The sequence below is a fragment of the Klebsiella pneumoniae subsp. pneumoniae HS11286 genome, assembly GCF_000240185.1.
Lineage (GTDB): Bacteria > Pseudomonadota > Gammaproteobacteria > Enterobacterales > Enterobacteriaceae > Klebsiella > Klebsiella pneumoniae.
The window spans coordinates 1-54,658 of the sequence record NC_016846.1; the positions used below are offsets into that span (position 1 = coordinate 1).

The following is a 54,658-nucleotide window of genomic DNA, read 5'->3' on the forward strand; positions in this document are numbered from 1 at the left end:
TTCAATGCCTATGGGTAAATTTTTACCCACCCATAATGACAGTGAAAACAGAAATTGCAAGCTATCGCGATACTTATCCACCGGAAAAATCTGCACTTTATCCACAAGTGGATAATTGAGAACTGAACTTGACCTCTTTCCCATAGCTTGTTGATGCGTATCCCATAGCTTGTTGACACAAAACCCACTGATACGTGATTAATTTCCCATATTATGTTTACCAGTTGCCCATACAGGCCCCCTCTCAGGCCGCACTGTACGCGGCTTTCAGGCTCCCTAAAAGATGTAAAATATAGAAAAACAATAAAAAAGTACTTTATAAAAATATGCCCGTGGATAAGTGGATAACCACGAGGGGGAGGTGATTTTTCAGGCATTTAGCGTAAGCAGAATTTATAAGTTCTGTTCCCTGGTGCTTCCTCGCTCACTCGGGGCTTCGCCCTGTCGCTCGACTGCGGCGAGCACTGCTGGCTCGATCATATCCGTGGCCGGAAGATACTACTCCTCCCCCGAGTCGCTCTCCAGAGCCCGCTACAGCGAGACAACCCCCACGAAGATTTCTATCGTCCCTGCAGACATATTCGAATCGTTTTTATTAACCCTGGCTCCCGTCGTGACAGAACACTACGTCCTGTAAAAGGGGGACTAAGGCCCCTGAATCACACACCTGAAATTAATAATGCGGAGTTTTACGATAATGTCATTGCTGGAAACTTTCCTGACCGCTTCTCCCGCTTCTCAGGGGGCAACAATCCTGTTCCTTGCCATGCTGATCTACTGGCAAAAGCGATAAATCCATGCGGGCTGGCCTTTGGCCAGCTTCGCTGTATAAGGGGAAAAATGCGGCATATCCAGACATTTCACTAGGCAATTTGAATTCAGATATCTATGCTTGGGATCCGGTCAACAGGAGGTAACAAGATGAAACTTGAAACTATACATATAGATAATACCGTAAGAAGTGGTCTTAATTCTTTCACTGACGGGGTGATTTTTCGTGATACAAAGGTATTGATCACGCTCAATCTCCCGGATGGACAGAAAACCACTATTGAGGGGGAATGGCGGCATATGTCGGACGCCAACAGGTTGTCAGAACGTATTACGATGCTTCAGCATGCAATCTATGAGCAGTATGAGGAATACAGAGCAGATATTCCCGTCAGCTGGTCCAGATAACTCACCGGCGAGCAGGACGTTCGCCAGCATCATTCTCCTAAGTACTTAAATATTCCCTTTCAGCATGGCTACCGCATCCGCTTCGGGCATCTGAAACTGAACTCGATGCCGAGCAGCAACATCAAGTGCGAACACCTTCGTATAGACTTCCGTCGAGCTAATCGATTTGTGGCCCATCAGGCTCTGCAAAACCTTCAGTGGTATGCCGGCATACAGCATATGCATCGCGTAGGAATGACGGAACGTATGGGGGGTTACCGGTACTGAGAACGTCACCCCGTCGGCCGCTGCGGCCTCCACCGCTTCGCTAAGCCAGGTGCGCACGGTACGGTCTGTGATCTCCCAGATACGCGCCTTCTCCATTCTGCCGGTGCGCTTGTTTCGTCTTTCCAGCGGAATTTTCAGGGTGGCCACCATCATCTGCAGCTGGCTGACGTAGTGGTGATCGGAAAGCGGAACCAGGCGATGAGCCTGGCTACCGGCGGGAACTCGGCCGGCCGTTCTGGCGGCTTTCTCGGTGCGCTGCTTGAGCGTGGCCAGCTGCACGAACGGATACGGCGGCGCCAGCGAAAAATCCCCCCGGGTCAGCGCGAGCGCTTCATTAATGCGCGCGCCGGTGTTCCACAGCGTCGCCAGCAGCATCTTGCGGTGAAGATCCGGCACGTAATGGAGCAGGGCGCTCACTTCCGGCGCCAGCAGGTATTTCGGCAGTTCATCCTGCACGAGCGCCATCTGGCGCAGGGCGAGGGCGGCAGGGTAATCGATGGCCACCGGGAGCAATGTTCCGGGAGATTGCGGAGATCCAACTGGAACCAGGTTATTCATAATTTCTGTTAACTTTTTTCTTTGCCGAGAATTTTCTTCGTAATATTACCGGAGTCAGGATGACTAGCCAGCCAGAAAACAGACGAAGTCGCAAACAAAACTACCCCGTCAGTGATTACAGACACGATATTTTCGGGCACTGGTTTCAGTCCTCTTCAGTGGGTGGCTATGGAACGGGAACATTCATGCCACCAACATCCACTTGATAAAGTACAGAAAAATCACCACGCCCCCCCAGAATAAGGTCAGGTTAGCGACTTTCCCCCACAGGATAGAAAGGAGCTTTGTCTGCAGGTCAAGGAGGTATTCACTTTGCGAGGCAAGATCCCTTTCGAGCTCAACGATTTTTTCCTGCGACTGACTACACAGGGTTGCCAGCCGGATAACCCCGGTTGCCCGTTGCGCCACCTCCAGGTCAGAATCCCCGCTCTGCGGCAGAGACAGTTTTTCTGCCCGCAGTGGCAGGGCGTCACATTTCTCGTCCGGGAGCTGGCCCCCTTTCCTGTGCAACAGATGATAAAATGGACGATTCCTAAGTGAAGTAATTAACTGTTTTTGCGACCGTTTTTTGCCTTCGAGCTGCACGATTTTTTCCTGCAGCCCGCGATAACAGTCTTCCAGCCGGCGTACCGCGGATACCAGGGGCTCCACCCGGAGCGTTGAACACCTGCCCCGTGGCAACTGCAGTTCGTCTGCCCGCAGCGGCATTGAGCTGGTTTCCCCCGGCGGGAACCGGAAACCCAGCCCACGCCACAGTCTGCTCCGGCGGATCAGATTGTGAATGTTTTTCGCATCCACGGACGAAATGTGGATTTGTCTGACCAGCGTTTCCGGCGGCAGGGAGCGGGTCCAGAGCACCATCTGCTGCATGATCCAGCTGCCCACTCCCCGACCACGGGGTAAAAATTCATTCAGCATAAATTCAACACTGAACAGTTCCACACGGCCGTGCTCGAACTTCGCGACAATGGTCTGCGGTGTACTTTGTCCGTCACCGTACAGCGTCAGGCTACAGGTGATCCACAGATATGCCCCTGGCGAGTCCTCAGACCCGTAACGACATTCCTCCACCCGTCTGACGACCACAACCACCGTTTCGTTGCCCGCGCTCCCCGCCGGGACGGTCAGCAGCCACATGCCGTTATCATCAACAGACGTTTTTATGAAGGTTTTAGTTTTCGCTTCCATACCGGTCTCTTTGTCCCGTTGCGTAACTGTTACGTGGATGAATGGGTAATTCCCGTCAGTTCTGGTCTGCCATAAAACGGCCAGCGCTTGTCGCCCTGCGAGTAAACCTCGATCCACACCAGTGTGCCCTGCTCAAAATACAGGTGACAGCCGTCACTGGCGCTCAGGGTCGTCATCATCGGCAGCTGCGCAGCGGAAAACGAAACGCCCGGACCTGGTAATGCCGGCATCATTGACTGTTATCCTCCGTCTCCAGGAATGGCTCATTTGTGTTCAAATTAATCACAGTTCTGACCCACGATAAATATCGTCAGTCCCCCGGGAACCTTCATTGCGGCCAGTTCAGTACAATTCCCGGCCAGGATCTTCATGTTTTCCGCTGTGGCATCCACCGGATAAAGCGCCTGTGTCAGGAGTGACAGATTATGCTCACTGCAGGAAAGCCCCGCGCGGTGAAGACATGACAGGAACCCTTTTTTAACTGCTGCGGCATCGGCGGCATCCATCATATTGAAGTAATCCAGAGGCGCCGGCGAAAATTCCTCCTCCGCGACGGTTTCAAGAAACCGTAGCATCTCCGGGCGAACTGGCAGGGGCAGAACCGCGGCCTGAAATTCGTTACAGCTGAATCCACCACAACTCTGCGTCGCCAGTCGCCAGCCATCGGTGTTACCGTTCGGCACAGTTACCGTAGAGGCCAGAACCAGCCCCGGCCAGCGATCTTCCCGATCAAACCCGTAATCAAAACACTGCTCAGGAATGTCCCGCAGATTCTTGCCATGTTGTCCGGGCGCTATCATCCCGAACCTGATTTGGGGAGTATGCTTATACACAGACTGGGCCTGTTCGTTAGTACTTTAGTTGAGAAACAGCGCTGGCATTTCATCTGACATCATCACATGGCGGGTCCGCTTCCCGCGAAAAATACGGCGCATCATCGGCGTAAAATCACAGGGCTCCCAGCCATAAGGCCAGGTATAGTAAATCCCGTCCTTCAGCTTACTGTCGCGTCGCTCAGGCCCTGCAACGATACGTCTGACCTCCCTGTTCAGCGCCTCACCGCGCAGGCCATACTGCCCCAGGTAGCGGCGCAGCCGCGTTCTGGGCATCCGCGGGTCAGTTTTCACGTAACCATTAACATCCATATGCTGCGTGGCGGTGATGATAGTCATGCCGTACCTGCGTATGGTGCGGAAGGCGGCGGCCATCACGTCCGTTTCGGTCTCTGGTTCGTCATATGTTCTGTTCATCTGGTTTCCTGTTATACGTTGCCGTGATGCACCGAATCATTCATCATTTTTTTCTGTATGTTCAGTAGCGTTATCCGGAGGGGTAGCTTCGGCCACTTCTTTCAGTATTGATGACCATCCCCCGGCAAACCATTCGCCCGGATCTTCACCACTGAGTACCTGCTGCAGCCAGCGGGAAGGGGAGCGACGTCTGGCGTCACGGAACCAGACCGGATGGTGCTGACCCATGACTGACCAGAAATCAAAATCCGGCTCCGGGGGGGAGAACACATACGCATTCATGACCAGATTCCCGCCGTGTTGTCTGAGGAACAACAAAAATTCTTTCAGGTTTACATACCCCCCCGGCCCCATACCGGCACCAAGGAAAAACGCCTCTGTTACCACGCCGGCAGTGATACGGCCGTTCTGCTCATGCTGGCGCAGGATCATCAGGGTGCCATCATGGCGCCCACCGGCGATGCGGATGAACTCAAAGACATACCTTTCATCATCATCCGGGAAGAAAAACTCCTCCCAGCTGACACCAAAATACGTCCCCAGGATCACCAGCGGGAACATCTTCCCGTCACCGGTGGTCAGCCAGTCTGCACTGGCGCCGAACCGGCTTTCAATCCGTTCAGCCAGCTCACGGGTTAACTCACCGGCGCCATCGATACAGTCCAGGAGCAGTCCCGGGGAAACATGTAACCGGTGAGCTATCCGTACCTGGTCGGCGATCCGCGTCGGCCCGGGTTGCCCGGCCCCCGGGAAAAAGCCGTCAGCGGACAGACGGTCAAACAGGGCGCGCAGACGCCCGCCACATTCCTTCTGCCACTGTTGCCGGCTGGAGAGGATTTCCGGAGAGGTGGTCCCGGCAGGATACTGTCTGGCCAGCGCCAGGCGGATCTCCCCTTCGAGTGAACGTTCATTTTTCATCGCTGACTGCTCAATGCGTGCAAACAGCGCATCGTCAACATTTCTGGCCTGGATCTTCGCCATGACTCCTTCCTTATGCAAAACGTATTCAGGACTGGTAAATGGTCTTTGAAGTAAACATGAAGCCTGATTTACCGCTATAACAATAAATGTATACGTTATGATTCATTTTGTACACAAAGGAAGAAATCAGCACGTGATAAGGCATGAAACAGTCACGCAGCTAAATTACCGGATGGCCGTTTCCGGCAGATCCGATTTTTTTGCGTATAACAACTTTCCGGAAGTGTACCACGGTCAGGGAATAAGCAAAGCGGCGTTTTCCGGTGGTGAGCGGCCGGTCACGGGGGAGGGGAGGGACACAACATATAGCGTCATCCTCAGCTGGGAACACCGCTACATCTTGTGTTGCCGGGCCGCTGCGCGCCGGAGCCGTTCCGGCAGATCCGGAACTAGCTTTTTTCGGATCTGACCGGGAAAAGAGAGAATACAACATAGGTTCAACATATCCATATGCCGGGCATCTGCATAGGTGTGGCATACGCATATACTTACCATCTGCATATGCTATGACTATACATATGCTTTGCATCTGCATATACTGAACATAGTCATACAGGCCGGTCGGCCAGGAGGAAATGATGAGAACTGTATCCATTTTTAAAAACGGCAATAACCGCGCCATTCGTCTGCCCCGCGATCTGGATTTTGAGGGAGTGAGCGAGCTGGAGATCGTCCGGGAAGGGGACAGCATTATTTTGCGTCCCGTCCGGCCGACCTGGGGCTCGTTCGCGCAGTTCGAGAAGGCAGACCCGGACTTTATGGCGGAGCGCGAGGACGTTGTCAGCGACGAAGGACGATTTAACCTGTGAACAAGACCTATATGCTCGACACCTGTATCTGCTCGTTCATCATGCGCGAGCAGCCGGAAGCCGTCCTGAAGCGCCTGGAGCAGGCGGTGCTGCGCGGCCAGCGCATCGTTGTCTCGGCCATCACTTATTCTGAAATGCGCTTCGGGGCCACCGGCCCGAAGGCCTCCCCGCGCCACGTCGAGCTGGTCGACGCGTTCTGCGCCCGCCTCGATGCCATCCTGCCCTGGGATCGCGCTGCGGTGGACGCCACCACGGAGATTAAGGTGGCGCTGCGAATGGCCGGGACGCCGATCGGCCCGAACGACACGGCCATTGCCGGGCACGCCATCGCCGCCGGTGCCGTGCTGGTGACGAATAATACGCGGGAATTTGAGCGGGTACCGGGTCTTGTGCTGGAAGACTGGGTAAGATAACGCTGTAAAACAAAACAGGCGGTCTGGCGCAGCCGGACACTCTTTCAGTCAGCGGTATATAAAGGAATAAAAGATGCCTCTGATCACGCGGCTTATGCTGCAAAACTTTAAAAAGTTTCCGGAACTGGACCTGCGCTTCACTCATGACCGTAACATTCTGGTCGGGGACAATGAGTCCGGGAAAAGCACGATTCTGCTGGCCCTTGACCTTGTGCTGAGTGACAGCCGGCACCGGGTCGAGGCATTGGGTGTGGAATCGCTCCTGTCCCAGTCAGCAGTAAGGCAGTTTCAGGAAGGTGAGCGCCGCGCCGATCAGTTACCCGTGCTGACAGCTGACGTTTTCCTGAGTAATGGGGGAGATCCTGACCTGAACGGCAGGCAAAATCTGGCGGGTATCAATGCGGATGGTCTCAGAATGCGTATTGCACCAATGACGGAGGAATACGGCCAGGATATTCACAATGTACTACAGCAGGATCCCGATAATTTTCCCTATGAATACTATTCCGTGCGGTTCAGCACCTTCTCCGGTGGTCATTTCGCCAGCTTCAGACGCTATCTGCGCCATCTGCTCTTAGACAGTGCACGCATCGATAACGAGCACGCCGCACAGGAATATACGCGCACAGTTTACAGCGTCAATGTGCCGGTGGCCGATCGGTACCGGCTTGAAAACAGTTACCGGCAACAGAAAATGCACTTCTGCACCCGGCATCTGTCAGCCATAAACGACACGCTGGAAACGTATCAGTTTGGCGTGCGTTCCGGTGCTAAATCAGGGCTTGAGGCGAATCTGGACATTACCGAGGACGGTATTTCCATTCGTCACCGTGGAAAAGGAAGGCAGTGCTTCATCAAAACGGAGTTTGCGCTGCAGCGGCATCAGCAGCAGGGAGAGCTCCACGTACTGTTGCTTGAGGAGCCGGAAAATCATCTCAGCCATGTCAGTATGAAGAGGCTGGTTAATCAGCTTGCCACTGAACGGCAGACGCAGGTGTTTATTGCCACACACAGCAGCCATATCTCCTCCCGCCTCGATCTGCGTAAGGCAATCCTCCTCGGGTCTGCCCGGCCGGTACTGATGAATGAACTTTCCGCTGAGACTGCCGCCTTCTTCATGAAAGCACCGGATAATAACGTACTGGAATTTGCGCTGGCCAGACGTGTGCTGCTCGTGGAGGGGGATGCTGAGTTTATTCTGATCGAGGCCTTTTATCGCCGCCTGTATGGCAGGGCACCGGAGGAAGACGGAGTTCACATCATCGCTATCGGCGGAACGAGTTTCCGTCGTTATCTTGAACTGGCCCGTCTTCTGGAAAATCGCGTCGCGGCCCTTCGTGATAATGACGGCAACTATCAGCAAAACTGCGATGAACGCTATGCTGACGTGATTTGTTCCCGCTCCCGGGTATTTGCTGATCGCGATAACACCCGATCCACATTTGAAATCAGCCTGTATCAGGATAACGCTGATCTGTGTGATACGCTTTTCCGCGGACCCCGCCGGACACTCACGGTGCAGGAATACATGCTGGCCAATAAGGCAGAAGCAGCATTCCGGCTGTTACAGCTGCACGCCGGAGAGCTGACCGTACCTGATTATATTCAGGAGGCACTGGCATGGATAAGAGAGTGATATTTGCGGTTGCCGGCTCGGGCAAGACCACGCTGCTGATACGACGGTTGAGTGAGGACAGGAGGACGCTGCTCCTGACCTTCACCGTGAATAATGAAGCGCATCTGCGGGCACAGATTATCAGACGTTTTGGCTTTATCCCGGAAGGGATCAGGGTGATGACCTGGTTTGAGTTTCTGCACGGTTTTTGCTTCCGGCCTTTCCTGCAGGAGCAGCTGGCATCGCGTGGCCTGAGCTTCGACCAGCCCCCACCCAGAATACCGCGCACGAATGCCCGGCATTATCAGGATCCCGCCGGACGGCTGTATCACCGGAGGCTCGCACATTTACTGACAGCCCGGGGGTTGCTGCCGGATATCCGTATCCGGCTTGCCCGTTACTATGATGAACTGCTTGTCGATGAAGTCCAGGACTTTGCCGGACATGACTTTAATTTTCTGCTGGAGCTCTGCCGCGCGGAAATCACTGTGCTCTGTTGCGGCGATTTTTATCAGCATACCTTTGATACAAGCCATGACGGCAACGTTAATTCAACGCTGCACGACGACATCACGCGATATGAGGCCCGCTTCGACGCAGCAGGTTTCGCGGTTGACCGGGACACGCTCAACCGGACATGGCGTTGCTCAGCTTCAGTGTGCGAGTTTATCACCGGGCAACTGAACATCCGTATCGCTGCCCATGGGATACATGCCTCCCTGATTGAAACGATCGCAGATACAGAGCGCTCAGCCACCCTGCACGCCGATAATACGGTGATTAAGCTCTTCTATCGTGAACATCACCGTTACGGCTGCTATTCCATGAACTGGGGCGCCAGTAAAGGGCTCGATCACTTTCAGGATGTCTGCATTGTGATGGGATCCTCCCACTGGAAGCTTCTGACCCGTCAGGAACTGGCAACCCTTCCACCGTCGTCCCGTAACAGGCTGTACGTGGCATGCTCACGGGCGCGCGGCAACATTTATTTTGTTCCCGAAACTCATCTGCGCCGATTCCGAAACTGAGTTACCGACTTCTCAGTCGGGCACAAATCAGTAAAAAGCGAGGGTCATCGACGGGAATACCGGCTGGACAGGTGCGGTTCCGGTTCTCGCTTTCCGGAACCTGGCTAACAATATGTAACATTATCATTAAATACAATTATGCCAGTTATTTTTATTCGCAAAATGCTAATAATGTGGCATACACGCCAGTATGAAAACATGGTGATGCTACCAACTTGCTGATTTAGTGTATAATGGTGTTTTTGAGGTGCTCCCGTGGCTTCAGTCTCCGTCTGCTGTCCCTCCTGTTCCGCTACTGAAGGCGTGATGCGTAATGGCAAAAGTACTGCCGGGCATCAACGTTATCTCTGCTCTCACTGCCGTAAAACATGGCAGCTCACCTTCACTTATGCCGCTTCTCAGCCCGGTACACACCAGAAAATCATTGATATGGCTATGAACGGCGTCGGTTGCCGTGCCACCGCACGACTAATGGGCGTGGGCCTCAACACCATTTTGCGCCATTTAAAAAACTCAGGCCGCAGTCAGTAACCTCCCGGATACAGCCGGGCAGTGATGTCATTGTCTGTGCGGAGATGGACGAGCAATGGGGCTACGTCGGTGCAAAATCACGTCAGCGCTGGCTGTTTTACGCGTATGACAGGATACGCAGGGCGGTGGTAGCCCACGTTTTCGGTGAACGCACTATGGCCACACTGGAGCGTCTTCTGAGCCTGCTGTCAGTTTTTGACGTGGTGGTATGGATGACGGACGGCTGGCCGATGTATGAGTCACGTCTGAAGGGAAAACTGCACGTCATCAGTAAGCGTTACACGCAGCGAATTGAGCGACACAACCTGAATCTGAGACAGCATCTGGCAAGGCTGGGCAGGAAGTCCCTGTCGTTCTCAAAATCGGTGGAGCTGCATGACAAAGTCATCGGGCACTATCTGAACATAAAACACTATCAGTAAATTGGAGTCATTACCAACTTTTGCTGAGTTGAAGGATCAGATCACGTATCTTCCCGACAACGCAGACCGTTCCGTGGCAAAGCAAAAGTTCAAAATCACCAACTGGCCCACCTACAATAAAGCCCTCATCAACCGTGGCTCCATAACTTTCTGGCTGGATGATGAAGCTATTCAGGCCTGGTATGAGTCAGCAACACCTTCTTCACGAGGCAGACCTCAGCGCTATTCTGACCTTGCCATCACGACTGTGCTGGTCATTAAACGCGTATTCAGGCTGACCCTGCGCGCTGCGCAGGGCTTTATGGGGGCACCTCAGAAAACGGAATCTATGGTCACTCCCGTTTTTGCAACACCGATTTTGACGACAAGTTGGCTTGCTTGAATCTATCCGGCGTCTGAATGGGATTTTATTCCCGCGCCTCGATGAGTTCCGCGCCTGATGAACCTCCAGAAAATATACGGCTTCAATGAGCCTTTCCGTTTTACAGGTTCCTCAACAGGCCGGTGGGCCGTTAGTATCATCAATATCAGTATTCGCAAAACCAGATGAATGATTGTTTAAACTGGTGTATTTCTGCCTTTATGCTTCGTAAGTTTGCTGTCGCGCCGTCAGTGCCCAGGCTATTCTGGCCAGCTTGTTTGCCAGAGCACAGGTGACGACAAAGTTGCTTTTCCGACACAACAACTCCCTGACCCAGTCGGCCAACTTGCCAGACTGGTGTTCCAGTTTTTGTATGAATACCCTGGCACACTGAACCAACAAAGTTCGGATCTTTTTGTTGCCCCGCTTGCTAATCCCTAACAATGTCGTCCGACCTCCCGTGCTGTACTGTCGGGGTACCAGCCCTGTTGCCGCCGCAAAGTCACGGCTGCTGGCGTACTGCTTCCCGTCGCCAATCTCAGTTGAAATAGTACTGGCAGTCAGCGTTCCAACGCAGGGAATACTCAGCAAGCGCTGTCCAACCTCATCTTCGTCCAACTTTCGTTTCAACTGAGATTCCAGATCTTTAATCTGCTCAACAAGATAGTGATAATGCTGTTGTAATTTCAGCAGTAACTGGCTGAGATAAAGAGGCAAACTACTGTCCTCAAGAAGGGTACTCAGTCGACTAATAACGGCAGCACCTCGCGGAACGCTGATACCAAATTCCAGCAGAAAAGCATGCATCTGATTAGTTGTTTTCACCTTATCCTGAACCAGGGATTCACGGACACGATGCAGAGCTCGCATTGCCTGCTGAGATTCGGTTCTGGGCTGCACGAAACGCATAGATGGACGTGATGCTGCTTCACAGATAGCTTCAGCATCAACGAAGTCATTTTTGTTGCTTTTAACGAATGGGCGGACAAATTGCGGTGATATCAGCTTTGGAAAATGCCCTAACTCTTCCAGCTTGCGTGCCATAAAGTGAGAACCGCCACAGGCTTCCATCGCGATGGTTGTTGCCGGGCATGTCGCCAGAAATTCGATTAGCTTTGGTCGGGTGAATTTTTTACGGTAAACGGCCTTCCCACGATGATCCTGACAATGAATATGGAAAGAGTTCTTACCCAGATCGATACCAATAAGCGCAATGTTTTCCATGATGGTTCTCCGAATGAAAGCCTGTCCTCAGCATAGTACTGGGAAGGAGGGAGTGACCATCTCATTAAATAAAGCACGCTAAGGCATAGCTGACCTTGCCAGGCCTGCTTCGCCCTGTAGTGACGCGATCAACGGGCAGGAAACATTCCCCTTTCGTGCATGGCAGGCGCACACGAGTTCAGACAGCACGGTTTCCATGCGCGCCAAGTCGGCCATCTTCTCGCGCACGTCCTTGAGCTTGTGTTCGGCCAGGCTGCTGGCCTCCTCGCAGTGGGTGCCATCGTCGAGCCGCAACAGCTCGGCAATCTCGTCCAGACTGAACCCCAGCCGCTGTGCCGATTTCACGAATTTCACCCGAACCACGTCCGCCTCCCCATAGCGGCGGATGCTGCCGTAAGGCTTGTCCGGTTCCCGCAACAGGCCCTTGCGCTGATAGAAGCGGATTGTCTCCACGTTGACCCCGGCCGCCTTGGCAAAAACGCCAATGGTCAGGTTTTCCAAATTATTTTCCATATCGCTTGACTCCGTACATGAGTACGGAAGTAAGGTTACGCTATCCAATCCAAATTCAAAAGGGCCAACGTATGTCTGAACCACAAAACGGGCGCGGTGCGCTCTTCGCCGGCGGGCTGGCCGCCATTCTTGCATCGACCTGCTGCCTGGGGCCGCTAGTACTGGTCGCCCTGGGCTTCTCCGGTGCTTGGATCGGCAACCTGACGGTGCTGGAACCCTATCGACCGTTGTTCATCGGCGCGGCGCTAGTGGCGCTGTTCTTCGCCTGGAAGCGGATTTACCGGCCCGTGCAGGCATGCAAGCCAGGTGAGGTCTGCGCGATTCCGCAGGTGCGCGCCACCTACAAGCTGATTTTCTGGATCGTGGCCGTGCTGGTCCTGGTCGCGCTTGGATTTCCCTATGTCGTTCCATTTTTCTATTAACCAGGAGTTCATCATGAAGAAACTGTTTGCCTCCCTTGCCCTCGCCGCCGCTGTTGCCCCGGTGTGGGCCGCTACCCAGACCGTCACGCTAGCGGTTCCCGGCATGACTTGCGCCGCCTGCCCGATCACAGTCAAGAAAGCGCTCTCCAAGGTCGAAGGCGTGAGCAAGGTCGATGTGGGCTTCGAGAAGCGCGAGGCCGTCGTCACTTTTGACGACACCAAGGCCAGCGTACAGAAGCTGACCAAGGCCACCGCAGACGCCGGCTATCCGTCCAGCGTCAAGCAGTGAGCCAGCAAGCCAACGACAACAGCGAGAGCCGCTTCATGGGACTGATGACACGCATTGCCGATAAAACCGGCGCGCTCGGCAGCGTCGTTTCCGCGATGGGCTGCGCCGCCTGCTTTCCAGCCCTCGCCAGCTTCGGCGCGGCCATCGGGCTGGGCTTCTTGAGCCAGTACGAGGGACTGTTCATCAGCCGCCTGCTGCCGCTGTTTGCCGCGCTGGCCTTCCTGGCGAACGCGCTGGGTTGGTTCAGTCATCGGCAATGGCTGCGCAGTCTGCTCGGCATGATCGGCCCGGCCATCGTGTTTGCGGCCACGGTCTGGCTGCTCGGCAACTGGTGGACGGCGAACCTGATGTACGTCGGCCTGGCCTTGATGATTGGGGTGTCGATCTGGGACTTCGTGTCGCCGGCGCATCGCCGTTGCGGACCGGACGGCTGCGAACTCCCCGCCAAGCGCTTGTGAAAGACGGCTGACCGTGCGACACGGCGGCCCACACGAATAAGGAACGATGGTATGAGCACTCTCAAAATCACCGGCATGACTTGCGACTCGTGCGCAGTGCATGTCAAGGACGCCCTGGAGAAAGTGCCCGGCGTGCAATCAGCGGATGTCTCCTACGCCAAGGGCAGCGCCAAGCTCGCCATTGAGGTCGGCACGTCACCCGACGCGCTGACGGCCGCTGTAGCTGGACTCGGTTATCGGGCCACGCTGGCCGATGCCCCCTCAGTTTCGACGCCGGGCGGATTGCTCGACAAGATGCGCGATCTGCTGGGCAGAAACGACAAGACGGGTAGCAGCGGCGCATTGCATATCGCCGTCATCGGCAGCGGCGGGGCCGCGATGGCAGCGGCGCTGAAGGCCGTCGAGCAAGGCGCACGTGTCACGCTGATCGAGCGCGGCACCATCGGCGGCACCTGCGTCAATGTCGGTTGTGTGCCGTCCAAGATCATGATCCGCGCCGCCCATATCGCCCATCTGCGCCGGGAAAGCCCGTTCGATGGCGGCATCGCCGCTACCACGCCGACCATCCAGCGCACGGCGCTGCTGGCCCAGCAGCAGGCCCGCGTCGATGAACTGCGCCACGCCAAGTACGAAGGCATCTTGGAGGGCAATCCGGCGATCACTGTGCTGCACGGCTCCGCCCGCTTTAAGGACAATCGCAACCTGATCGTGCAACTCAACGACGGCGGCGAGCGCGTGGTGGCATTCGACCGCTGCCTGATCGCCACCGGCGCGAGCCCGGCCGTGCCGCCGATTCCCGGCCTGAAAGACACTCCGTACTGGACTTCCACTGAAGCGCTGGTCAGCGAGACGATTCCTAAGCGCCTGGCCGTGATTGGCTCATCAGTGGTGGCGCTGGAGCTGGCGCAGGCGTTCGCCCGACTCGGAGCGAAGGTGACGATCCTGGCTCGCAGCACGCTGTTCTTCCGCGAAGACCCAGCTATAGGCGAAGCCGTCACGGCCGCATTCCGCATGGAGGGCATCGAGGTGAGGGAACACACCCAGGCCAGCCAGGTCGCGTATATCAATGGTGAAGGGGACGGCGAATTCGTGCTCACCACGGCGCACGGCGAACTGCGCGCCGACAAGCTGCTGGTCGCCACCGGCCGCGCGCCCAACACACGCAAGCTGGCACTGGATGCGACGGGCGTCACGCTCACCCCGCAAGGCGCTATCGTCATCGACCCCGGCATGCGTACAAGCGTGGAACACATCTACGCCGCAGGCGACTGCACCGACCAGCCGCAGTTCGTCTATGTGGCGGCAGCGGCCGGCACTCGCGCCGCGATCAACATGACCGGCGGTGACGCGGCCCTGAACCTGACCGCGATGCCGGCCGTGGTGTTCACCGACCCGCAAGTGGCGACCGTAGGCTACAGCGAGGCGGAAGCGCACCATGACGGCATCAAAACTGATAGTCGCACGCTAACGCTGGACAACGTGCCGCGCGCGCTCGCCAACTTCGACACGCGCGGCTTCATCAAACTGGTGGTTGAAGAAGGCAGCGGACGACTGATCGGCGTGCAGGCAGTGGCCCCGGAAGCGGGCGAACTGATCCAGACGGCCGCACTGGCGATTCGCAACCGGATGACGGTGCAGGAACTGGCCGACCAGTTGTTCCCCTACCTGACGATGGTCGAAGGGTTGAAGCTCGCGGCGCAGACCTTCAACAAGGATGTGAAGCAGCTTTCCTGCTGCGCCGGGTGAGGACAAGGAGGTGTGCGATGAGCGCCTACACGGTATCGCAACTGGCCCATAACGCTGGGGTGAGCGTACATATCGTGCGCGACTACCTGGTGCGCGGCTTGTTACGGCCGGTGGCCTGCACCACGGGCGGCTACGGCGTGTTCGACGATGCGGCCTTGCAACGGCTGTGCTTCGTGCGCGCGGCCTTCGAGGCGGGTATCGGCCTGGATGCCCTGGCGCGGCTGTGCCGTGCGCTCGACGCAGCGGACGGCGCACAAGCCGCAGCGCAGCTTGCCGTGCTGCGCCAGTTGGTCGAGCGGCGGCGCGCGGCGTTGGCCCATCTGGACGCGCAACTGGCCTCCATGCCAGCCGAGCGGGCGCACGAGGAGGCATTGCCGTGAACGCCCCTGACAAACTGCCGCCCGAGACGCGCCAACCCGTTTCCGGCTACCTGTGGGGTGCGCTGGCCGTGTTGACCTGCCCCTGCCATCTGCCGATTCTCGCCGCCGTGCTGGCCGGGACGACCGCCGGTGCCTTCCTTGGCGAGCATTGGGGTGTTGCCGCGCTCGCGCTGACCGGCTTGTTCGTTCTGGCCGTAACGCGGCTGCTGCGCGCCTTCCGGGGCGGATCATGACGAGTTCGCAGCCCGCCGGATGGACGGCGGCCGAGTTGGCGCAGGCGGCGGCGCGCGGACAGCTTGACCTGCATTACCAGCCGCTGGTCGATCTGCGCGATCACCGGATCGCTGGCGCGGAAGCGTTGATGCGCTGGCGGCATCCGAGGCTTGGCCTGTTGCCGCCCGGCCAGTTCCTGCCGCTGGCCGAGTCGTTCGGCCTGATGCCGGAAATAGGCGCGTGGGTGCTGGGCGAGGCCTGTCGCCAGATGCACAAGTGGCAAGGACCGGCATGGCAACCGTTCCGTCTTGCCATCAATGTGTCCGCCAGCCAGGTTGGGCCAACGTTCGACGACGAGGTAAAGCGGGTGCTGGCCGATATGGCCCTGCCCGCCGAGCTTCTGGAGATCGAACTGACCGAATCGGTCGCATTCGGCAATCCAGCCCTGTTCGCCAGTTTCGACGCCTTGCGCGCCATCGGCGTGCGCTTCGCCGCCGACGACTTCGGCACCGGCTATTCCTGCCTGCAACATCTGAAATGCTGCCCCATCACCACATTGAAAATCGACCAATCCTTTGTCGCCAGGCTCCCGGATGATGCCCGTGACCAAACTATCGTGCGGGCGGTGATCCAGCTCGCGCACGGGCTGGGCATGGATGTCATTTTCAGAAGACGACTGCACCAGTTGATTGGGCGTAATGGCTGTTGTGCAGCCAGCTCCTGACAGTTCAATATCAGAAGTGATCTGCACCAATCTCGACTATGCTCAATACTCGTGTGCACCAAAGCGAGGTGAGCATGGCGACGGACACCCCACGGATTCCAGAACAAGGCGTGGCCACTCTGCCTGATGAGGCTTGGGAGCGTGCGCGCCGTCGTGCGGAGATCATCAGTCCGTTGGCGCAGTCGGAGACGGTCGGGCACGAAGCGGCCGATATGGCGGCTCAGGCGCTGGGCTTGTCTCGGCGCCAGGTATACGTTCTGATCCGGCGTGCCCGGCAAGGCAGCGGCCTCGTGACGGATCTGGTGCCCGGCCAGTCCGGTGGAGGTAAAGGTAAGGGGCGCTTGCCGGAACCGGTCGAGCGCGTCATCCACGAGCTACTGCAAAAGCGGTTCCTGACCAAGCAGAAGCGCAGCCTAGCGGCCTTTCACCGCGAAGTCACTCAGGTGTGCAAGGCTCAAAAACTGCGAGTGCCGGCGCGCAATACCGTGGCCTTACGGATCGCTAGCCTTGACCCGCGCAAGGTCATCCGCCGGCGGGAAGGCCAGGATGCCGCTCGTGACCTACAAGGTGTGGGCGGCGAGCCTCCTGCCGTGACCGCGCCGCTGGAGCAGGTGCAGATAGACCATACGGTCATCGACCTGATCGTGGTCGATGACCGCGACCGGCAACCTATTGGCCGCCCGTACCTGACCCTCGCCATCGACGTGTTCACCCGCTGCGTGCTCGGCATGGTCGTCACGCTGGAAGCGCCGTCTGCCGTTTCGGTTGGCCTGTGCCTCGTGCATGTCGCCTGCGACAAGCGCCCTTGGCTGGAAGGACTGAACGTGGAAATGGATTGGCAGATGAGCGGCAAGCCCTTGCTGCTCTACCTAGACAACGCGGCCGAGTTCAAGAGCGAGGCCCTGCGCCGGGGTTGCGAGCAGCATGGCATCCGGCTGGACTATCGCCCGCTGGGACAGCCGCACTATGGCGGCATCGTGGAACGGATCATCGGCACGGCGATGCAGATGATTCACGACGAACTGCCGGGAACGACCTTCTCCAACCCTGACCAGCGCGGCGACTACGATTCCGAAAACAAGGCCGCCCTGACGCTGCGCGAGCTAGAGCGCTGGCTCACATTGGCGGTCGGCACCTACCACGGTTCGGTGCACAACGGCCTGCTCCAACCGCCGGCCGCGCGCTGGGCCGAGGCCGTGGCGCGTGTCGGCGTACCGGCCGTCGTCACACGCGCTACTTCGTTCCTGGTCGATTTTCTGCCGATCCTCCGGCGCACGCTGACCCGCACCGGCTTTGTCATCGACCACATCCACTACTACGCCGATGGGCACTGTTGCAAATAGTCGGTGGTGATAAACTTATCATCCCCTTTTGCTGATGGAGCTGCACATGAACCCATTCAAAGGCCGGCATTTTCAGCGTGACATCATTCTGTGGGCCGTACGCTGGTACTGCAAATACGGCATCAGTTACCGTGAGCTGCAGGAGATGCTGGCTGAACGCGGAGTGAATGTCGATCACTCCACGATTTACCGCTGGGTTCAGCGTTATGCGCCTGAAATGGAAAAACGGCTGCGCTGGTACTGGCGTAACCCTTCCGATCTTTGCCCGTGGCACATGGATGAAACCTACGTGAAGGTCAATGGCCGCTGGGCGTATCTGTACCGGGCCGTCGACAGCCGGGGCCGCACTGTCGATTTTTATCTCTCCTCCCGTCGTAACAGCAAAGCTGCATACCGGTTTCTGGGTAAAATCCTCAACAACGTGAAGAAGTGGCAGATCCCGCGATTCATCAACACGGATAAAGCGCCCGCCTATGGTCGCGCGCTTGCTCTGCTCAAACGCGAAGGCCGGTGCCCGTCTGACGTTGAACACCGACAGATTAAGTACCGGAACAACGTGATTGAATGCGATCATGGCAAACTGAAACGGATAATCGGCGCCACGCTGGGATTTAAATCCATGAAGACGGCTTACGCCACCATCAAAGGTATTGAGGTGATGCGTGCACTACGCAAAGGCCAGGCCTCAGCATTTTATTATGGTGATCCCCTGGGCGAAATGCGCCTGGTAAGCAGAGTTTTTGAAATGTAAGGCCTTTGAATAAGACAAAAGGCTGCCTCATCGCTAACTTTGCAACAGTGCCTCTTTACCGATAAGGCATCCGGCAGTTCAACAGATCGGGAAGGGCTGGATTTGCTGAGGATGAAGGTGGAGGAAGGTGATGTCATTCTGGTGAAGAAGCTCGACCGTCTTGGCCGCGACACCGCCGACATGATCCAACTGATAAAAGAGTTTGATGCTCAGGGTGTCGCGGTTCGGTTTATTGACGACGGGATCAGTACCGACGGTGATATGGGGCAAATGGTGGTCACCATCCTGTCGGCTGTGGCACAAGCTGAACGCCGGAGGATCCTAGAGCGCACGAATGAGGGCCGACAGGAAGCAAAGCTGAAAGGAATCAAATTTGGCCGCAGGCGTACCGTGGACAGGAACGTCGTGCTGACGCTTCATCAGAAGGGCACTGGTGCAACGGAAATTGCTCATCAGCTCAGTATTGCCCGCTCCACGGTTTATAAAATTCTTGAAGACGAAAGGGCCTCGTGATACGCCTATTTTTATAGGTGTCTGGACTCGTGGGATCATGTACCCATGCGTAGCTGGCCGCTCTTCAAGGCCAGACACGTTTTGCGTACACTGTTCCAATCCGACTCTTCACTGGCAACTCGATGACCCAGGCACTGCACAGCCAAGCCCGTACTACCCACCTGATCCGTGAGGAAATCAGGAACTCGACGCTCCCGCAGGCCGAACTGGCCAGGATGTACAACGTCACCCGCCAAACCATCCGAAAGTGGCAAAACCGCGAGTCTCCTGAAGACAAGTCGCATGCGCCGAACAAGATGTACACGACGCTCACGCCCGAGCAGGAGCTCATCGTGGTGGAGCTGCGCAAGACGTTGCTGCTGCCCACGGACGACCTGCTGGCGGTCACGCGCGAGTTCATCAATCCAGCCGTCTCGCGTGCCGGCCTGGGACGTTGCCTGCGCCGCCACGGTGTCTCGGATCTACGTAACCTGGTCGAGCAGGAAGGCACTGCGCCCGCCACGAAAAAGACCTTCAAGGACTACGAGCCGGGCTTTGTGCACATCGACATCAAGTACCTGCCGCAGATGCCCGACGAGACGGCAAGGCGCTATCTCTTCGTTGCCATCGACCGTGCTACGCGCTGGGTCTTCATCGAGCTCTATGCCGACCAGACCGATGGCAGCAGTGGCGACTTCCTCAACAAAGTCCAGCAAGCCTGTCCCGTCAAGATCGTCAAGCTTCTGACCGACAACGGCAGCCAGTTCACCGACCGCTTCACGGCTGGCGGCAAGAAGAAGGAACCCAGCGGCACACACGTGTTCGACCGCCTGTGCAAGCAGCTCGGCATCGAGCACCGGCTCATCCCGCCTCGTCATCCGCAGACCAACGGCATGGTGGAGCGCTTCAACGGTCGTATCAGCGACATCGTCAACCAGACCCGTTTTGGTTCAGCTGCCGAACTGGAATCGACGCTGCGCAATTACGTCAAGATCTACAACCACAGCATTCCGCAACGCGCGCTCCAACACAAAACACCCGTTCAGGCGCTCAAGGAATGGCATGAAAAACGCCCTGAATTGTTCAGGAAACGCGTGTATAACCAGCCGGGTCTTGACATATAGGTTAATGTCATGATAATAATGGTTTCTTAGACGTCAGGTGGCACTTTTCGGGGAAATGTGCGCGGAACCCCTATTTGTTTATTTTTCTAAATACATTCAAATATGTATCCGCTCATGAGACAATAACCCTGATAAATGCTTCAATAATATTGAAAAATGACTTCTTAACGTGAGTTTTCGTTCCACTGAGCGTCAGACCCCTAATCCCAGCTGTAGCGGCCTGATTACATCCGGCCGCTACACCTAGCTCCACCTTCAAACAAGGAATATCGTTGATGTCACTGTATCGCCGTCTAGTTCTGCTGTCTTGTCTCTCATGGCCGCTGGCTGGCTTTTCTGCCACCGCGCTGACCAACCTCGTCGCGGAACCATTCGCTAAACTCGAACAGGACTTTGGCGGCTCCATCGGTGTGTACGCGATGGATACCGGCTCAGGCGCAACTGTAAGTTACCGCGCTGAGGAGCGCTTCCCACTGTGCAGCTCATTCAAGGGCTTTCTTGCTGCCGCTGTGCTGGCTCGCAGCCAGCAGCAGGCCGGCTTGCTGGACACACCCATCCGTTACGGCAAAAATGCGCTGGTTCCGTGGTCACCCATCTCGGAAAAATATCTGACAACAGGCATGACGGTGGCGGAGCTGTCCGCGGCCGCCGTGCAATACAGTGATAACGCCGCCGCCAATTTGTTGCTGAAGGAGTTGGGCGGCCCGGCCGGGCTGACGGCCTTCATGCGCTCTATCGGCGATACCACGTTCCGTCTGGACCGCTGGGAGCTGGAGCTGAACTCCGCCATCCCAGGCGATGCGCGCGATACCTCATCGCCGCGCGCCGTGACGGAAAGCTTACAAAAACTGACACTGGGCTCTGCACTGGCTGCGCCGCAGCGGCAGCAGTTTGTTGATTGGCTAAAGGGAAACACGACCGGCAACCACCGCATCCGCGCGGCGGTGCCGGCAGACTGGGCAGTCGGAGACAAAACCGGAACCTGCGGAGTGTATGGCACGGCAAATGACTATGCCGTCGTCTGGCCCACTGGGCGCGCACCTATTGTGTTGGCCGTCTACACCCGGGCGCCTAACAAGGATGACAAGCACAGCGAGGCCGTCATCGCCGCTGCGGCTAGACTCGCGCTCGAGGGATTGGGCGTCAACGGGCAGTAAGGCTCTGAAAATCATCTATTGGCCCACCACCGCCGCCCTTGCGGGCGGCATGGATTACCAACCACTGTCACATTTAGGCTAGGAGTCTGCGCGGCAGAGCCGTGTGACCGGTTTTCTGTAGAGCACTGACGATGGCGGCGGCGCTCTCTGCAATTGGCAAGGCGTCGGCGCCAAGGATACCAATCTTGCGGCGCGCGGCGTGTTATGACGACTGGGGTGCATTTGAGCCGCCCCATTTAACCTTCGCCCTCACAGATACGCCATTCGCCTCAGATTTAGCGCCATGCAGACGAGCTTCCACTCGGCTTGCACCTTGTCCAGGCCCCTCATGCTGAACTGACGCAATCCCATCACCGCCTTGATCCAACCATTCGGAGCCTCCACGATCGACTTGCGCCGGCGGTAAGCTGCATCGCCTTGCTCCGTTTTCAATTTCGCCGCAATCGCCGCCGTATGCGGATGGGTCTTGGCATTGACCTTGGCATCTTCACGTCCCTCGCGGCCGAGGGCAACGATGACATCGCCGTGGTGATCGGCGACCTTTGCCAGAACAGCCTCACTACGGAATCCCGCATCCGCCAGCGTCTGGGCCGGCATTTCTCCGGTGTTGGCCTGAACTGCTGCCAGCATGCCCAGCAGCGCCTGACTGTCCGCGGCGCAGTTGGTCAACTCCGCCGCCACGATGATCTGGTGCTCGGCATCGACCGCTGTGTACCCGTTGTAGCTCTGCTCGGAGCCACCACCGGCGTGTTTCATGATCCGGCTGTCCGGATCGGTGAAGCTTTCCTGATCACGGTCATCCGGCACACCAAACTCGCGTTTGTACGAGCCACCGCCCTTGTCCGAGCCATCCGGATGGCGAGGCCGGCGGCCATCGTCTTCGCTGCGCCCCCGGGCCTGGTCCGCTTCACGCTGGCGCGCTTCCAGGCGCGCCTTTGCCGCCTGGATCGCCTCCAGGCGCTTCTCGCGGCGAGAAATCTCGGCAGGAATGTCCAGCTCCGGCTCGTTACGCTCCTGGTCGTCGGTAGCCTTGGCGCGATCAAGCAGCGCCTTGATCTCGCAATGCAATTCGTCCTCGGCCGGCTTCATGCGCTTATAGCTCATCGCCTTGTGGTCGCCATGTTTGGCGGCTTCGTATTCAGGTTCTTTAGAGAGATCCTTTAGATCGCCGTTCCTCACTACTGCCGGGAAGTCTCCCCAGGGAGCACGTTCGGCCTTATGTTCGGTCATGGTTTCAATCCCGGTCAGCGTCCCATATAGCCCCGAAACCTGCCAGGTGGGCCAAGATAGACCAGGCACCATAAGCAATAGGGCTAGGGTTGGTTTTGCTCACCCAACGCCTGAAGGTTCGGGTTCCCTTTCCGCTGCCTCTCTCACCAGGCAAACCAACGAGATCAGCGACATCAACGCCACTGAGAGGCTTACTAAGCCCTTTTCGTTGCCTAATCAGCTCCAACACCTCTTTGATTTCATCGGCGGTTGGAGCCTGCCAATCTTCAGCGAACGGCCTAAGCGTTTCAGGTCTAATCATGCGATAAATCCTCAAATAGCCCCGGTCAATGCCGGGGCTTTTTTATCAATGGGTAACGGTCGCGGCGGCCTCCCGATACGCCTTCAGTTCAATCAAGAGCAAGCCAAGCTCCCGCATCTTCATGCGCGGCATATGAACGGGGCGGCGGGCCGTCAGAGCGTCGCCAATGTGTTTTGCAAGTGATACAATATCCGTATTCATCGCGTTTATCCTCAAATTGACCGGTGAAAGCCCCTGTGATTGGTTGCAGCCATACCAGGGGCACCATTTCTTTTTCTACCTATGCACCTCCTTTAAGAGCCCCGGCCATCACCGGGGCTTTCTGTTGCTAGTCTATTGCGGCCAAGATGGCCTCTTTTTCGTCATGCTCACAAGCCCAATCCCGCAAGCTGTGATACAGCCTTGAAAACCGCTCCTGGTCAGCGCCTTCTGTGTGAAATGACAGATGGCTATAGAGGTAGAGGCAAGCGGTAATCCCGGCAGCATCGGCGCTCATTTGGCCACTAAAGTAGTTCATGGCCTCGATGTTCAGCATTTCATCACGACGCCCAGGAGCCATATAAAAGCCGCCGTTCGACAGCTCCCACATAAGCCAATAAGCCCCGCGATACTCGCGGCAGAGCCCTTTCATTTGCTGGTAAAGCATCGACTCGAAAACCACATAGAAACGGCCTACATAGCGGGGCATTGCAGCCATACGGCGAGGGGTGGCGACCAGGGAGCAGATCAGGGGATTAAGTTCTGTTTGCATCATCGGAGTTCTCCGGTATTGACCGTGGCGGGTGCCCGGCCTTCTGAGATATATAATAGGCCATTTTGGCCTATTGTGTCAAGCGGGTACAATAAAAAATAGGCCAAATCGGCCTACTTTTTTTCTCTCCAACTGAGCCACATTTTATTCAGCTCCAGGCTGCGGGCTGGCCAATCTGGCAGATTCACCGCATGGGCGCGGTAGTTGATCCGAGTATTCAGAGTGCAACGGGGAAAGGGGTTGGCCACCTTGCAGTAACGATAAAACAGACCGACGAGGCGAGCACCGTAACGATCACGCTCCCAGGTCAAAACGTTGTGCATATGCTCGCGGCGTTCGCGTATCCATTCTCGATAGAGTTGGTGAAAGGTGCGGTTAGCTGTGTGGATCATCGGAGTTCTCCGGTATTGACCGTGGCGGGTGCCCGGTCTTCTTAATTAAGATTATAGGCCAAAATGGCCTACTATGGCAAGAAAAAGCGCGCTCTACGTTAAAAAAATCACGTAGTCGCGGGGGATTGCCGCCAAGATTTCGCATAGCGTCGCCTGATTTCGTACGTACGAAATGGGCCACCTGGTCGAGCTGCTGCCGATGCCTGGTGAGTTGGCCACCTGGTTGATTTCCTTCTGGCGTCCAGATCTGAACTTGGCCACCTGGTCGAGCTGCTGCCGGTGCCTGGTAAGTTGGCCACCTGGTTGATTTCCTTCTGGCGTCCAGATCTGAACTTGGCCACCCGGTCGAGCTGCTGCCGGTGCCTGGTAAGTTGGCCACCTGGTCGAACTGCTGCCGGATCTAAAGGTGGAATATTAAGCAGGTAGTGATAGACTGAGATCCAGCATGGCTATACGCCTGCTAACCCCTCAAAAGAAAGCAGCCTCTAGGGCTGCCATCCGTTACGAAATCTCACTCACTTTGAAATAGCCATCTAAACGGCTTTACACCTGGCCGCCTGAAGGGCAACCGCTGAGGCTTCGCCATTAGTAATAGGGGAGGGACTTGTCTCACTGTTTTGTTGAGGTGAAGGCTTGCCCAGGCGATACCATTTAGCCCGGCTCATGCCCATAGCTTCCCAGGGCTTTTGCCTGCTCAATGAGTTGGCTTCATAGGCTTCACGCTCAAGCTGGCCAGCGGCGCGGCGACGTTCTTCATCACGCAGTCTATCGCGCTCTCTGCGGCGCTTCTGAGCCTCGTCAGTGCTGATAATCGTCTTCAGTTGCTCTTGTTCTTGCTGTGAGATCTGGAATAGGTTGATCAGCGTGTCGTTTTTGGGCGTGTATAGCGGTGCAAACGACTTTCCGCCGAACTCGACACGTTCCCCAGCCTCATAGGATTTCGCCTTGCTGTAGAGCGTCATAAGCTCTTTGGAGCGGTAAGACCAACGAGTATCCAGCTCGGAGGAAAGAGCGGCGGCCTCATGGTACATCTGGGCGCTGTTTGTTGCCCCGGAGAGAAGGAGAAAGTTAAGACGCCAGAAAAGATGCCTCATTCGCTCGCCTTCGTTGATTCCACCTCTGAGCTGGCCCAACTTGCGTAGGTCTTCCAGGGGGAACCGCAGAATTCGGAAAAAATCGTACGCTAAGCTAAGGAAGGTCTGAAAAAGCCCCCGCTCGAGAAATGCATCCCAGCAACCATGCGGGTTACAGAGCGGTGATTTCGCGAAACATGGGCTTTTTCAGAGCTTCCTTAGCGTTACGATAAAGCTAGCATGGAAACGATAGGTGCAAGCAAGTTAAGGGTTGCATCGCGCATGTCAATCTAGGCTATACCCTAACTTGATGTCAGGCAGGGCCGCGCCGCTTCGTCAGAATAGAGTCTGCTTTCCCATTTTTTGACACATGCCCGCGAAGGTTATAGATTTCAGCCTGACAGAAATGGGCTTTGAGGCACAACGGAACAGAAAGTGCACTTAAGCCGCCTTCAACCAAGGAGACATCGTGCAGGGGCACCGCATCGGCTACGTCCGGGTCAGCAGCTTTGACCAGAACCCGGAACGCCAGCTGGAACAAACCCAGGTGAGCAAGGTGTTCACCGACAAGGCATCGGGCAAGGACACCCAGCGCCCCCAGCTCGAAGCGCTGCTGAGCTTCGTCCGCGAAGGCGATACAGTGGTGGTGCACAGCATGGATCGGCTGGCCCGCAACCTCGATGACCTGCGTCGCTTGGTACAGAAGCTGACTCAGCGCGGCGTGCGCATCGAGTTCCTGAAGGAGGGCCTGGTGTTCACTGGCGAGGACTCGCCGATGGCCAACCTGATGCTGTCGGTGATGGGGGCCTTCGCTGAGTTCGAGCGCGCCCTGATCCGCGAGCGGCAGCGTGAGGGCATCGCCTTGGCCAAGCAGCGTGGCGCGTACCGGGGCCGCAAGAAAGCCCTGTCCGATGAGCAGGCTGCTACCCTGCGGCAGCGAGCGACGGCCGGCGAGCCCAAGGCGCAGCTTGCCCGCGAGTTCAACATCAGCCGGGAAACCCTCTACCAGTACCTCCGCACGGACGACTGACACATGCCGCGTCGCTTGATCCTCTCGGCCACGGAGCGGGACACCCTGCTTGCGCTGCCGGAAAGCCAGGATGACCTGATCCGCTACTACACCTTCAACGACTCCGACCTGTCGCTGATCCGCCAGCGACGCGGCGACGCCAACCGCCTCGGCTTCGCCGTGCAGCTCTGCCTGCTGCGCTACCCCGGTTACGCGCTGGGAACCGACAGCGAGCTGCCCGAGCCGGTCATCCTGTGGGTGGCGAAGCAAGTCCAGGCCGAGCCGGCGAGCTGGGCAAAGTACGGCGAGCGCGACGTGACCCGTCGCGAGCATGCCCAGGAACTGCGCACCTACCTGCAACTGGCCCCGTTCGGCCTGTCCGACTTCCGCGCCCTGGTGCGCGAGCTAACCGAGCTGGCCCAGCAGACCGACAAAGGCTTGCTGCTGGCCGGTCAGGCCCTGGAGAGCCTACGGCAGAAACGACGCATCCTGCCGGCGCTGAGCGTGATTGACCGGGCCTGCTCGGAAGCCATTGCGCGAGCCAATCGGCGGGTCTACCGCGCCCTGGTCGAACCACTCACGGACTCGCATCGGGCCAAGCTGGACGAGCTGTTGAAGCTCAAGGCCGGCAGCAGCATCACCTGGTTGACCTGGCTGCGCCAGGCACCGCTGAAACCCAACTCTCGGCACATGCTGGAACACATCGAGCGGCTGAAGACATTTCAGTTGGTGGACTTGCCCGAAGGCCTGGGCCGGCACATCCACCAGAACCGCCTGCTCAAGCTGGCCCGCGAGGGTGGGCAGATGACGCCCAAAGACCTCGGTAAGTTCGAGCCGCAGCGCCGCTACGCGACCCTGGCCGCCGTGGTGCTGGAGAGCACCGCGACCGTGATCGATGAGCTGGTCGATCTGCATGACCGCATCCTGGTCAAGCTGTTCAGCGGCGCGAAGCACAAGCATCAGCAGCAGTTCCAGAAGCAGGGCAAGGCGATCAACGACAAGGTGCGCCTGTACTCCAGGATCGGCCAGGCGCTGCTGGAAGCGAAGGAAAGCGGCAGCGACCCCTATGCCGCCATCGAGGCGGTGATTCCCTGGGACGAGTTCACCGAGAGCGTCAGCGAGGCCGAGCTGCTGGCCCGGCCGGAAGGCTTCGACCACCTGCACCTGGTCGGCGAGAACTTCGCCACCCTGCGCCGTTACACGCCGGCCTTGCTGGAGGTGCTGGAACTGCGCGCCGCGCCGGCCGCGCAAGGCGTGCTGGCAGCCGTGCAGACCCTGCGTGAGATGAACGCCGACAACCTGCGCAAGGTGCCGGCCGATGCACCCACGGCCTTCATCAAGCCGCGCTGGAAGCCGCTGGTGATCACCCCGGAAGGCCTCGACCGGAAATTCTACGAAATCTGCGCCCTGTCCGAGCTGAAGAACGCCCTGCGCTCCGGCGACATCTGGGTCAAGGGCTCGCGGCAGTTCCGCGACTTCGACGACTACCTGCTGCCGGCCGAGAAGTTCGCCGCACTCAAGCGCGAGCAGGCCCTGCCCCTGGCGATCAACCCGAACAGCGACCAGTACCTGGAAGAGCGTTTGCAGCTGCTGGACGAGCAGTTGGCCACCGTCACCCGCCTGGCCAAGGACAACGAGCTGCCCGATGCCATCCTCACCGAGTCAGGGCTGAAAATCACCCCGCTGGATGCGGCGGTGCCGGATCGGGCGCAGGCGCTGATCGACCAAACCAGCCAGTTACTGCCGCGCATCAAGATCACCGAACTGCTGATGGACGTGGACGACTGGACGGGCTTCAGCCGCCACTTCACCCACTTGAAGGACGGGGCCGAGGCCAAAGACAGGACGTTGCTGCTGTCCGCAATCCTCGGTGATGCGATCAACCTCGGGCTGACCAAGATGGCCGAGTCGAGCCCCGGCCTGACCTACGCCAAGCTGTCCTGGCTGCAAGCCTGGCACATCCGCGACGAAACCTATTCGGCGGCCTTGGCCGAGCTGGTCAACCACCAGTATCGCCACGCCTTTGCCGCCCACTGGGGCGACGGCACGACCTCATCCTCCGATGGCCAGCGCTTCCGCGCGGGTGGCCGGGGCGAGAGCACCGGGCACGTCAACCCGAAGTACGGTAGCGAGCCGGGACGGCTGTTCTATACCCATATCTCCGACCAGTACGCGCCGTTCAGCACCCGCGTGGTGAATGTCGGCGTCCGCGATTCCACCTATGTGCTCGACGGCCTGCTGTACCACGAGTCCGACCTGCGGATCGAGGAGCACTACACCGACACGGCCGGCTTCACCGATCACGTCTTTGCCCTGATGCACCTGCTAGGCTTCCGCTTCGCGCCGCGCATCCGCGACCTCGGCGAAACCAAGCTGTACGTGCCGCAGGGCGTGCAAGCCTACCCGACGTTGCGCCCGCTGATCGGCGGCACCCTGAACATCAAGCACGTGCGTGCCCACTGGGACGACATCCTGCGCCTGGCCAGCTCGATCAAGCAGGGCACCGTCACCGCCTCGCTGATGCTGCGCAAGCTCGGCAGCTACCCGCGCCAGAACGGACTGGCCGTGGCCCTGCGCGAGCTGGGCCGGATCGAGCGCACGCTGTTCATCCTGGACTGGCTGCAAAGTGTTGAACTGCGCCGCCGCGTGCATGCCGGCCTGAACAAAGGTGAGGCGCGCAACTCGCTGGCCAGGGCGGTGTTCTTCAACCGCCTTGGGGAAATCAGGGATCGGAGCTTCGAGCAGCAGCGCTACCGGGCCAGCGGCCTCAACCTGGTGACGGCGGCTATCGTGCTGTGGAACACGGTGTACCTGGAACGCGCCACCCAGGGGTTGGTCGAGGCCGGCAAGCCGGTGGACGGCGAGCTGCTGCAATTCCTGTCGCCGCTGGGCTGGGAGCACATCAACCTAACCGGCGATTACGTCTGGCGGCAGAGCCGCAGACTGGAAGACGGGAAGTTTCGGCCCTTACGGATGCCCGGAAAACCTTAGCGTACGATTTTTTCCGAATTCTGCGGGCTCCCCATCAACACGGATAAAGCGCCCGCCTATGGTCGCGCGCTTGCTCTGCTCAAACGCGAAGGCCGGTGCCCGTCTGACGTTGAACACCGACAGATTAAGTACCGGAACAACGTGATTGAATGCGATCATGGCAAACTGAAACGGATAATCGGCGCCACGCTGGGATTTAAATCCATGAAGACGGCTTACGCCACCATCAAAGGTATTGAGGTGATGCGTGCACTACGCAAAGGCCAGGCCTCAGCATTTTATTATGGTGATCCCCTGGGCGAAATGCGCCTGGTAAGCAGAGTTTTTGAAATGTAAGGCCTTTGAATAAGACAAAAGGCTGCCTCATCGCTAACTTTGCAACAGTGCCCATGTAGCCTATCAGCATGTCGTACCTGTCACATATACGTTCGTTTGTGCGTGAAGGTGGAGGGATGAAAAGTTGGCAGTTATCGCAGCTACCCGGTCACTACCCCATGACATAGGTACTCACTCTTTCCATTGACCCTCTCCCATTAACTAAAGCGTGAAACGATTGAGGTATGAGTAGATGGTAGTCCCGTCTTCTTTTTCTATTATTTCTTCTCCGCCTATAAACCTCTGCCCCAATGAAATTGAAGGAGTATTACCATTATCAACAGTGGCGCCAATAAAAATAGCCTCAACTCCAGCCCCCTTGAGACCATTCTTAAACTCGTTGAATGCCTTTTCTACTGTATCTCTACCAACCCCTTTACCTCTAAAGTCCGCTCTAACAAACCATCCTACATCAGTTGTTCCCTCATCAAGAGAGACAATAAACACACATATTGCGATTATTTCGTCGCGATCATTCAAAGTAGCATAAGTGAATCGGCTCCTGTTTTTTTCAGGAATATCCATATGGACTAGTAAATCTTCATATAGGGAGGAGCGCTTAAGACTGATAACGGAATTATTATAAGCATCACATAACGCATTGTATCCTGATTCAATTATCTCGATATTATTCATCTAATTATCATCCAGTTATTAATATTTAAACTAATAAACAACTCTTGTGCTAAACCCGGAATTAATGACAGCAACGGCGATGAATTGACCTAGCCAGTCGCAATGGAATTGTCCATGCCGATAGTGAGTACCGTCTGGCTATCTTTCACAATTCGGATGAACTCATTTTTCCCGAGCACCCTGATTAACCTGCTGATACCTTTTCCACCACGTGAAACCTTTATCTGCGCCTTAATTTTTTCCGGGGCTATATAGCTATTCAACCCTTCCACAGAGCACAATGCATAAAATCGCAGATTCGCAGAATGACTCAGAAAATTGGTTTTCCGGTCAGGGCTCATCCATCCGATCATGTCCAAGATATCATCATTGTTACCAACGGTGCAAAACTGGGTCTTCCGCAACTTAGGTGGAGTTGTTTAAGCCAGAGGGCTCATGACTCGTCGTCGAAGTAACTCGAAGCCAGCTCGACCGTACATCTGTCGTTTCAGCATCTTCAGGCGGTTTACATGGCCTTCCACAACGCCATTACTCCATCTGCTGCTTATCGCTTCGTGTATTGCTGTTGCATCCGCTTCCATACTGGCCGCAACACGCTGAAGGTCAATGAGCCCACTTTGACTTACGTCAGTGAACGATTGATTTAACTGCGATTTATTCTTCGTTTTCAGCATTCGATAGAAGTCGAGCGACAGCTGTTGCGCCATTTTCAGTTGCGGTTCTTTCTGGCACATCGATTCGATGAAGCGGGATGCATAGTTTTCTTCTCCTCTGATCATTCGCCAGGGCATTAACCAGCGGCTTACCCTGGATGCTGAGGGGAGTCGAACTGGGGCGATAACGGGACTGTTAACCTGCTTACGCCACTTAGCCACAACATCCCTGACCGTCGTTTCGCTCCCGGTGAAGCCAACATTTACCATCTCCCTCCAAGCCTATATTTGCAACAGTGCCAGTATTCTCCTCCCAGATGATACTAGCTGAATGATTTCCATCGAATTACTGTAATGTAGTACCACCCGCAGAAACGCCCAAGGTATTGGCCGGATGTTATGCGGTCGAGAAACGCATGACTCCACAAGATACGCACAGGGTTGTTGTTTATCCATCTCTCGGGCTAGTGTATCCATCAGGGCGGATTTGTTTTTATCACCATTTTGTCTATAAGTCAGAAAAGGAATAATGTTGGGAAAAACAGTTATCAAGGGAATCGGTAACAGCAGCATTATCTTAATGAATAAATCCCACACAAAAAATACCTTACTCATTCGACTTCGTGTTATACATACCAGTATTTATAACAGTTTTAATCATCTAAATAGTCTTTTCAAGTATAGAACGTTATATTGAACATCAAACAGTTATTAAGGCTGGGATTGACTAAAGCGTTTTCTTTTCAAATACAATATGACGGTGTGGCTTTACAACAATACAACTGATGCATGAGCCATCTCTTTGAGTGGATCAATAGCCCGGCTCTGCATCAGTTGGAACAAGCCGAATGGAGGTTGCCAATTTTCACGACTTATTCAATCACCGTAATTACTCTCCACAATAAAACTAGGCCTGTAGCCGAAGATTTTGATGATGAGCTTGAACTGTCACAGAGCCGGTGGTACCGAACACTTCAAACGTATGAACGTAGGCGGGACGTTAGCTTATTGATAGTTCGTAGGAGTAAATCTCACCAATTCCAATTGTACGGTTGATGGATTTTATAGGATAGTCATATATTGCTCCCAATTGTTTTTCAACGCTATTATTTGGATGATTGTTAATTAAGAAAACGCAGATACCGATAGCCGTAGGCTTTGTACCTAAGGATGTCAGCACCAGTCTTGGGTTTTCTGCATATATATCTAATAAGGTCTGATATACGGCGTAAGGGTTTGCACCAGGACAGGTTCTTAGATCTGTCTCCATGCTGTCGAAATGTAATAAATGCTTTCTGAGTGATTTGTTCTCCCAGCCTGGGATATAAGCTGGGACTGATATACAAGCCAGTAATTTATTGAAGCTTGCCCCATCATCATTACTTAAAATCTGGCCTAGACGAGAGTTTTCAAATCCTAAGAATGAAACCAGGCTGGTTTTTTGTAAGCCAGATGTGATTGTATTCAGTGAAAATACGGGAAGAGAAGAAAATGGCTGTCGGCCATCGCTTAATTGATACTCCTCATCCCCGCCCTCAGTCGAAGGCGACTTACTGTATTCTTTCGGTTCAATGTAGAGAACAGTAAATGATTCTATACCTTCAATCATATTAATGGAGTAAAAAAGATACAATATTTCAGGGAAATCAAGAGAAGTAGAGTCTATTATTACTTTTTTAGGCGACATAGAGATTAATGCATCCTTCAATGCTAACAATTTGTATTTATTACCATTGAGTTTTAATGCATATTCATCTTTTACATATTTAACCTGAAATGCATTGCTTGCGTTTACTTTTTTTATCGCCAGGCCAGTTCTCTCATCTAACTCTTCACCATAGAAAAAAATGTCATGATGGCGATTAGTAAAATCTAAGTTGTTGTGAGTTCTGATACGTTTGAATTTTATCATAACAGGCCCAACTGGTATGATGTGACTGAAACTAGAAAACATCAAAAAGATGAGTCATCGATATCCCACCGGGCTCCATATTTTCTTTAACAAGGATGAAAAATCTTCATCACTACCTACAAAAATGGTTTCAACCTCACCTTTGCTAAATTTTATTTTTTTCTTTTTTCTGTGGCTTATTCCAAAATATGGTGCAAGAACTGGATGTAAGACGTAATCATTGAGTTCCAGGTTGTCAGTTGATTTACTCTTCGTTCCTTTCTGTTCAATCAGCACGGACCACACCAATGATTCATTTAGGATTTCCTTAACATTATAAGCAAGAAGATTTATATCAGTTAAATCTAAAGTGAAATGGTTTACTTCTGATTCGCTCTGAGAACGTCGAGATTGGCAATAGTTGAAAATCGCACCAAGTCTTTTAGCCACTCTTTTTAGATGCATTCCATGAGCACCAAAATCTCCTATTTTTTCAATTTCGAGTTCACTCGTCTTCAGGGTGGCCTCTAATTGAGCTTCGATTGTCATGGATGGTATCGTTTTTGGCGGCAGTGGAGACGTGATATTTGTTTTTGTTACCGACTGGTGACATAACTCCAGAAAATGTCTGATGTTCCCTCTTGATAAATATACAAACTGTTTATAGCCAGCGTACAGTGGGCAGATTCTGGTTGGTAATTTATTATAAAGATAGAGAATTACACCGACGAGATTGTTAGGTATCCATGATTTATATTTTGTTGTATGTCCTGCTTTATATTGCAAATATTGTTCTAACACCTCGTCTGGGCTAATACTTTTCCTATTCAGCAATGCACCATTTATCAGGCTTGCCTCAGGAAATTTATCATCTATAAAATATTGAACTTGCAATTTTGACTTTGATTTAGACAAACCGGTTTCAATCATTGAATGTAATTTTTTAGTTAATGCGTCATCACTGAATATTTCATGTGATATCTCTTTTGTCGATTTTTCAGGAAGAAACTTACTGGCCAGATTTTTAATTGAATCCTGATACTCCTTCGTTTGTCTGTGCGGGATTTGATGTTCTGACGTAAATATGGAACGGAGTTTTTCATGATCAGTGTTTTCTATATAATCTGAAAAGCGCAGGGCTAATATCTCACCAGCAAATGTATCAAAGTCATTGAGATACAGTTCTTCTAAGTCTATATATCTGAAATCATGCTGCTCAACAATGCTTTCGTTGCCTAACGTTTTATGTGAAATATTAGCATTTTTCTTATAGGCAACACTGAACAGTAACGGCATGGATCCGTGCTTCATTAAAGTATTGATTATTGCCTGCTGGTCTGATGTCAAGTTCTCGAACTCGTCAATGTAAACTTGAAAATTAGGCTTTATAATGCATCCAGTTATTGCATGTAGTTTGCTAATGATATTCTGTAATGAAAATTTTGTATCAAGAGAAAACGGTGGTGTTTCAGTAACTGGGGCATTTATCCAATTGCAAAGAGTAAACAGTCTTTCATGTAAAAGATCGCTAACATCAACAAGTTTCGCATTTTTATCAATGCCCAAACCTTCAGAAATTGTATCTGGCAATTTCAGATTATTAATCTTCTCTTTCAACGAAAAAACAGGAGATTTTTCGGACAATAAATTATTGGTTAGTTTAACAAACTCAATAATCAGCGATAGACTCATGTACGTTTTGAAAGCTGTTGACCAAAATTTTCCGAGCCAAGCTTCGGTTAATAACTGGCTAAAGGATGTATCCGGGCGCCAATATATACCCAGATTGGAAAGATCCTCAATACCAATCGTATCTTTATTCACACTTAGAGCTGTCTGGTGGCAATGATACTTTAAGAACATCGTTTTTCCATATCCTCTCCCCCCAATAACTATACTTGCTTTTGTCGTTTTTTTTAGATTTACATCTTCGTACCCTAAGGGAAGAACATATTTACCATAGAGATCATCAGGTAATTCTTCGGCACGGTTTTTCGAAAAAATCTCGTTAAATTTCATATTTTACCTTTTGAATAACCTATTCCATCCTTCATTTTCAAACCAGAGGAATGAAAGATTATTATTTGGAGTTGAGTTTGCCAAGACATAACTAAGCCCCAAATTACCGAACCCTAATGGATTGCTTATTGAGTTCTTATTACATATATCAATGTACAATCTTAAGAAGTCATTATGTGTATAGAAATATTCTCTATTTATTCTCCTGTTGGATGCTCTAAAGAAACTATGATTTTCATCCAAGTACTCAACAGGCCTAATAATTAGGTTTTTATATTTAGATTGTATCCTTATTGTTGAATCGCGTAGAGCCGCAAATGGAATGAATATTATTTTCTTTCCAAGTTCATCAAGATTTGTTTCTTTCATGAAAGTGTCAATTTGAGTGCCAGAACCAAGCATATCATCAAAAAAAACTATCGCTTTGATTCTTGGTGGCAATTTTTCTATATTTTCAACTTTTACCCCTAAGTTTTTATCGAAAAAATCTCTTTGTAGGAATGTGTGTATTACATCACCACTTTTAGTGACTTTACTATCCACATTATTTATTACGGACGTTCGAAACGGAAGATTCCTTGCATGTTTTGGCGAGTTGATGTCATTCATCCATTTTTCAATATCCTCAATATGGTAAATATCTAACTCCTCTAAGATCTGTGGGAGAATAATTGAGGATATATTATAGCCCATAGATGTAACAGTTTCTCTGTTACGATATATCAACTCGCTTAACACAGAGGCTGCAAGATATTTTTCCTTTTCATCCTTGAAATTATCTAACCAGCGTTGCAGTACTGATACTTTTACATTATCCCAGTAACCAATCTTGATTAATTTTTTAGATTGTTCAATAATCGCTTCAGTATCTCTTGCTGTAATATGATCTATTTTCATGATGTTATTATCGCAGGGGTAGTTTTTTTATGTCATTTAATGTTATGTACTGCGCTCCAATGCCTTTCGAAATACTTTTAATCCAGTCGACTCCAAATTTCGATTTTAATGCCGCGGCAACCATTTCACCACATTCGTACTCAGAAGCTTTGATAACAAAAACACAATCTGTAATGGAAAAAGAACCGTTTCGTATGATCCCAACTTTCCCCAAACATCTTGTTCCTACACGGGGTACAACAACATCTCCTTTCACCGCCTGTACGGCTGAACCATTTTCTGCACTGTCATTGTTATTTTCAAATAAAGAAAAATCATTATAAAAAGAAGATGAATGGATTATCGCATCATGCAGTTGAGTTTTTTTCGTTTTGCTGATATTCCCTCTCATAACTTTTATACCTGAAGTTTCAATCGTTTTTTCGTTATTGTTATATTTAAAAGAGTTATATTGATGGTCGGCCCTTTCAATAAACTCTTCTTTTTTAAGCCTTATCGCTTTATTTTTTTTTGAACTTCTTGTTGTTATTGATGGGCTTATTGATTTTTTGTTACTGACAGTGAGAATATGAGTCCTTGCTTCAGTTCCCAAAAATGCCTTATTATCTAATTCTATAACATCTATATATTTAAATAATGAGGTTATTTTTTCTCTGAGTGGTTTATATTTCTCGCTTGAAAATATCGTATCAGGTACAACAATTCCACAACAACTGTCTCGATCAAGCAACTTAAGCGATAACATTAAGAACAAAACCTCAGCTCTGTAATATTTTGTTTTATGATTTAGTGCCCACTCCTTAAATAAGAACCTTGTATAGGCAGTATGTTCAGCTGTATAAAAAGGAGGATTGCCAATGACTATGCCATATGTACTGTTTTGTGCCTTTATTTTATCAAAACTGGCTGAATGGGTTGCATCTAAACATATACTCGTCGTGTTTTGTAATAGGTCTAACTTTCTGCAGTTTTCATCATCAATATCAATTCCGTAGAGCTTTGCGTTGTCGTATTTGAGCGCAGCTGTCATCAACAACGAGCCTTCACCAGCACTTAAGTCAATGATTGTACTTGCTTCGTCTGATGGTAATGATGAGATAAGCAACTCTGCCACATCCCGGTTTGTATAGTACTGAGATAGACGTTTTTTTCTTGAAATCGTTTTGCCCATGCTCAACTTGAACTTCCGCCTCTTCTGCTCTTGTTTTTGGAATGCTACCGCCCTCAGATCATCATGTCTGATAGCCATATCATTTAACAGATAATTCAAATGTTTTATCTTTGTTAAAGATATAGGCAACAGAGACTGGACTCAATAACTTTTCTACTTATTAAAATGTACGTTTGAAAAGTAGACTTCTGCGGTACACTCTGACTGACCTGCTCCCCGTATTTTCACACAGACTGCTGTTAGTTACTTCCGCCTTTGGCACAAAGCAGACGTTAAGACTTACAGCATCGGGAAACTTCTGGATGCCGCGTCAGCGGCATGGAGGCGCCAGATGAGGTTACATGTGTCTGTGGCGTCAAATGGCGCCGAAAGCCCGGCGTAGCCGGTTACCGGGCTATAAATTCTGCCACCCTACCCCCTGCCCTGATTAGCCTTAACCATCTAACAGCAATGAAGAAGTCAAAGTAATCCCTTTTAACCCCGGTGAGCGGGCTTTACGGCGTTTACGACGTAAAGGGCGTGATTTCCGGGGCCTTAGCGGCGGCAGCTTGCTGCTGACGCTTAGGGGGATGTTCATCAACTATTTCAGCGACACCAGGAAACTTAACACGGTAGCTGCAAAGCCATACCCGCTCAAAACGTCTCAGGAGCCTCTGTACGCGGTCGGAGTGGTCCCGACAAGGCGACAGCCGCAGTCGGGGCGTATCTCCGCGTTAGCGGGCCGGAGGGCCGCTTACGAGCGTGTACTAAATAACTGACCGCTGCTCCACTTACAGCGATGAAGAAGAGTAGTTACAACACCCATCATTAAAAGCGATGTTGTTCCCCGGCCTTTGGCCGGGGCGGCGGCGCTTTTCAGTGGTGGGGAGGGGCTCCTGGCTGGCAAACCGGCGCTGGTTTTATGATGAATAACGTTATGAATGCTGTAACTAATTTGGTTCTCCGGTCGGGGCCCGTCGCGAAGCGATGGGAGCTCTCTCTGGTGTTGCCGAACCGGCGCGACCGTCAGGTCGCTGCAAGGGCGGGCATTCTCTGCAGCCTGTCCACAGGGCAGGCGATGAACAGGTTATGTGTTTACAGGATTTATTAAAGGATCTTTAAAAGAGGTACAGAGCTGGTGTTTAAAAGGAACCACGCGCCCTGAAAGCCCGACGGCATGTGCTTTGTGCGTATCACGGTTGTAGCCTAATGAAATACTCCCTTGCAGTTATATGTGGATAACAGAAATCGGCCGTTAAAAGTGACGCCGGCGATAACATTTAAGGCCACGTTGACGCCAGGAAGACCGGAATTATGGTGAGGAATGCAGGCCTGAAGATAAGATAATACGTAGTAGCCGGGCAACAGGCGTGCGAAAGCCTCCGGCGCCGGCCGGATTTTTTAAGGAAGGAATGTTATATGGGCACAGTGGCCAGTCGCGTGTAGTTGTTCCCGCGCGACAGCAGCATGCGCTCCTGCACACGGCGCTCAACCTCACGCTTCAGCGCTTCTTTATCGCCCCTGAAGCGGCCGGTGGCGTATTCGCGGGTCAGTTGCTGACGCACGCGCGTCTCGATGTCATGACGCTGCCGTGATGCATCCCGCCGTGCAGTATCCCGCTTCCGGCCGTGAGATTTACGCTCAGCCTGATAGCTGCGAAAACGCTCACGCACGAACCGCCACGCTTTTGCGATCAGCTCGTCCATCTCCAGCGGTTTCAGTTTCTGCTTTTTGCGCTGCAGGTTTTCCCACTCCACACGGCTGCGGCGCGCGGCCACCACAGCCACCTCAGAAACGTCAAGCGCGGAAAACAGAGCCGGGGTGAAGGTGATATCGGTCGGGATGTTACAGCCGATCTGCGGGTCATATTCCGTCTGATAGGTGATGAGCCCCAGCTCCGCCAGAAACTTCAGCGCCCGCGTGGCACGGCTGACTGACAGGTTGCCGCTCCTTGACTCGGTGGCCAGTCCACACTCGATGGCCATATTGGTAATCGAGCGCTGCACGCGATTGGCCAGCGGATCATAGTGAAAACACATTGCCTGCAGTAGCGCGTCAATTGCACGCCGGCGCAACAGTGGTGGCATCCTGTGCCGCTTACCCAGCGAACGCAAAAACGCCACATGAATGGAAAAATCAAAACGGGACGTGAAGCCTTCGGCTTTCGCCATCAGCTTACGGCAGAACGGCAGGGTCTTTTTCCCTTCTCGCGGCGTGAAAACCGGGTTCGGGTTTTTAACCTGTGAATAGTGGTTTTGAAGGATATCAGTCACCGCTTCCTGCGCTTATGTTGCACGGAAGGAGCGAATGACACAGAAACTGATCTTGAAGTTTTCTGAGCATGTACATATACTCCCTGCATAGAGCAACACGTTCTATGCAGTTTATGAAGGCCCCGTTAATCTTTTCGTTCCGCCAAGATTGAAGAAGATTATCGGGGTTTTTGCTTTTCTGGTCCCGGGTAGATACCTCATCAGAACCAGTTCCCTGCCACCTTACGGCGTGGCACACCAAAAACTCTACTCTCGCAGCAATTTAACACTCATCGGGTAAAGGTTCAAGAAAGTAAGCCCATTAAGCTATGTTTCTGGCTAATGCTTCGCGGTGGATCAACCGGGACAGTACTTCAGCCTGTGTTAACCCATCGTCATGACACATTTTCATCAATATTTCTTTGAGCTGTGGTTCCAGAAACACTTTAACTTCTTTATGGGTGGCCCTTTTCTTTGCCACTGAAGATCGCTGTTTATCAGCAGCGCTAAGTGGGTTCCCTTTTCGGTAGGGACGTTTCGATGAGGAAGTAACTCCGTTAACGACCTGTGACATCTCTGCCTCCTCAAGCATTAAACCAAATACCTGGACAAAGATACTACATGTCTTTATAGGCAGCGAGAGCACACATTAATTTAATGTAAAATACATTTTCCTGTTGGCGCAGAAAAAATGTGTTCAATGTGATCGTTAGTACGATGAATACCAGTCAGTACCGCCATTCCAGCGGGACTGCCAGTGCCGCAGATAGTGTTGAGCAACGACTGGAACATCCCACACGACAAGCACGTTCTCTGAATTGACCCGATCAGCGGCTCGAGTGTAGTTAAAAGACCCCACTTCAACATTACGGCCGTCAGCAATAATGACTTTATCGTGCATGATTTTGTACTGCGACACTGTGCGAACCGGGATACCGGCATTGACCAGAAGATTCATGGCCGCCAGACTCGCCTTGTTTTGCCTGCCTGTATTGGCTTTCCAGTCCAGAACCACTTTCACATCGAGACCACGCTGTTTTGCCCTGACAAGCGCGCCGGCGACTTCGGGTGAGGTGAAGGAATAGCCCATCAGCCGGATTTCCTGCTGTGCAGAATTAATAGTCTTCAGGACCAGCTGCAGAGCCGTTCCTTCCGGCGAATACCCCGTCTCGATGCTGGCGGCATACACGGCCGGAACTGGTGGGGGGAACCGCAGAATTCGGAAAAAATCGTACGCTAAGCTAACGGTGTTCTCGTGACAGCTCTTTGACTAGGCTTTCTAAGGCCATTCTGATAGCCCTGACTTCCTGAAAAGCCATGGCTAAAATTTGTGCGGCTAAAAGGGATAACCGATGGTAAAGTAAGTTATCCGGCACTGTTGCAAAGTTAGCGATGAGGCAGCCTTTTGTCTTATTCAAAGGCCTTACATTTCAAAAACTCTGCTTACCAGGCGCATTTCGCCCAGGGGATCACCATAATAAAATGCTGAGGCCTGGCCTTTGCGTAGTGCACGCATCACCTCAATACCTTTGATGGTGGCGTAAGCCGTCTTCATGGATTTAAATCCCAGCGTGGCGCCGATTATCCGTTTCAGTTTGCCATGATCGCATTCAATCACGTTGTTCCGGTACTTAATCTGTCGGTGTTCAACGTCAGACGGGCACCGGCCTTCGCGTTTGAGCAGAGCAAGCGCGCGACCATAGGCGGGCGCTTTATCCGTGTTGATGAATCGCGGGATCTGCCACTTCTTCACGTTGTTGAGGATTTTACCCAGAAACCGGTATGCAGCTTTGCTGTTACGACGGGAGGAGAGATAAAAATCGACAGTGCGGCCCCGGCTGTCGACGGCCCGGTACAGATACGCCCAGCGGCCATTGACCTTCACGTAGGTTTCATCCATGTGCCACGGGCAAAGATCGGAAGGGTTACGCCAGTACCAGCGCAGCCGTTTTTCCATTTCAGGCGCATAACGCTGAACCCAGCGGTAAATCGTGGAGTGATCGACATTCACTCCGCGTTCAGCCAGCATCTCCTGCAGCTCACGGTAACTGATGCCGTATTTGCAGTACCAGCGTACGGCCCACAGAATGATGTCACGCTGAAAATGCCGGCCTTTGAATGGGTTCATGTGCAGCTCCATCAGCAAAAGGGGATGATAAGTTTATCACCACCGACTATTTGCAACAGTGCCGTCCGGTTCATTGATGACGGGATCAGTACCGACGGTGATATGGGGCAAATGGTGGTCACCATCCTGTCGGCTGTGGCACAGGCTGAACGCCGGAGGATCCTAGAGCGCACGAATGAGGGCCGACAGGAAGCAAAGCTGAAAGGAATCAAATTTGGCCGCAGGCGTACCGTGGACAGGAACGTCGTGCTGACGCTTCATCAGAAGGGCACTGGTGCAACGGAAATTGCTCATCAGCTCAGTATTGCCCGCTCCACGGTTTATAAAATTCTTGAAGACGAAAGGGCCTCGTGATACGCTTATTTTTATAGGTTAATGTCATGATAATAATGGTTTCTTAGACGTCAGGTGGCACTTTTCGGGGAAATGTGCGCGGAACCCCTATTTGTTTATTTTTCTAAATACATTCAAATATGTATCCGCTCATGATACAATAACCCTGGTAAATGCTTCAATAATATTGAAAAAGGAAGAGTATGAGTATTCAACATTTTCGTGTCGCCCTTATTCCCTTTTTTGCGGCATTTTGCCTTCCTGTTTTTGCTCACCCAGAAACGCTGGTGAAAGTAAAAGATGCTGAAGATCAGTTGGGTGCACGAGTGGGTTACATCGAACTGGATCTCAACAGCGGTAAGATCCTTGAGAGTTTTCGCCCCGAAGAACGTTTTCCAATGATGAGCACTTTTAAAGTTCTGCTATGTGGTGCGGTATTATCCCGTGTTGACGCCGGGCAAGAGCAACTCGGTCGCCGCATACACTATTCTCAGAATGACTTGGTTGAGTACTCACCAGTCACAGAAAAGCATCTTACGGATGGCATGACAGTAAGAGAATTATGCAGTGCTGCCATAACCATGAGTGATAACACTGCGGCCAACTTACTTCTGACAACGATCGGAGGACCGAAGGAGCTAACCGCTTTTTTGCACAACATGGGGGATCATGTAACTCGCCTTGATCGTTGGGAACCGGAGCTGAATGAAGCCATACCAAACGACGAGCGTGACACCACGATGCCTGCAGCAATGGCAACAACGTTGCGCAAACTATTAACTGGCGAACTACTTACTCTAGCTTCCCGGCAACAATTAATAGACTGGATGGAGGCGGATAAAGTTGCAGGACCACTTCTGCGCTCGGCCCTTCCGGCTGGCTGGTTTATTGCTGATAAATCTGGAGCCGGTGAGCGTGGGTCTCGCGGTATCATTGCAGCACTGGGGCCAGATGGTAAGCCCTCCCGTATCGTAGTTATCTACACGACGGGGAGTCAGGCAACTATGGATGAACGAAATAGACAGATCGCTGAGATAGGTGCCTCACTGATTAAGCATTGGTAACTGTCAGACCAAGTTTACTCATATATACTTTAGATTGATTTAAAACTTCATTTTTAATTTAAAAGGATCTAGGTGAAGATCCTTTTTGATAATCTCATGACCAAAATCCCTTAACGTGAGTTTTCGTTCCACTGAGCGTCAGACCCCTTAACGGGTGTTTAAGAAACGCCGGGAGCGGGGAAACTGGCTTTTCCCCGTTCCCGGGGTTGGACAACGACGCGATGCGGAGGCGTCAGGATTTTGTGGTATGACGAAACCAGTAGCAGACGGGTCCGTCGCCGGTATCGTGGACAGATCCCAGAAACCAGCCATCATCATCCGGTGGCTCCGGTATCCAGCCACGGGCATCCGGGGCTTCATCCGTAAATCCGGCAGCGAAAGCTTCAGGCGCTTCATCGCGCATTGTCATCACAAAGCACTGGAGTTTATGGGTTCTGAGCCAGTAACTTAATTCTGCGGAAGTTTCACAGCCACTTCGTACCAGCGCAGGATGTGTCCAGTACCCCTGTTCATCACGTTTCACTTCAGCGGCGATAATCATTTTTCTTTCTCCTTGTGTTCGCTATGCTTTGTCGTTGATTTCATAACGGTTATGGATTTTTCTTCAGCACCGGCTTCCCGGTATTTCAGAAACTCTACGACCTTTCTTACCAGACTCTCCGAATCCCGATCGCGTAGTAGTGGAATGCCGGCCTGCCTCAGAACCTCTTCCAGCAGAATATCGCGCCGGATACGGTGTTTTTTCTGGTGTGAGGCATCATCCAGTTCAACTGCGCCGATGATAGCGAAGGTATGGATGTCAACGATGACCACATCGCAGTGCCACTGTGATGCCATCCGGAAGAGTTGCCACCAGGTCCGGGATCGTGGCCGGATATGGGGAGAGAGTGTGGCAATATCTGCCACCCGGACCTGAGGACACAACAGCCAGCGTGTTCGGCTGGTATGCCTCAGCAATGCCCGGAAAAAATGTTGTTCCCGTGGCGTCATCAGTGTGTCATTACCCACCCAGACCCGCTGGCGACACAACCGTTGCTCAGCCTCTGAGGGGCGAATACCCAGGGCTTTCAGTGACCTCAGAACCGGGGAAGTCTTCGTTACTGCGCGTCCTTTCAGAAGCAGCACCAGAAATCCCAGCAAACTCAGCACAACAACGGTACTGCCCGCCATCATTAATATCTTTGCCATGTATTTTATTCCCTGATGTTCCTTTCTTTCCCGATGCGTTTTCCTGTCGTCTTCCTCATCTTTCTGTCCCTCTTCTGATAAGGCAGAACTCTGCCGGCAGCCTGTCGAGCAACGCGCGGCGAAATACATTCGGCAGTCCTCTCCCGGCTACAACATCAGCAATCAGAACTGATATGACGCTAATCTGCAGGAAGTGGCACAGGACAAAACCAATCTGATGCACCAGTTCCGCAGCAGGCATATTACGAAGAGCATTAATCAGCCGGATGGCATCCTGTGGGGAACCCCAGGCGAGAATACCGATACCGACCAGCATCACCGCCGGCGTATACAACAGCCCCCGGCTGATAACCCGTCCGGTCAGGCCTGTAAGCTCACACCTTTGCTGGCGAAACACCTCATCATCCCGGAGGATTTCCCATTCCAGCCGGGCCTTTTCATAGCGCGGCACCTCGGCCACCACCTGAATACCGTCGCGAATACTGACCAGCGGTGAGACCTCTGGCTTTCTCATCCGGTCGATGTGCCGGGTGTACAGGGCCAGACCGGCCCAGAACAGCGCGACAGATAACGCAACCAGATAAAATCCGCTTGCCCGGGATACAGGAGAAAATAAAACCATCTGAACCAGTGCCAGCGCGCAGCCGTATAAATAACAGAATAACTGCTGCTCAGGGCGCAGAATGAAATATCTGAACATATTGATTCCTTTTTAGATAAAAATAACATTCACAGCCGTCTTAATTTCATTATCGCCAGACCACTGTTTTCTCATACACCGCAATCACACCACGCCTGATTAATTCCTCTTTAACGCGACCATAAAGCGCCATGCCTTTTGTATTACCGGACAGGGATTTAATATAATTCATCAGGGATGAAGTATTCGCCGGGCGGTTCCCTGCAGATTTTTTACTTAATGACTGGACTTTATCGGTCAGGTGCAGCACTTCATCGTTACTGATTACCATAGGTGCCGCCTTCGGTTTCTCTGCAGAGCAAGGCGATGATATACGGCAACATCGTCTCCCCGCCCTGCATAGCTCGGCAATGACGCCATCATAGCCTTTATCATTCGAGATAATATGAAATATCGTCTCTTCCGGTGCAGTCGCGCTAAGTCTTCCCAGCTCAAACACCAGATGGAAGTCCACATTATTTTTTGACACATTCGAAACCTGGAATACGCTTACCGATATATCACCTGCATACGTTACAGCTGGAAAACGTATAAACTCCTGCTGAGGCCCGGTAAATAAAATAAGGCGTTCATAACGGGACAGACGGACATTTTCAAGTGTACCAATATTTTCATAATCTACGAGAGCAATAATTTTTTCAGTCATCGTCATCCAGAATCTGTCTGCACGGACAGTTATGATGCCGCAGCCTGTAATGCGGCAAATATAAAATGAATACCTGTTGCTATTTCAGGCATACCCTCAGCTAATTTTCGTTACATCTATTAGCTGAGGATTCCCAGGTATAATTATCAGGAATGGGTAAATATAATTAAAGGGTCTGACTCATCTTTCGTTCAGCTCGCAGCAGCTCCTTCATCATGCGCTCACTGGCGTACTGCGCTTCCTCTGCAGTGACGGTCGCAACGGCATTCCCCTGCAGATCATAGCGGGAGGCCCCCACCTTCATCCGGGACAGATAGCCCGCAGACCGGGTCAGACTCTTCAGGCACTTAATGACCTGTTTATGCGACAGCGGCAGGTCGCGGTTCACAATGTCGGCAAACAGCTGCTCGCGCATTCCCGTCGCCAGCAGACGGGGTGAGTTTCCGTCGAACAGCTGTGGCCAGAATGCCTTCAGGGTCATGATGGCCTGTTCCGGCGGCAGCAGGCGAAGATAACGCACCGGAGGTGGCGTCTTTACCGCTTTATCCGGCGCCGGCGCAGCGTTGCGCGCGTCGGCTTCGGCCGCTTGTTTAGCCTTCTCAAGTTTCGCTTTCTTTGCCTTCCAGGCCGGCGGGGACGAGACCACCACGACCTTCTTTCGGCGCACCACACCAGGAGCAGGGGTTGCCTCTGCGGGGGCCGTGCTGTTCTCCGCCGGTTTTCGTTTCAGGCTCAGTACAGGGCGTTTTTCTTCTGCCATAACAATTGCCTATCGTTCAGTTAATAAAAGCTACTATACCTGAACGACATCGCCCTTTCCTGCTCCTGCGTTCACATTGAGACGACAATACCCAGTACCGCCAGGTGCACGGCATAGAACATCACGAAGAACTGCCGCGGCCAGAAGCGTTTCACACGTTCTCCGGCAGATGAGCACACCATCAGCGTCAGCAGCGCAATCGCCAGCCCGGCCACTGATTCACTCACGTCATGCATATTCATCAGCAACACCATGAGGGCCCACAACACCCCGTATCCCAGCCGTTCCGGTGCATGCTGTGCGCGACAAAGCAGCCAGCTGGCGGTGAGCATGCCCACTCCGGCCATGCCGTAGCTGCCGGTTGACAGGGGTATCCAGGTGACCAGCAGTCCAGCCGCCAGGAGGGTGTAATACCAGGACGGCTGGCTGACCCACCGCAGGACCTGGCCCGTAACGGCAAAGGCAAACAGAATATTCCCGGTATACCACGAGTACCCGATGAGCATAAACGACACCTGGGCGACCAGCGCCCAGCCCCACAGGTTGTTCAGTTGAGACTGGCGTATTTCCGCGTGCCGTGCCAGATTCATTCCCCATGCCAGACCGAACAGCGGAAAACAACCACGTCCCAGCAGGCGCATCACTTCATTGTTTCCGGCCAGCAGTAAGCCGGTGTGGTCAGTCACCATCAGTACCAGTGCGACCGTTTTAATCATATCCGTTTGTCCCGGTGTCCAGGTCAGCAGGCGCTGAAGCCAGCTGTCTGTCGCGCCTGGAAATGTGTGTTGTGCTCTCATGTTTTTTTCCTTTTAGCGCTCCGGCAGACTGCCCGATTTTAATCGGGGAGGCTGCCGGAGCAGACAAGCCGCAGGCGCGTCAGTCGCCCCCGAGGGTTTTCTCGCGGTTAAGGTCACGAACCATGTCCCGCTCCACAGCCTGCAGACGCTCACGCTGCAGACGTTCTGAGGCCACCTGCTGAATCGCCGCCTCCTGGCGCCGGAACTGAGGATCATCCGGTAGCGTCGTTTTCTCCGTACCCGGCCGGTCACGCTCCAGTCCGCGAATGACGTCCCCGATAACCTCTTTCACCCGGTCCGCCGGCTCGCCGGCTTTACGCGCCTCCCCGGCCACTTCCCGGGCAGTCTGTTCCGCCTGTTTTTCCATTTCCCGGCGCTGCTGTTCTTCTGCCGCCCGCTGCGCCAGAACCTCTGGCGGGAGGATAATGTCAGCCCCGGCCTGCGGTACCGGAGCCACCGGCGCCGGTTCAGCCCATACCCGTCCGCCGGTCATGGCCCCGGGGTTCCAGGGACGGTCATCACCGGCCAGCCGCACCACCACCCCGGTATCGGGATTGTCGCGGGCCATTCTGACGCCCTCCCCCATATTCCCGGCCAGCAGGCTTTCACCGTTGCGGCTGTTCTGCAGCGCCACGAACCGGGCGTCTTCATTGCCCATAATTCGTCCCTCTCCGCCGATAGCCTCCAGCCGTCCGTCCCGATCGGTCAGCGGGCTGAGCCAGATACCGGCGGCTTTCCCGTTTTTATCAAATGCCGGCAGCGCCACATGCGGCTGAGGGTACTTTTTCCCCGGAGAAATGAATTTTCCTGGTGAACTTCCCTGTGCCAGACCGGACTGCTGCAGGGCTGCCCGGCCCGCGGCGGTTTCATCCAGTGGCCTTGCCCGCCCGAACAGCAGATCGGCTGTTTTCACCGCCCGGTCGTTACGGGGTTCAAGAATATCGTGCGCCGTCGCTTTCTCAGGTGAATTCTTGATGGCCTTTATCCAGCCCTCACGGCTGTCGGTGTAGACCTGAACATGCTGTTTCATGCGGGATAAAGCCACATAGGCAGACTCAAAGCTGGCCATCTGTTCCCGACCACCGGCCACCCCTTCCAGCGCGATGGCATACGGTTCGCTGGCCCCCTGGGCGCCGTGGGCGGTGATGGCGTAGGCGAGGTCGATATGCTGCTGTGCCTGCTCCGCCTTCGGGGTCAGCGTACGGGTGATTTTGCCATCAGACAGCGTGACACTGTCACCCGAAACAGACTGCACTTCCCAGATACTGTTGGCCACATAGCCGCGCTCCGGGTCACTTTTGCTGAAGCGCATTCGGTCCCCCTGAGACACGGTGATCTTTTCCTGACGATAGAGCGTGACGCCTTCTGCCGATGCCTCCCGGGGTGAGATAAATCGCTCCTTTCCTTCACTGTCTGTCAGGGTGATCAGCTGATTATCCTTATCCACTTTGCTGATACGGTGGTATACGTTATCAACCAGCGCCACCGCCTCCTTGTGAGCCGTCCAGGTCGACAGTTTGCGCAGTTCACCGTCACGGATGTTACTCGTGACCAGCACCGGCAGGGTGATTTCCTCTTTGCCGGTTTCCCCGTTCTCCCGCCGTGCGTCATGGATCAGACTGTTCAGCGCCCGCCGGTCCTTATTCAGATGGGTGATCACCAGCGTCTGCGACTGTGCCTCCGGGGTCCGTCCGGTATAGTCCTTCACCAGCGCCTCGTAGAGCGTCGCGGGCTGACCTTCCGGCAGGGTTTTCCCCTCGCTCAGCGCCTTTTCTATCGCCTTTTCCTGCTTTGGCGTGAATTCAACCACAGAACTGCCCGGCGCCCAGGCGCCTTCTTTTCTCGGCACCTGCTCCGGCGTGACCTGCTCGATGGTGGTCAGGGCGCGGTGCAAATCCCGCTCAATCAGGCTGTAGACCGCCGGTCGCAGCTCAGGTACCTGGCGCACAATCTCTTTCATGATGGCAACGTCGGCGGCGCTGCGCTGCTGCATCAGCCTGAACGGCTGCCCCGGCGAAATGGACTGCAGCTGGTCGGTATCTCCGCTGAGCACTGCGCGACCTCCCCCAGCCGCAATCAGGCTCAGGGCTTTCGCCGTGTCTGACAACCCCACCATCGAACTCTCATCAAGCAGAAACAGCGTGTTGCTGAAATCGGGTGTCTGGCCGTTGCGCTGCAGCAGCTGCGTGTCGTGGAGGAACGACGCCGTCGTGCGCGCGTCCACGCCGGCACTCTGCATTTCCCCGACCGCACGATGCGTCGGCCCCAGACCGATGACATGCGGGCGGGTCTCTTCCGGCAGCAGACTGATGGCACTCATGACTGCCCGGAACTGGGTGGTTTTCCCCACCCCGGCATACCCCTGAACCACCGTGAACCGGTCCGGGGTTTCCAGAATCATCCGGGTCGACGCCCGCTGTCCGGCGGTCAGGTCCGTCATCAGACTAGCCGGCACGCGGTCCATCAGGGGGGCCACCGCGTCTTTGCCTTCCAGCACCCGGGTCAGGATGCTTTTCTCGGCGTCCCAGGCCTGACGGGATATCAGCAGGTCATTGCCACGCCCGGGTGCCACCGGTACATTCAGCAACTGCCCCGACCTGATTTGTGCCTGGATGGTCGTGTCGATGTCCGCCATCGAAACCTTCCCGCCCCCGGTTTCCATTGCCGTCGCCAGCAGCTGGGGCCGGGAGAAGGTCAGGTCCTGGCTCTCAAGCAGCGGGATGGCCAGGTGAATGGCCTGTTCTGCCGGGGTATGCAGCCCGGCCTTCTGCTGCGCAATGGCCGCATCCAGGTCCGTCTCGCCGGATCGGGACTTCAGCTGCTCTGAGACCACGCTAAACGCGGTATGCCGCGACAGCTTCTCCGTCGTGCGCGCCGCATCCTGCGCCGAGTACAGCCGGAGGTGACTTCCGCTCTGTGCCAGCTGGTTGAGGGTGGCGTTATCCAGCTCACGCTGCGTCACCGACGCAAAGACCGTTGCCGTCTCGCTAACCGACCTGCCGGGACTTTCCACCCAGCCGTGGCCGACTTTAATACCGTCAAACACGCCCGCACCCACGGCCAGGGTCTGCGTGGTTTTCTGCCCCGGCCGCTGTACCGTCAGCTGCCCGTCCTCCACTTTCATCACTGTGACGCTCTCCCCGCCCTTAAGGCGTGTGTCCGGTATCTTCCCGAGCACCGCCAGACGTTCCCCCTCTGCCACCGGCAGTGTATCTGCCCGGAACAGCGTCCACTGGCTGTCGACCGCGGAAACCTTCAGATCCAGACGGTCCCCTTCCCGGTCTTTCAGGGTCAGCATATTGCTGCTCGCGGTCACCCGGTCAATGACAAAGCGATCGTGCGTCCGGGTCTCCGGATCCCAGCGTTCCATCACCATCCCCTCCCGGTAATAATCCCGCACGCCCCGGCTTTTGCTGTCCAGCCACACCGGCGTCAGGGCTGTAATGGTCGTGTCTTTCTCACCCAGCACCCCCTCCTGTCTGAGGGAGTCTCGGATGAGGCCGTTGAGTACGCTCTGTTCACGCGTCCCGCTGATTTGGGCCACGCTTTCCTGTCCTTCACGCACGCTGACGGCAAACTCCTGTGCCAGCCGGCTGTAGCGTGCTCCTTTATCCGGTTCACTGATGATGTCGGCTGTGGTCTGATGGCCCCCCTGCCAGCGATACGTATTCACGCCGCTGTCCTTCAGCACCGTCAGCGCACTGCCGGTCCCGCTGCGCTTCCCGCTGTCGGAGAGCAGGACCTGCACGTTATGGCGCATCGCGCCATCGAGCAGGGAAATCGTTTCCTTCAGGCTCAGCTTCTCCGCCTGATCCACGATGAGTGTTCCGCCCGGAATAAACGCCGTCCCGTCCTGCAGGGCGGATTTACCGGTCACCGTTTCCCCGGCCAGACGCACATCACCGGCGAGAAAATCACGTGAGCGGTTATCGGCAGCCAGGATATGGACGTCACGCCCCTGCTCCCGGGCCATCAGGGTTAACTCGGCCACCCGCTCCCGCTGGCCGGTTGCACCGCCCTGACCGGAAACGATACCCATTACCGGGCGATCCTGCGCCAGCACACTGACGGCATCGCTGAAAGTGACCTGGCGCACCACAGACGCATCAGGCGTGACGGAGACATGATTCTGGCGCTGCACCTCCTGACTCAGGGCTTTGACGGCGAGTTCATCGAGAACGTGGATGTTTGAGGTGAACAGGCCTTTCTCGCGATCGAGAGGGATAAGCTGCTCCCGTTCAATGGCGGCATTGATGCCCTTTCTCGCCAGCTCAAACACACCGTCCTTCGCCTCCAGCTGGCCGACCGTGCGTGCCAGCAGGTCGGCATACGTGAACTGCACCTTGCGGTCGCTGAGACCGGCAATCGCTTTCGTCACCACATCCGTGATATCCGGACCGTCAGTGTTCACCGGCGCGGCAGGTGCACGGGCCAGCTCTGCGGCTCGCGCATCGGTGGCCTCACGGTACCCCCGGATGTCAAACCCGGTCTCCTTCAGCGTGTTCATCCACTCCACCATCTTCTCTGCCGGATCGATGGCTTCTTTCGACTTGCGGGTATCGAGCGCGGCCACATCCCGTGACTTCAGGGAGGCATCGGGTCCTGCAGCCTCCCGGAGTTCCTGACTGCGCGTGGAAAACGACTCAACCGGCACGCCCTCCATCTCCCACATGCCATTCCGACCCGCATCGACTGTCTTGTAACCCATAGACTCAACATCGGCCCTGAGAGAGTTCTGGTATATCTTTCCGAAAGCGATGCGGTTGGCCAGTATGGTTTCGGAGAACCCGGTTTTACCGACGGTATCGCTGGCCAGCGTCTGCCATTTATCGCCGTTCTGTGTCGCGTTGATAACCACGCTGTGTGTGTGTATCTGTGGATCCTGAGCGCGCGATGTATCATGGTTAAAGCGGGCAATAATCAGATTCCCGGTCAGGACTGTTTCAGACACGCCATCTTTCTTTACCCGTGTGGAAGCAAGGGACTCCACCTGGTTAAGAGCCACTGTTACCGCGCGATTATGAGCATCGATGAGACGCTTATCGCCGCCCAACATAGCCAGCATCGATACACTTTTCGGTGCCGAGAACGTCAGGTCATAACCGGGCCGGTGCTTATTCACGCCATCCTGTATCCGGGTCAGGTCGCTGCCATCAGGTAGTTTTCCCTGCAGAAGCTCCGTGAAGACCTGCTTGTCTACCTTTCCTTCAAGTCCCAGCAATTCTGCGCCTTTACCCTGCCAGCGCTCCTCCATGCTCCCGATGACGTAGTAATTGTCTTTCTCTGTGTAGTAGTTACCGGCACTGCCCGCCGATTTAACCTGGCTGAAACTGAGCATCAGATATTCCCTCCAATCTCGACATCATCCTGCTCATCGTGCCGGTGGCTGTGGTTGATATTGACTTCCTCACGCCGCTGCATATCCCGCTGTGTCTGATCATCTGCCAGCCAGGCGTCATACGCCTGCATGTCCTCAATGACACCGTCCTCGTTCATGCCGGCCGGCAGCATGTCCTGTCCCTGTTCCGCGGACTGCTGTGCCAGTTCCTGTTCTGTCCCGCCTGCAGCTGCAGCAGGGGTACCGGCAGATGATGCTGTTGCGGCAGCAGCGGCTGCTTTGGTTGAGCAACGGTATGGGCGTGACCGGCAGGACGGGAGGCTCCGCTGCCGGACGCTTTGTTGTCGGCGGCGCTTTACCGGTGCAGGAGATACCGTCATTTCTGCTGGCGCAGGCGGGCTGACCGGCTCAGGTTGTTCACCGGCGTGACTGTCTGTATCAGCTGGCCCGGGTTCCGGCGCATCCGGCGTGAAAAGCGCCCGGGCAAGGCTGCCTTCAGCTTCCCGGGCCTCAAGCAGAGCACTGAGCCGTGCATCCACCCGCGCATCGAGAGTGCGAGGAATAAATCCCTCGGCAATTTTCGGACGCGGCTTGTATTTGAGGGCCAGCTTCACGGCCGGATATGGCCCGGGCAGCGTGACGTAACAGGACAGGTCAGGCAGCGTCTGAATATCGGAGTAACTGACCAGCGTTTCCCGCTCTTTTTCTTTCCCGGTCGATACACCATCACGCACCGGGTCAGCACCGTAGGAGTACTGCTCGCTGGCCTTGAGGATTTCCTTTTCGCCAATTTCACCGGCAGCAAACTCCGCGATCTCCCTGCTGGGTGAACGGAAGAAGGCCCGGGTGTTCATTACGTCAAAGAGCGTGGCGGCAGGCTTAACGCCATAGATGTCTTCCAGCTGGGCATAGGACTGAATACCGAACACATAACAACCACCAAATTTACGCGCCTCCGGGAGGATTTCGACCAGGTCCGGCAGCTTGTGCAGCGTCGGGAGCTCGTCAGCGAAAATCCAAACACGCCGGTTACGGTTCTCCCCCATCGCCAGCAGGCCGCGGATAGCAATCGACAGCCACATTGAGATAACCGGCTTCAGGGAGGCATGGGTGTCAGCGTTGGAGGAGATAAACAACCAGCCATTGGGTCGGTCCTCACGGACACCCCGCATCCAGTCCCGGATAGTGAATGGCTCGCCGTTCTTCTCAATGCCCTGCAGGTAGCGAATAGCCTTGACGTAGTTGGTCAGCACGGCACGAATGGAGATGGCCGTTTTCTCAATTTTCTCTTCAACCAGGTTCGCTGCCGGCGTGTTCTGCAGATAGGCGCGCAGCTTGTCGATTTTAATGGACAGCATGGTATCGACCAGTTTCTCGTAGCTGCGATCCTTGTCTTCACGCATCAGGTACGCGCCTTCGGCAAAGATAGTGCGACCGGAACCCTGCCAGAACGGGTCTTCTTTGGTACCCATCGGGATAAGGGTGTTAGAGATGTTGTCGAAGTCCGGCAGCGTCAGGCACTCTTTCCACAAATCCCAGGCCGCGCAGCGCGAATCCAGCGGGTTGAGGATTTTATCCAGTGACGGGTCATAATAGCTTTTGACGAACTCACAGGAGCGATCATAAATGATGGCCATATCGCCACGTGCACGCACGTAGTTCAGTAGCCGGCGGATCACTTCTGATTTACCGGAGCCTACGGTACCGTGGAGGCAGAAGTTCTGGATTTCGGAGTTTTTAAGAATAGGCAGATCGCCAATTTTAATATCGGAGGCCATACCATCACGCTTCATCTGGCGGGCCACTTCTTTGGGCTTATCGGAAAGCTGGCGCCCGCCGGTATTCTCATCCTCACTCTGCTGTTTCCCCTGGCGGCCCAGCACCCAACTGGCGATGAAGAACGTCACGATACAGATAACAAGAGAAACCACGGCTGCAAAGACGAAACTGGTCCACAGCTGCTCTCCGCACCAGATAGTATATTTATCGGCCAGGATTTGTTCTGAGGTATATTCCAGCGACTGGCCGTAATACTGAATGGTGTATACCGGCTGGGAACGAATAATATCGCGCATCGGACCAAGCGTCGTACACCACCAGTATACGCAGCCGTTTACAAAGGTTTGCCAGCTGAGCCGGTACATCAGCATCAGCCCGCACAGCACCCAGAATAAAATAAACAGCACGTAGAAAATAATATTGGCAATCTGACCAAACATGCGAAAGCGCATATTGGCGATCTGACCGCCCTGCGTCATATCTTTGGCATTGAAACTCATGGCACTAATCCGTCAGTAAAGTATTAGGGTCGGAAGAACAAATTAATCAGCGGAAATACACCGGCACAAAACAGGATTACAGTCATGCCCGGATCCATTGATGGCCAGGCCGGATACTGACATCTATTAAGAGGTTATGCAGAAGGTATAGCCCTCTGAGCCAGGGCAGTGCCCGCCTTTAATATACGACTTCGCCACCTGCCGTCCGGCCTCATCGACCAGGGCATACAGTGTGGATGGCAATGTTTCAGTCGTGTACTGCAGGCAGACGCAGTAGCATTTCACCGGATGTTTAATCATATCCGGACGTTCAAACCAGCCGGTTGACGGGAAAATCCGTGTGCCGAAGAGCCTGTCAGAAGGAAAC

At 54.1% G+C, this 54,658-nt stretch carries 73 protein-coding genes (1 of these 73 cut by a window edge); 29 read left to right on the plus strand and 44 right to left on the minus strand.

Translation table 11 applies throughout. The annotated features are described in order from the left end of the window. Positions 1-8: 8 nt before the first annotated feature. Positions 9-377 (minus strand): hypothetical protein, encoded by a 369-nt coding sequence (locus KPHS_p200010; RefSeq protein YP_005229617.1) that lies wholly within the window; start codon positions 375-377, stop codon positions 9-11. A 302-nt stretch (positions 378-679) separates the two neighbouring features. Between KPHS_p200010 and KPHS_p200020 the strand changes: the two genes are divergently transcribed. After that, complete coding sequence (locus KPHS_p200020) at positions 680-793, plus strand: hypothetical protein (RefSeq protein YP_005229618.1); 114 nt, start codon at positions 680-682, stop codon at positions 791-793. Positions 794-921: 128 nt separating this feature from the next. Further along, positions 922-1,179 (plus strand): hypothetical protein, encoded by a 258-nt coding sequence (locus KPHS_p200030; protein YP_005229619.1) that lies wholly within the window; start codon positions 922-924, stop codon positions 1,177-1,179. Positions 1,180-1,224: 45 nt separating this feature from the next. Here KPHS_p200030 and KPHS_p200040 read toward each other — a convergent pair whose 3' ends face one another. From KPHS_p200040 to KPHS_p200140, 9 genes are read right to left on the minus strand one after another with little or no spacing between them, the layout of a single operon-like run. Further along, positions 1,225-2,004 carry a plasmid F resolvase-like protein gene (locus tag KPHS_p200040; RefSeq protein ID YP_005229620.1) on the minus strand — a complete coding sequence of 260 codons (780 nt, stop codon included), beginning with the start codon at positions 2,002-2,004 and terminating at the stop codon, positions 1,225-1,227. Between the two features lie 8 nt (positions 2,005-2,012). Next, the gene (locus KPHS_p200050; protein YP_005229621.1) at positions 2,013-2,144 is read right to left on the minus strand and encodes a hypothetical protein; all 132 of its coding nucleotides are present in this window, start codon (positions 2,142-2,144) and stop codon (positions 2,013-2,015) included. Between the two features lie 43 nt (positions 2,145-2,187). Beyond that, on the minus strand, positions 2,188-3,192 hold the full coding sequence (locus KPHS_p200060) for a hypothetical protein (RefSeq protein ID YP_005229622.1): 1,005 nt from the start codon (positions 3,190-3,192) through the stop codon (positions 2,188-2,190). 29 nt (positions 3,193-3,221) lie between these two features. Then, positions 3,222-3,425, minus strand: coding sequence for a hypothetical protein (locus tag KPHS_p200070; protein YP_005229623.1), 204 nt, complete (start codon positions 3,423-3,425; stop codon positions 3,222-3,224). Between the two features lie 45 nt (positions 3,426-3,470). Beyond that, positions 3,471-3,992, minus strand: a complete 522-nt coding sequence (locus tag KPHS_p200080) for a hypothetical protein (protein ID YP_005229624.1) — start codon at positions 3,990-3,992, stop codon at positions 3,471-3,473. A gap of 57 nt (positions 3,993-4,049) precedes the next feature. Further along, entirely contained in the window at positions 4,050-4,442 is a 393-nt protein-coding gene (locus KPHS_p200090) for a hypothetical protein (RefSeq protein ID YP_005229625.1), read from the minus strand. A 36-nt stretch (positions 4,443-4,478) separates the two neighbouring features. Further along, on the minus strand, positions 4,479-5,423 hold the full coding sequence (locus KPHS_p200100; RefSeq protein ID YP_005229626.1) for a hypothetical protein: 945 nt from the start codon (positions 5,421-5,423) through the stop codon (positions 4,479-4,481). Between the two features lie 25 nt (positions 5,424-5,448). Beyond that, complete coding sequence (locus KPHS_p200110; RefSeq protein ID YP_005229627.1) at positions 5,449-5,568, minus strand: hypothetical protein; 120 nt, start codon at positions 5,566-5,568, stop codon at positions 5,449-5,451. Positions 5,569-5,583: 15 nt separating this feature from the next. Then, positions 5,584-6,045 carry a hypothetical protein gene (locus KPHS_p200140; protein YP_005229628.1) on the minus strand — a complete coding sequence of 154 codons (462 nt, stop codon included), beginning with the start codon at positions 6,043-6,045 and terminating at the stop codon, positions 5,584-5,586. On the opposite strand from KPHS_p200140, the gene KPHS_p200120 reads away from it, so the two are divergent. The 8 genes from KPHS_p200120 (at position 6,002) to KPHS_p200200 (ending at position 10,623) form a co-directional block, all read left to right on the plus strand. Further along, positions 6,002-6,232, plus strand: coding sequence for a virulence-associated protein (locus tag KPHS_p200120; protein ID YP_005229629.1), 231 nt, complete (start codon positions 6,002-6,004; stop codon positions 6,230-6,232). The genes KPHS_p200140 and KPHS_p200120 overlap by 44 nt on opposite strands. After that, entirely contained in the window at positions 6,229-6,645 is a 417-nt protein-coding gene (locus KPHS_p200130; protein YP_005229630.1) for a putative DNA binding protein, read from the plus strand. Before KPHS_p200120 ends, KPHS_p200130 begins: the two co-directional genes overlap by 4 nt. A gap of 73 nt (positions 6,646-6,718) precedes the next feature. Further along, the gene (locus tag KPHS_p200150) at positions 6,719-8,281 is read left to right on the plus strand and encodes a hypothetical protein (protein ID YP_005229631.1); all 1,563 of its coding nucleotides are present in this window, start codon (positions 6,719-6,721) and stop codon (positions 8,279-8,281) included. Continuing rightward, complete coding sequence (locus KPHS_p200160) at positions 8,266-9,288, plus strand: hypothetical protein (RefSeq protein ID YP_005229632.1); 1,023 nt, start codon at positions 8,266-8,268, stop codon at positions 9,286-9,288. Before KPHS_p200150 ends, KPHS_p200160 begins: the two co-directional genes overlap by 16 nt. Positions 9,289-9,359: 71 nt before the next feature. Beyond that, positions 9,360-9,482, plus strand: a complete 123-nt coding sequence (locus KPHS_p200170; RefSeq protein ID YP_005229633.1) for a hypothetical protein — start codon at positions 9,360-9,362, stop codon at positions 9,480-9,482. A 109-nt stretch (positions 9,483-9,591) separates the two neighbouring features. Then, positions 9,592-9,819 (plus strand): putative transposase, encoded by a 228-nt coding sequence (locus KPHS_p200180; protein YP_005229634.1) that lies wholly within the window; start codon positions 9,592-9,594, stop codon positions 9,817-9,819. Positions 9,820-9,863: 44 nt separating this feature from the next. Then, the gene (locus KPHS_p200190; protein ID YP_005229635.1) at positions 9,864-10,241 is read left to right on the plus strand and encodes a putative transposase; all 378 of its coding nucleotides are present in this window, start codon (positions 9,864-9,866) and stop codon (positions 10,239-10,241) included. Between the two features lies 1 nt (position 10,242). Continuing rightward, positions 10,243-10,623 carry an IS903D transposase gene (locus KPHS_p200200; RefSeq protein YP_005229636.1) on the plus strand — a complete coding sequence of 127 codons (381 nt, stop codon included), beginning with the start codon at positions 10,243-10,245 and terminating at the stop codon, positions 10,621-10,623. A 198-nt stretch (positions 10,624-10,821) separates the two neighbouring features. Here KPHS_p200200 and KPHS_p200210 read toward each other — a convergent pair whose 3' ends face one another. Both KPHS_p200210 and KPHS_p200220 read right to left on the minus strand, forming a co-directional pair. Then, complete coding sequence (locus KPHS_p200210; RefSeq protein YP_005229637.1) at positions 10,822-11,826, minus strand: transposase InsD1 for insertion sequence IS4321R; 1,005 nt, start codon at positions 11,824-11,826, stop codon at positions 10,822-10,824. Between the two features lie 78 nt (positions 11,827-11,904). Continuing rightward, entirely contained in the window at positions 11,905-12,339 is a 435-nt protein-coding gene (locus KPHS_p200220) for a putative transcriptional regulator MerR (RefSeq protein YP_005229638.1), read from the minus strand. 71 nt (positions 12,340-12,410) lie between these two features. On the opposite strand from KPHS_p200220, the gene KPHS_p200230 reads away from it, so the two are divergent. Genes KPHS_p200230 through KPHS_p200250 form a run of 3 tightly spaced genes read left to right on the plus strand, consistent with a single transcriptional unit; the run spans position 12,411 to position 13,508 of the window. Then, on the plus strand, positions 12,411-12,761 hold the full coding sequence (locus tag KPHS_p200230) for a putative mercuric transport protein (RefSeq protein ID YP_005229639.1): 351 nt from the start codon (positions 12,411-12,413) through the stop codon (positions 12,759-12,761). A gap of 13 nt (positions 12,762-12,774) precedes the next feature. After that, positions 12,775-13,050 (plus strand): hypothetical protein, encoded by a 276-nt coding sequence (locus KPHS_p200240; protein ID YP_005229640.1) that lies wholly within the window; start codon positions 12,775-12,777, stop codon positions 13,048-13,050. Next, positions 13,047-13,508: a putative mercury transport protein MerC gene (locus KPHS_p200250; RefSeq protein YP_005229641.1), complete on the plus strand. Its 462-nt coding sequence runs from the start codon at positions 13,047-13,049 to the stop codon at positions 13,506-13,508. Before KPHS_p200240 ends, KPHS_p200250 begins: the two co-directional genes overlap by 4 nt. A gap of 233 nt (positions 13,509-13,741) precedes the next feature. On the opposite strand, the gene KPHS_p200260 is transcribed toward KPHS_p200250, so the two are convergent. Beyond that, the gene (locus tag KPHS_p200260; protein ID YP_005229642.1) at positions 13,742-13,867 is read right to left on the minus strand and encodes a hypothetical protein; all 126 of its coding nucleotides are present in this window, start codon (positions 13,865-13,867) and stop codon (positions 13,742-13,744) included. Positions 13,868-13,886: 19 nt separating this feature from the next. On the opposite strand from KPHS_p200260, the gene KPHS_p200270 reads away from it, so the two are divergent. The 8 genes from KPHS_p200270 (at position 13,887) to KPHS_p200340 (ending at position 20,281) form a co-directional block, all read left to right on the plus strand. Further along, entirely contained in the window at positions 13,887-15,254 is a 1,368-nt protein-coding gene (locus tag KPHS_p200270; protein ID YP_005229643.1) for a mercuric ion reductase, read from the plus strand. 17 nt (positions 15,255-15,271) lie between these two features. Then, entirely contained in the window at positions 15,272-15,634 is a 363-nt protein-coding gene (locus KPHS_p200280; RefSeq protein ID YP_005229644.1) for an HTH-type transcriptional regulator merD, read from the plus strand. After that, positions 15,631-15,867, plus strand: coding sequence for a putative mercury resistance protein (locus KPHS_p200290; RefSeq protein ID YP_005229645.1), 237 nt, complete (start codon positions 15,631-15,633; stop codon positions 15,865-15,867). Before KPHS_p200280 ends, KPHS_p200290 begins: the two co-directional genes overlap by 4 nt. 35 nt (positions 15,868-15,902) lie before the next feature. Beyond that, complete coding sequence (locus KPHS_p200300) at positions 15,903-16,571, plus strand: hypothetical protein (protein ID YP_005229646.1); 669 nt, start codon at positions 15,903-15,905, stop codon at positions 16,569-16,571. A gap of 74 nt (positions 16,572-16,645) precedes the next feature. Further along, a complete protein-coding gene (locus tag KPHS_p200310; RefSeq protein YP_005229647.1) occupies positions 16,646-17,914 on the plus strand; it encodes an integrase core subunit in 1,269 nt (422 codons plus the stop codon). Positions 17,915-17,942: 28 nt separating this feature from the next. Continuing rightward, a complete protein-coding gene (locus KPHS_p200320; RefSeq protein ID YP_005229648.1) occupies positions 17,943-18,665 on the plus strand; it encodes a hypothetical protein in 723 nt (240 codons plus the stop codon). A 39-nt stretch (positions 18,666-18,704) separates the two neighbouring features. Continuing rightward, positions 18,705-19,178 carry a resolvase gene (locus KPHS_p200330; RefSeq protein ID YP_005229649.1) on the plus strand — a complete coding sequence of 158 codons (474 nt, stop codon included), beginning with the start codon at positions 18,705-18,707 and terminating at the stop codon, positions 19,176-19,178. 122 nt (positions 19,179-19,300) lie between these two features. Then, the gene (locus tag KPHS_p200340) at positions 19,301-20,281 is read left to right on the plus strand and encodes a putative transposase (RefSeq protein YP_005229650.1); all 981 of its coding nucleotides are present in this window, start codon (positions 19,301-19,303) and stop codon (positions 20,279-20,281) included. A gap of 112 nt (positions 20,282-20,393) precedes the next feature. Here the strand turns inward: KPHS_p200340 and KPHS_p200350 are convergent, their stop codons facing one another. Next, positions 20,394-20,540 carry a hypothetical protein gene (locus KPHS_p200350; protein YP_005229651.1) on the minus strand — a complete coding sequence of 49 codons (147 nt, stop codon included), beginning with the start codon at positions 20,538-20,540 and terminating at the stop codon, positions 20,394-20,396. 16 nt (positions 20,541-20,556) lie between these two features. Here KPHS_p200350 and KPHS_p200360 point away from each other — a divergent pair, with 16 nt between their 5' ends. Beyond that, positions 20,557-21,438, plus strand: coding sequence for a Class A Carbapenemase Kpc-2 (locus KPHS_p200360; protein YP_005229652.1), 882 nt, complete (start codon positions 20,557-20,559; stop codon positions 21,436-21,438). A gap of 249 nt (positions 21,439-21,687) precedes the next feature. Here KPHS_p200360 and KPHS_p200370 read toward each other — a convergent pair whose 3' ends face one another. From KPHS_p200370 to KPHS_p200450, 8 genes are all read right to left on the minus strand, one after another. Continuing rightward, positions 21,688-22,668, minus strand: coding sequence for a putative transposase (locus tag KPHS_p200370; protein YP_005229653.1), 981 nt, complete (start codon positions 22,666-22,668; stop codon positions 21,688-21,690). Positions 22,669-22,672: 4 nt separating this feature from the next. Further along, positions 22,673-22,969: a transcriptional repressor protein KorC gene (locus KPHS_p200380; protein ID YP_005229654.1), complete on the minus strand. Its 297-nt coding sequence runs from the start codon at positions 22,967-22,969 to the stop codon at positions 22,673-22,675. 45 nt (positions 22,970-23,014) lie between these two features. Next, positions 23,015-23,170, minus strand: a complete 156-nt coding sequence (locus tag KPHS_p200390; RefSeq protein ID YP_005229655.1) for a hypothetical protein — start codon at positions 23,168-23,170, stop codon at positions 23,015-23,017. A gap of 127 nt (positions 23,171-23,297) precedes the next feature. Further along, a complete protein-coding gene (locus tag KPHS_p200400) occupies positions 23,298-23,723 on the minus strand; it encodes an antirestriction protein Klca (RefSeq protein YP_005229656.1) in 426 nt (141 codons plus the stop codon). Between the two features lie 110 nt (positions 23,724-23,833). Continuing rightward, a complete protein-coding gene (locus KPHS_p200410; protein ID YP_005229657.1) occupies positions 23,834-24,112 on the minus strand; it encodes a hypothetical protein in 279 nt (92 codons plus the stop codon). Beyond that, positions 24,096-24,491: a hypothetical protein gene (locus tag KPHS_p200420; protein ID YP_005229658.1), complete on the minus strand. Its 396-nt coding sequence runs from the start codon at positions 24,489-24,491 to the stop codon at positions 24,096-24,098. Before KPHS_p200420 ends, KPHS_p200410 begins: the two co-directional genes overlap by 17 nt. Positions 24,492-24,645: 154 nt before the next feature. Further along, positions 24,646-25,206, minus strand: a complete 561-nt coding sequence (locus tag KPHS_p200430) for a putative replication protein (protein YP_005229659.1) — start codon at positions 25,204-25,206, stop codon at positions 24,646-24,648. A 292-nt stretch (positions 25,207-25,498) separates the two neighbouring features. Further along, entirely contained in the window at positions 25,499-25,666 is a 168-nt protein-coding gene (locus KPHS_p200450; protein YP_005229660.1) for a hypothetical protein, read from the minus strand. Here KPHS_p200450 and KPHS_p200440 point away from each other — a divergent pair. The 3 genes from KPHS_p200440 (at position 25,655) to KPHS_p200470 (ending at position 29,521) form a co-directional block, all read left to right on the plus strand. Then, entirely contained in the window at positions 25,655-26,215 is a 561-nt protein-coding gene (locus tag KPHS_p200440) for a Tn4653 resolvase (RefSeq protein YP_005229661.1), read from the plus strand. The genes KPHS_p200450 and KPHS_p200440 overlap by 12 nt on opposite strands. A gap of 3 nt (positions 26,216-26,218) precedes the next feature. After that, positions 26,219-29,185 (plus strand): transposase for transposon Tn1721, encoded by a 2,967-nt coding sequence (locus tag KPHS_p200460; protein YP_005229662.1) that lies wholly within the window; start codon positions 26,219-26,221, stop codon positions 29,183-29,185. Between the two features lie 141 nt (positions 29,186-29,326). After that, positions 29,327-29,521 (plus strand): transposase IS26, encoded by a 195-nt coding sequence (locus KPHS_p200470; protein ID YP_005229663.1) that lies wholly within the window; start codon positions 29,327-29,329, stop codon positions 29,519-29,521. A gap of 201 nt (positions 29,522-29,722) precedes the next feature. On the opposite strand, the gene KPHS_p200480 is transcribed toward KPHS_p200470, so the two are convergent. From KPHS_p200480 to KPHS_p200550, 8 genes are all read right to left on the minus strand, one after another. Then, positions 29,723-30,196 carry a hypothetical protein gene (locus tag KPHS_p200480; RefSeq protein YP_005229664.1) on the minus strand — a complete coding sequence of 158 codons (474 nt, stop codon included), beginning with the start codon at positions 30,194-30,196 and terminating at the stop codon, positions 29,723-29,725. An 89-nt stretch (positions 30,197-30,285) separates the two neighbouring features. After that, positions 30,286-30,549: a hypothetical protein gene (locus KPHS_p200490; protein ID YP_005229665.1), complete on the minus strand. Its 264-nt coding sequence runs from the start codon at positions 30,547-30,549 to the stop codon at positions 30,286-30,288. A 66-nt stretch (positions 30,550-30,615) separates the two neighbouring features. Continuing rightward, a complete protein-coding gene (locus KPHS_p200500) occupies positions 30,616-31,119 on the minus strand; it encodes a putative transposase (protein YP_005229666.1) in 504 nt (167 codons plus the stop codon). Between the two features lie 12 nt (positions 31,120-31,131). Continuing rightward, positions 31,132-31,464: a hypothetical protein gene (locus KPHS_p200510; protein YP_005229667.1), complete on the minus strand. Its 333-nt coding sequence runs from the start codon at positions 31,462-31,464 to the stop codon at positions 31,132-31,134. Between the two features lie 385 nt (positions 31,465-31,849). Further along, positions 31,850-32,803, minus strand: a complete 954-nt coding sequence (locus KPHS_p200520) for a hypothetical protein (protein YP_005229668.1) — start codon at positions 32,801-32,803, stop codon at positions 31,850-31,852. Between the two features lie 12 nt (positions 32,804-32,815). Then, the gene (locus KPHS_p200530; RefSeq protein YP_005229669.1) at positions 32,816-34,759 is read right to left on the minus strand and encodes a hypothetical protein; all 1,944 of its coding nucleotides are present in this window, start codon (positions 34,757-34,759) and stop codon (positions 32,816-32,818) included. 3 nt (positions 34,760-34,762) lie between these two features. After that, positions 34,763-35,656: a hypothetical protein gene (locus tag KPHS_p200540; protein ID YP_005229670.1), complete on the minus strand. Its 894-nt coding sequence runs from the start codon at positions 35,654-35,656 to the stop codon at positions 34,763-34,765. Positions 35,657-35,663: 7 nt separating this feature from the next. Beyond that, positions 35,664-36,926: a DNA methylase family protein gene (locus KPHS_p200550; RefSeq protein YP_005229671.1), complete on the minus strand. Its 1,263-nt coding sequence runs from the start codon at positions 36,924-36,926 to the stop codon at positions 35,664-35,666. Between the two features lie 449 nt (positions 36,927-37,375). On the opposite strand from KPHS_p200550, the gene KPHS_p200560 reads away from it, so the two are divergent. Together KPHS_p200560 and KPHS_p200570 are read left to right on the plus strand one after the other, a co-directional pair. Next, positions 37,376-37,585 (plus strand): hypothetical protein, encoded by a 210-nt coding sequence (locus KPHS_p200560; RefSeq protein ID YP_005229672.1) that lies wholly within the window; start codon positions 37,376-37,378, stop codon positions 37,583-37,585. A gap of 208 nt (positions 37,586-37,793) precedes the next feature. Continuing rightward, positions 37,794-37,928 carry a hypothetical protein gene (locus KPHS_p200570; RefSeq protein ID YP_005229673.1) on the plus strand — a complete coding sequence of 45 codons (135 nt, stop codon included), beginning with the start codon at positions 37,794-37,796 and terminating at the stop codon, positions 37,926-37,928. Positions 37,929-38,012: 84 nt separating this feature from the next. On the opposite strand, the gene KPHS_p200580 is transcribed toward KPHS_p200570, so the two are convergent. The 5 genes from KPHS_p200580 to KPHS_p200620 form a co-directional block, all read right to left on the minus strand. Next, a complete protein-coding gene (locus tag KPHS_p200580) occupies positions 38,013-38,171 on the minus strand; it encodes a hypothetical protein (RefSeq protein ID YP_005229674.1) in 159 nt (52 codons plus the stop codon). 50 nt (positions 38,172-38,221) lie between these two features. Next, positions 38,222-39,079, minus strand: coding sequence for a replication initiation protein RepA (locus tag KPHS_p200590; RefSeq protein ID YP_005229675.1), 858 nt, complete (start codon positions 39,077-39,079; stop codon positions 38,222-38,224). A 301-nt stretch (positions 39,080-39,380) separates the two neighbouring features. Then, complete coding sequence (locus KPHS_p200600; RefSeq protein ID YP_005229676.1) at positions 39,381-39,650, minus strand: replication regulatory protein RepA2; 270 nt, start codon at positions 39,648-39,650, stop codon at positions 39,381-39,383. Positions 39,651-39,767: 117 nt separating this feature from the next. Continuing rightward, the gene (locus tag KPHS_p200610; RefSeq protein YP_005229677.1) at positions 39,768-40,247 is read right to left on the minus strand and encodes an endonuclease; all 480 of its coding nucleotides are present in this window, start codon (positions 40,245-40,247) and stop codon (positions 39,768-39,770) included. A 234-nt stretch (positions 40,248-40,481) separates the two neighbouring features. Then, the gene (locus KPHS_p200620; protein YP_005229678.1) at positions 40,482-41,204 is read right to left on the minus strand and encodes a hypothetical protein; all 723 of its coding nucleotides are present in this window, start codon (positions 41,202-41,204) and stop codon (positions 40,482-40,484) included. A gap of 6 nt (positions 41,205-41,210) precedes the next feature. Between KPHS_p200620 and KPHS_p200630 the strand changes: the two genes are divergently transcribed. Together KPHS_p200630 and KPHS_p200640 are read left to right on the plus strand one after the other, a co-directional pair. Next, on the plus strand, positions 41,211-41,540 hold the full coding sequence (locus tag KPHS_p200630) for a hypothetical protein (RefSeq protein YP_005229679.1): 330 nt from the start codon (positions 41,211-41,213) through the stop codon (positions 41,538-41,540). A 182-nt stretch (positions 41,541-41,722) separates the two neighbouring features. Next, entirely contained in the window at positions 41,723-42,583 is an 861-nt protein-coding gene (locus tag KPHS_p200640) for a beta-lactamase (RefSeq protein ID YP_005229680.1), read from the plus strand. A 232-nt stretch (positions 42,584-42,815) separates the two neighbouring features. On the opposite strand, the gene KPHS_p200650 is transcribed toward KPHS_p200640, so the two are convergent. From KPHS_p200650 to KPHS_p200730, 9 genes are all read right to left on the minus strand, one after another. Next, entirely contained in the window at positions 42,816-43,124 is a 309-nt protein-coding gene (locus KPHS_p200650) for a hypothetical protein (protein YP_005229681.1), read from the minus strand. Then, the gene (locus tag KPHS_p200660) at positions 43,121-43,771 is read right to left on the minus strand and encodes a hypothetical protein (protein YP_005229682.1); all 651 of its coding nucleotides are present in this window, start codon (positions 43,769-43,771) and stop codon (positions 43,121-43,123) included. Before KPHS_p200660 ends, KPHS_p200650 begins: the two co-directional genes overlap by 4 nt. Positions 43,772-43,826: 55 nt before the next feature. Further along, the gene (locus tag KPHS_p200670) at positions 43,827-44,471 is read right to left on the minus strand and encodes a hypothetical protein (protein ID YP_005229683.1); all 645 of its coding nucleotides are present in this window, start codon (positions 44,469-44,471) and stop codon (positions 43,827-43,829) included. Positions 44,472-44,520: 49 nt separating this feature from the next. Further along, entirely contained in the window at positions 44,521-45,123 is a 603-nt protein-coding gene (locus KPHS_p200680) for a hypothetical protein (protein ID YP_005229684.1), read from the minus strand. Between the two features lie 160 nt (positions 45,124-45,283). Beyond that, entirely contained in the window at positions 45,284-45,877 is a 594-nt protein-coding gene (locus tag KPHS_p200690; protein ID YP_005229685.1) for a fertility inhibition protein, read from the minus strand. A gap of 71 nt (positions 45,878-45,948) precedes the next feature. After that, the gene (locus KPHS_p200700) at positions 45,949-46,674 is read right to left on the minus strand and encodes a type-F conjugative transfer system pilin acetylase TraX (RefSeq protein YP_005229686.1); all 726 of its coding nucleotides are present in this window, start codon (positions 46,672-46,674) and stop codon (positions 45,949-45,951) included. A 79-nt stretch (positions 46,675-46,753) separates the two neighbouring features. Continuing rightward, complete coding sequence (locus tag KPHS_p200710; protein ID YP_005229687.1) at positions 46,754-52,012, minus strand: conjugal transfer nickase/helicase TraI; 5,259 nt, start codon at positions 52,010-52,012, stop codon at positions 46,754-46,756. After that, positions 52,012-54,291 (minus strand): conjugal transfer protein TraD, encoded by a 2,280-nt coding sequence (locus tag KPHS_p200720; RefSeq protein YP_005229688.1) that lies wholly within the window; start codon positions 54,289-54,291, stop codon positions 52,012-52,014. Before KPHS_p200720 ends, KPHS_p200710 begins: the two co-directional genes overlap by 1 nt. A gap of 126 nt (positions 54,292-54,417) precedes the next feature. Beyond that, positions 54,418-54,658, minus strand: the final stretch of a protein-coding gene (locus KPHS_p200730) for a hypothetical protein (protein YP_005229689.1). It continues 449 nt past the right edge of the window; only the last 241 of its 690 coding nucleotides appear in the window; the start codon falls outside the window, past its right edge; its stop codon occupies positions 54,418-54,420.

Excerpts from the sequence above, each read along its gene's own strand:
- KPHS_p200010 (YP_005229617.1), bottom strand. The coding sequence starts at position 377 with ATGCCTGAAAAATCACCTCCCCCTCGTGGTTATCCACTTATCCACGGG.
- KPHS_p200020 (YP_005229618.1), top strand. The coding sequence starts at position 680 with ATGCGGAGTTTTACGATAATGTCATTGCTGGAAACTTTCCTGACCGCT.
- KPHS_p200030 (YP_005229619.1), top strand. The coding sequence starts at position 922 with ATGAAACTTGAAACTATACATATAGATAATACCGTAAGAAGTGGTCTT.
- KPHS_p200040 (YP_005229620.1), bottom strand. The coding sequence starts at position 2,004 with ATGAATAACCTGGTTCCAGTTGGATCTCCGCAATCTCCCGGAACATTG.
- KPHS_p200060 (YP_005229622.1), bottom strand. The coding sequence starts at position 3,192 with ATGGAAGCGAAAACTAAAACCTTCATAAAAACGTCTGTTGATGATAAC.
- KPHS_p200070 (YP_005229623.1), bottom strand. The coding sequence starts at position 3,425 with ATGATGCCGGCATTACCAGGTCCGGGCGTTTCGTTTTCCGCTGCGCAG.
- KPHS_p200080 (YP_005229624.1), bottom strand. The coding sequence starts at position 3,992 with ATGATAGCGCCCGGACAACATGGCAAGAATCTGCGGGACATTCCTGAG.
- KPHS_p200090 (YP_005229625.1), bottom strand. The coding sequence starts at position 4,442 with ATGAACAGAACATATGACGAACCAGAGACCGAAACGGACGTGATGGCC.
- KPHS_p200100 (YP_005229626.1), bottom strand. The coding sequence starts at position 5,423 with ATGGCGAAGATCCAGGCCAGAAATGTTGACGATGCGCTGTTTGCACGC.
- KPHS_p200110 (YP_005229627.1), bottom strand. The coding sequence starts at position 5,568 with ATGCCTTATCACGTGCTGATTTCTTCCTTTGTGTACAAAATGAATCAT.
- KPHS_p200120 (YP_005229629.1), top strand. The coding sequence starts at position 6,002 with ATGAGAACTGTATCCATTTTTAAAAACGGCAATAACCGCGCCATTCGT.
- KPHS_p200140 (YP_005229628.1), bottom strand. The coding sequence starts at position 6,045 with ATGGCGCGGTTATTGCCGTTTTTAAAAATGGATACAGTTCTCATCATT.
- KPHS_p200150 (YP_005229631.1), top strand. The coding sequence starts at position 6,719 with ATGCCTCTGATCACGCGGCTTATGCTGCAAAACTTTAAAAAGTTTCCG.
- KPHS_p200160 (YP_005229632.1), top strand. The coding sequence starts at position 8,266 with ATGGATAAGAGAGTGATATTTGCGGTTGCCGGCTCGGGCAAGACCACG.
- KPHS_p200190 (YP_005229635.1), top strand. The coding sequence starts at position 9,864 with ATGGACGAGCAATGGGGCTACGTCGGTGCAAAATCACGTCAGCGCTGG.
- KPHS_p200210 (YP_005229637.1), bottom strand. The coding sequence starts at position 11,826 with ATGGAAAACATTGCGCTTATTGGTATCGATCTGGGTAAGAACTCTTTC.
- KPHS_p200220 (YP_005229638.1), bottom strand. The coding sequence starts at position 12,339 with ATGGAAAATAATTTGGAAAACCTGACCATTGGCGTTTTTGCCAAGGCG.
- KPHS_p200230 (YP_005229639.1), top strand. The coding sequence starts at position 12,411 with ATGTCTGAACCACAAAACGGGCGCGGTGCGCTCTTCGCCGGCGGGCTG.
- KPHS_p200240 (YP_005229640.1), top strand. The coding sequence starts at position 12,775 with ATGAAGAAACTGTTTGCCTCCCTTGCCCTCGCCGCCGCTGTTGCCCCG.
- KPHS_p200260 (YP_005229642.1), bottom strand. The coding sequence starts at position 13,867 with ATGACGGCGATATGCAATGCGCCGCTGCTACCCGTCTTGTCGTTTCTG.
- KPHS_p200270 (YP_005229643.1), top strand. The coding sequence starts at position 13,887 with ATGGCAGCGGCGCTGAAGGCCGTCGAGCAAGGCGCACGTGTCACGCTG.
- KPHS_p200280 (YP_005229644.1), top strand. The coding sequence starts at position 15,272 with ATGAGCGCCTACACGGTATCGCAACTGGCCCATAACGCTGGGGTGAGC.
- KPHS_p200310 (YP_005229647.1), top strand. The coding sequence starts at position 16,646 with ATGGCGACGGACACCCCACGGATTCCAGAACAAGGCGTGGCCACTCTG.
- KPHS_p200340 (YP_005229650.1), top strand. The coding sequence starts at position 19,301 with ATGACCCAGGCACTGCACAGCCAAGCCCGTACTACCCACCTGATCCGT.
- KPHS_p200360 (YP_005229652.1), top strand. The coding sequence starts at position 20,557 with ATGTCACTGTATCGCCGTCTAGTTCTGCTGTCTTGTCTCTCATGGCCG.
- KPHS_p200370 (YP_005229653.1), bottom strand. The coding sequence starts at position 22,668 with ATGACCGAACATAAGGCCGAACGTGCTCCCTGGGGAGACTTCCCGGCA.
- KPHS_p200380 (YP_005229654.1), bottom strand. The coding sequence starts at position 22,969 with ATGATTAGACCTGAAACGCTTAGGCCGTTCGCTGAAGATTGGCAGGCT.
- KPHS_p200390 (YP_005229655.1), bottom strand. The coding sequence starts at position 23,170 with ATGAATACGGATATTGTATCACTTGCAAAACACATTGGCGACGCTCTG.
- KPHS_p200400 (YP_005229656.1), bottom strand. The coding sequence starts at position 23,723 with ATGATGCAAACAGAACTTAATCCCCTGATCTGCTCCCTGGTCGCCACC.
- KPHS_p200410 (YP_005229657.1), bottom strand. The coding sequence starts at position 24,112 with ATGATCCACACAGCTAACCGCACCTTTCACCAACTCTATCGAGAATGG.
- KPHS_p200430 (YP_005229659.1), bottom strand. The coding sequence starts at position 25,206 with ATGAGGCATCTTTTCTGGCGTCTTAACTTTCTCCTTCTCTCCGGGGCA.
- KPHS_p200460 (YP_005229662.1), top strand. The coding sequence starts at position 26,219 with ATGCCGCGTCGCTTGATCCTCTCGGCCACGGAGCGGGACACCCTGCTT.
- KPHS_p200480 (YP_005229664.1), bottom strand. The coding sequence starts at position 30,196 with ATGAATAATATCGAGATAATTGAATCAGGATACAATGCGTTATGTGAT.
- KPHS_p200490 (YP_005229665.1), bottom strand. The coding sequence starts at position 30,549 with ATGATCGGATGGATGAGCCCTGACCGGAAAACCAATTTTCTGAGTCAT.
- KPHS_p200500 (YP_005229666.1), bottom strand. The coding sequence starts at position 31,119 with ATGGTAAATGTTGGCTTCACCGGGAGCGAAACGACGGTCAGGGATGTT.
- KPHS_p200510 (YP_005229667.1), bottom strand. The coding sequence starts at position 31,464 with ATGAGTAAGGTATTTTTTGTGTGGGATTTATTCATTAAGATAATGCTG.
- KPHS_p200520 (YP_005229668.1), bottom strand. The coding sequence starts at position 32,803 with ATGTTTTCTAGTTTCAGTCACATCATACCAGTTGGGCCTGTTATGATA.
- KPHS_p200530 (YP_005229669.1), bottom strand. The coding sequence starts at position 34,759 with ATGAAATTTAACGAGATTTTTTCGAAAAACCGTGCCGAAGAATTACCT.
- KPHS_p200540 (YP_005229670.1), bottom strand. The coding sequence starts at position 35,656 with ATGAAAATAGATCATATTACAGCAAGAGATACTGAAGCGATTATTGAA.
- KPHS_p200570 (YP_005229673.1), top strand. The coding sequence starts at position 37,794 with ATGGGAGCTCTCTCTGGTGTTGCCGAACCGGCGCGACCGTCAGGTCGC.
- KPHS_p200600 (YP_005229676.1), bottom strand. The coding sequence starts at position 39,650 with ATGCTTGAGGAGGCAGAGATGTCACAGGTCGTTAACGGAGTTACTTCC.
- KPHS_p200630 (YP_005229679.1), top strand. The coding sequence starts at position 41,211 with ATGATAAGTTTATCACCACCGACTATTTGCAACAGTGCCGTCCGGTTC.
- KPHS_p200640 (YP_005229680.1), top strand. The coding sequence starts at position 41,723 with ATGAGTATTCAACATTTTCGTGTCGCCCTTATTCCCTTTTTTGCGGCA.
- KPHS_p200650 (YP_005229681.1), bottom strand. The coding sequence starts at position 43,124 with ATGATTATCGCCGCTGAAGTGAAACGTGATGAACAGGGGTACTGGACA.
- KPHS_p200660 (YP_005229682.1), bottom strand. The coding sequence starts at position 43,771 with ATGGCAAAGATATTAATGATGGCGGGCAGTACCGTTGTTGTGCTGAGT.
- KPHS_p200670 (YP_005229683.1), bottom strand. The coding sequence starts at position 44,471 with ATGTTCAGATATTTCATTCTGCGCCCTGAGCAGCAGTTATTCTGTTAT.
- KPHS_p200680 (YP_005229684.1), bottom strand. The coding sequence starts at position 45,123 with ATGACGATGACTGAAAAAATTATTGCTCTCGTAGATTATGAAAATATT.
- KPHS_p200690 (YP_005229685.1), bottom strand. The coding sequence starts at position 45,877 with ATGGCAGAAGAAAAACGCCCTGTACTGAGCCTGAAACGAAAACCGGCG.
- KPHS_p200700 (YP_005229686.1), bottom strand. The coding sequence starts at position 46,674 with ATGAGAGCACAACACACATTTCCAGGCGCGACAGACAGCTGGCTTCAG.
- KPHS_p200710 (YP_005229687.1), bottom strand. The coding sequence starts at position 52,012 with ATGCTCAGTTTCAGCCAGGTTAAATCGGCGGGCAGTGCCGGTAACTAC.
- KPHS_p200720 (YP_005229688.1), bottom strand. The coding sequence starts at position 54,291 with ATGAGTTTCAATGCCAAAGATATGACGCAGGGCGGTCAGATCGCCAAT.